54 protein-coding genes, 1 other RNA gene and 2 pseudogenes (2 of these 57 cut by a window edge) are annotated in these 56,222 nt (G+C 60.2%); 23 read left to right on the forward strand and 34 right to left on the reverse strand.

Features of this window, described 5'->3' with window-relative positions:
• The 5 genes from ssuE to argE all read right to left on the reverse strand — a co-directional run.
• On the reverse strand, positions 1-343 hold the 5' portion of the coding sequence (gene ssuE / locus C4J91_RS26135; RefSeq protein WP_124364877.1) for an NADPH-dependent FMN reductase. The gene continues 251 nt to the left of window position 1, outside the view; 343 of the gene's 594 nt are visible here — the first part of the coding sequence; it begins with the start codon at positions 341-343; the stop codon falls past the left edge of the window.
• A 315-nt stretch (positions 344-658) separates the two neighbouring features.
• Positions 659-1,297, reverse strand: coding sequence for a peroxiredoxin (locus C4J91_RS26140; RefSeq protein ID WP_015886425.1), 639 nt, complete (start codon positions 1,295-1,297; stop codon positions 659-661).
• Positions 1,298-1,569: 272 nt separating this feature from the next.
• Positions 1,570-2,913: an OprD family porin gene (locus tag C4J91_RS26145; protein ID WP_065934171.1), complete on the reverse strand. Its 1,344-nt coding sequence runs from the start codon at positions 2,911-2,913 to the stop codon at positions 1,570-1,572.
• A gap of 653 nt (positions 2,914-3,566) precedes the next feature.
• Positions 3,567-4,865 carry an amino-acid N-acetyltransferase gene (gene argA, locus C4J91_RS26150; RefSeq protein ID WP_124364878.1) on the reverse strand — a complete coding sequence of 433 codons (1,299 nt, stop codon included), beginning with the start codon at positions 4,863-4,865 and terminating at the stop codon, positions 3,567-3,569.
• A 135-nt stretch (positions 4,866-5,000) separates the two neighbouring features.
• A complete protein-coding gene (gene argE, locus C4J91_RS26155) occupies positions 5,001-6,149 on the reverse strand; it encodes an acetylornithine deacetylase (RefSeq protein WP_124364879.1) in 1,149 nt (382 codons plus the stop codon).
• Positions 6,150-6,306: 157 nt separating this feature from the next.
• On the opposite strand from argE, the gene C4J91_RS26160 reads away from it, so the two are divergent.
• Positions 6,307-7,674 (forward strand): inorganic triphosphatase, encoded by a 1,368-nt coding sequence (locus C4J91_RS26160; protein WP_124364880.1) that lies wholly within the window; start codon positions 6,307-6,309, stop codon positions 7,672-7,674.
• Between the two features lie 117 nt (positions 7,675-7,791).
• Here the strand turns inward: C4J91_RS26160 and C4J91_RS26165 are convergent, their stop codons facing one another.
• Complete coding sequence (locus tag C4J91_RS26165; RefSeq protein WP_124364881.1) at positions 7,792-8,262, reverse strand: Lrp/AsnC family transcriptional regulator; 471 nt, start codon at positions 8,260-8,262, stop codon at positions 7,792-7,794.
• Positions 8,263-8,389: 127 nt separating this feature from the next.
• Between C4J91_RS26165 and C4J91_RS26170 the strand changes: the two genes are divergently transcribed.
• The 6 genes from C4J91_RS26170 to C4J91_RS26195 all read left to right on the forward strand — a co-directional run bounded on the left by C4J91_RS26170 (position 8,390) and on the right by C4J91_RS26195 (position 13,639).
• Positions 8,390-8,728 (forward strand): hypothetical protein, encoded by a 339-nt coding sequence (locus C4J91_RS26170; RefSeq protein ID WP_124364882.1) that lies wholly within the window; start codon positions 8,390-8,392, stop codon positions 8,726-8,728.
• An 81-nt stretch (positions 8,729-8,809) separates the two neighbouring features.
• Positions 8,810-10,495, forward strand: a complete 1,686-nt coding sequence (locus C4J91_RS26175) for a GspE/PulE family protein (protein ID WP_124364883.1) — start codon at positions 8,810-8,812, stop codon at positions 10,493-10,495.
• 77 nt (positions 10,496-10,572) lie between these two features.
• A complete protein-coding gene (locus tag C4J91_RS26180) occupies positions 10,573-11,493 on the forward strand; it encodes an SPFH domain-containing protein (protein ID WP_124364884.1) in 921 nt (306 codons plus the stop codon).
• A gap of 10 nt (positions 11,494-11,503) precedes the next feature.
• Positions 11,504-11,950, forward strand: coding sequence for an NfeD family protein (locus tag C4J91_RS26185; protein WP_124364885.1), 447 nt, complete (start codon positions 11,504-11,506; stop codon positions 11,948-11,950).
• 68 nt (positions 11,951-12,018) lie between these two features.
• Positions 12,019-12,333 carry a DUF2388 domain-containing protein gene (locus tag C4J91_RS26190; protein ID WP_124364886.1) on the forward strand — a complete coding sequence of 105 codons (315 nt, stop codon included), beginning with the start codon at positions 12,019-12,021 and terminating at the stop codon, positions 12,331-12,333.
• A gap of 163 nt (positions 12,334-12,496) precedes the next feature.
• Positions 12,497-13,639 carry a DegT/DnrJ/EryC1/StrS aminotransferase family protein gene (locus tag C4J91_RS26195; protein WP_124364887.1) on the forward strand — a complete coding sequence of 381 codons (1,143 nt, stop codon included), beginning with the start codon at positions 12,497-12,499 and terminating at the stop codon, positions 13,637-13,639.
• 109 nt (positions 13,640-13,748) lie between these two features.
• On the opposite strand, the gene gcvH is transcribed toward C4J91_RS26195, so the two are convergent.
• From gcvH to C4J91_RS26245, 9 genes and pseudogenes are all read right to left on the reverse strand, one after another.
• A complete protein-coding gene (gene gcvH, locus C4J91_RS26200) occupies positions 13,749-14,132 on the reverse strand; it encodes a glycine cleavage system protein GcvH (protein WP_124364888.1) in 384 nt (127 codons plus the stop codon).
• Between the two features lie 53 nt (positions 14,133-14,185).
• Entirely contained in the window at positions 14,186-15,268 is a 1,083-nt protein-coding gene (gene gcvT / locus C4J91_RS26205) for a glycine cleavage system aminomethyltransferase GcvT (RefSeq protein ID WP_124364889.1), read from the reverse strand.
• A 156-nt stretch (positions 15,269-15,424) separates the two neighbouring features.
• The gene (locus C4J91_RS26210; RefSeq protein ID WP_124364890.1) at positions 15,425-17,041 is read right to left on the reverse strand and encodes an iron ABC transporter permease; all 1,617 of its coding nucleotides are present in this window, start codon (positions 17,039-17,041) and stop codon (positions 15,425-15,427) included.
• Between the two features lie 225 nt (positions 17,042-17,266).
• Positions 17,267-18,271 carry an extracellular solute-binding protein gene (locus C4J91_RS26220; protein ID WP_124364892.1) on the reverse strand — a complete coding sequence of 335 codons (1,005 nt, stop codon included), beginning with the start codon at positions 18,269-18,271 and terminating at the stop codon, positions 17,267-17,269.
• 175 nt (positions 18,272-18,446) lie between these two features.
• The gene (locus tag C4J91_RS26225; protein ID WP_164484601.1) at positions 18,447-19,664 is read right to left on the reverse strand and encodes a 2-octaprenyl-3-methyl-6-methoxy-1,4-benzoquinol hydroxylase; all 1,218 of its coding nucleotides are present in this window, start codon (positions 19,662-19,664) and stop codon (positions 18,447-18,449) included.
• 8 nt (positions 19,665-19,672) lie between these two features.
• Positions 19,673-19,765: pseudogene (locus C4J91_RS26230) on the reverse strand (tetrameric acyl-CoA thioesterase); the annotation flags it as partial.
• Positions 19,766-19,793: 28 nt separating this feature from the next.
• Positions 19,794-20,981, reverse strand: coding sequence for a 2-octaprenyl-6-methoxyphenyl hydroxylase (gene ubiH, locus C4J91_RS26235; RefSeq protein ID WP_124364894.1), 1,188 nt, complete (start codon positions 20,979-20,981; stop codon positions 19,794-19,796).
• Positions 20,978-22,300: a Xaa-Pro aminopeptidase gene (pepP, locus tag C4J91_RS26240; protein WP_124364895.1), complete on the reverse strand. Its 1,323-nt coding sequence runs from the start codon at positions 22,298-22,300 to the stop codon at positions 20,978-20,980. The genes ubiH and pepP overlap by 4 nt, the downstream gene beginning before the upstream one ends.
• 20 nt (positions 22,301-22,320) lie before the next feature.
• Positions 22,321-22,878 carry a YecA family protein gene (locus C4J91_RS26245; protein ID WP_124364896.1) on the reverse strand — a complete coding sequence of 186 codons (558 nt, stop codon included), beginning with the start codon at positions 22,876-22,878 and terminating at the stop codon, positions 22,321-22,323.
• Between the two features lie 137 nt (positions 22,879-23,015).
• Between C4J91_RS26245 and C4J91_RS26250 the strand changes: the two genes are divergently transcribed.
• The 4 genes from C4J91_RS26250 (at position 23,016) to C4J91_RS26265 (ending at position 24,436) form a co-directional block, all read left to right on the forward strand.
• On the forward strand, positions 23,016-23,225 hold the full coding sequence (locus C4J91_RS26250; RefSeq protein ID WP_003177365.1) for a TIGR02449 family protein: 210 nt from the start codon (positions 23,016-23,018) through the stop codon (positions 23,223-23,225).
• Entirely contained in the window at positions 23,222-23,539 is a 318-nt protein-coding gene (locus C4J91_RS26255; RefSeq protein WP_005792389.1) for a cell division protein ZapA, read from the forward strand. Before C4J91_RS26250 ends, C4J91_RS26255 begins: the two co-directional genes overlap by 4 nt.
• Positions 23,540-23,569: 30 nt before the next feature.
• Positions 23,570-23,748: non-coding RNA, 6S RNA (gene ssrS, locus C4J91_RS26260), on the forward strand.
• 58 nt (positions 23,749-23,806) lie between these two features.
• On the forward strand, positions 23,807-24,436 hold the full coding sequence (locus C4J91_RS26265) for a 5-formyltetrahydrofolate cyclo-ligase (protein ID WP_124365218.1): 630 nt from the start codon (positions 23,807-23,809) through the stop codon (positions 24,434-24,436).
• 7 nt (positions 24,437-24,443) lie between these two features.
• Here the strand turns inward: C4J91_RS26265 and C4J91_RS27650 are convergent, their stop codons facing one another.
• Positions 24,444-24,590 (reverse strand): hypothetical protein, encoded by a 147-nt coding sequence (locus C4J91_RS27650; RefSeq protein WP_015886446.1) that lies wholly within the window; start codon positions 24,588-24,590, stop codon positions 24,444-24,446.
• A 194-nt stretch (positions 24,591-24,784) separates the two neighbouring features.
• Here C4J91_RS27650 and C4J91_RS26270 point away from each other — a divergent pair, with 194 nt between their 5' ends.
• Both C4J91_RS26270 and C4J91_RS26275 read left to right on the forward strand, forming a co-directional pair.
• Positions 24,785-25,234, forward strand: a complete 450-nt coding sequence (locus tag C4J91_RS26270; RefSeq protein WP_124364897.1) for an EVE domain-containing protein — start codon at positions 24,785-24,787, stop codon at positions 25,232-25,234.
• A gap of 181 nt (positions 25,235-25,415) precedes the next feature.
• Positions 25,416-25,856 carry a hypothetical protein gene (locus tag C4J91_RS26275; RefSeq protein WP_124364898.1) on the forward strand — a complete coding sequence of 147 codons (441 nt, stop codon included), beginning with the start codon at positions 25,416-25,418 and terminating at the stop codon, positions 25,854-25,856.
• 72 nt (positions 25,857-25,928) lie between these two features.
• Here C4J91_RS26275 and C4J91_RS26280 read toward each other — a convergent pair whose 3' ends face one another.
• Positions 25,929-26,336, reverse strand: coding sequence for a flagellar basal body-associated protein FliL (locus tag C4J91_RS26280; protein WP_124364899.1), 408 nt, complete (start codon positions 26,334-26,336; stop codon positions 25,929-25,931).
• A gap of 150 nt (positions 26,337-26,486) precedes the next feature.
• Between C4J91_RS26280 and C4J91_RS26285 the strand changes: the two genes are divergently transcribed.
• Positions 26,487-27,464, forward strand: coding sequence for an NADPH:quinone oxidoreductase family protein (locus C4J91_RS26285; protein ID WP_124364900.1), 978 nt, complete (start codon positions 26,487-26,489; stop codon positions 27,462-27,464).
• Positions 27,465-27,696: 232 nt separating this feature from the next.
• Positions 27,697-29,034 carry a glycerol-3-phosphate transporter gene (glpT, locus tag C4J91_RS26290; RefSeq protein ID WP_124364901.1) on the forward strand — a complete coding sequence of 446 codons (1,338 nt, stop codon included), beginning with the start codon at positions 27,697-27,699 and terminating at the stop codon, positions 29,032-29,034.
• On the opposite strand, the gene C4J91_RS26295 is transcribed toward glpT, so the two are convergent.
• Both C4J91_RS26295 and C4J91_RS26300 read right to left on the reverse strand, forming a co-directional pair.
• Complete coding sequence (locus C4J91_RS26295) at positions 29,031-29,684, reverse strand: gamma-glutamylcyclotransferase (protein ID WP_124364902.1); 654 nt, start codon at positions 29,682-29,684, stop codon at positions 29,031-29,033. The two genes, glpT and C4J91_RS26295, sit on opposite strands and share 4 nt — an antisense overlap.
• A 27-nt stretch (positions 29,685-29,711) precedes the next feature.
• On the reverse strand, positions 29,712-32,099 hold the full coding sequence (locus C4J91_RS26300; RefSeq protein WP_124364903.1) for a TonB-dependent siderophore receptor: 2,388 nt from the start codon (positions 32,097-32,099) through the stop codon (positions 29,712-29,714).
• 329 nt (positions 32,100-32,428) lie between these two features.
• Between C4J91_RS26300 and C4J91_RS26305 the strand changes: the two genes are divergently transcribed.
• A complete protein-coding gene (locus C4J91_RS26305; RefSeq protein ID WP_124364904.1) occupies positions 32,429-32,911 on the forward strand; it encodes a sn-glycerol-3-phosphate transporter in 483 nt (160 codons plus the stop codon).
• Between the two features lie 138 nt (positions 32,912-33,049).
• On the opposite strand, the gene C4J91_RS26315 is transcribed toward C4J91_RS26305, so the two are convergent.
• The 6 genes from C4J91_RS26315 to C4J91_RS26340 all read right to left on the reverse strand — a co-directional run bounded on the left by C4J91_RS26315 (position 33,050) and on the right by C4J91_RS26340 (position 40,322).
• Positions 33,050-34,018, reverse strand: coding sequence for a CDP-6-deoxy-delta-3,4-glucoseen reductase (locus tag C4J91_RS26315; RefSeq protein ID WP_124364906.1), 969 nt, complete (start codon positions 34,016-34,018; stop codon positions 33,050-33,052).
• On the reverse strand, positions 34,018-35,484 hold the full coding sequence (ubiD, locus tag C4J91_RS26320) for a 4-hydroxy-3-polyprenylbenzoate decarboxylase (protein WP_124364907.1): 1,467 nt from the start codon (positions 35,482-35,484) through the stop codon (positions 34,018-34,020). The genes C4J91_RS26315 and ubiD overlap by 1 nt, the downstream gene beginning before the upstream one ends.
• A gap of 59 nt (positions 35,485-35,543) precedes the next feature.
• On the reverse strand, positions 35,544-37,526 hold the full coding sequence (locus tag C4J91_RS26325; protein WP_124364908.1) for an acyltransferase family protein: 1,983 nt from the start codon (positions 37,524-37,526) through the stop codon (positions 35,544-35,546).
• A 156-nt stretch (positions 37,527-37,682) separates the two neighbouring features.
• Positions 37,683-38,942 (reverse strand): transcription termination factor Rho, encoded by a 1,260-nt coding sequence (rho, locus tag C4J91_RS26330; RefSeq protein WP_003176825.1) that lies wholly within the window; start codon positions 38,940-38,942, stop codon positions 37,683-37,685.
• Positions 38,943-39,176: 234 nt separating this feature from the next.
• The gene (trxA, locus tag C4J91_RS26335; protein WP_124364909.1) at positions 39,177-39,506 is read right to left on the reverse strand and encodes a thioredoxin TrxA; all 330 of its coding nucleotides are present in this window, start codon (positions 39,504-39,506) and stop codon (positions 39,177-39,179) included.
• 120 nt (positions 39,507-39,626) lie between these two features.
• Positions 39,627-40,322 (reverse strand): FadR/GntR family transcriptional regulator, encoded by a 696-nt coding sequence (locus C4J91_RS26340; protein ID WP_124364910.1) that lies wholly within the window; start codon positions 40,320-40,322, stop codon positions 39,627-39,629.
• 254 nt (positions 40,323-40,576) lie between these two features.
• Here C4J91_RS26340 and C4J91_RS26345 point away from each other — a divergent pair, with 254 nt between their 5' ends.
• From C4J91_RS26345 to C4J91_RS26360, 4 genes are read left to right on the forward strand one after another with little or no spacing between them, the layout of a single operon-like run.
• Complete coding sequence (locus C4J91_RS26345; protein WP_124364911.1) at positions 40,577-41,362, forward strand: transporter substrate-binding domain-containing protein; 786 nt, start codon at positions 40,577-40,579, stop codon at positions 41,360-41,362.
• 17 nt (positions 41,363-41,379) lie between these two features.
• Positions 41,380-42,048: an amino acid ABC transporter permease gene (locus C4J91_RS26350; protein ID WP_124364912.1), complete on the forward strand. Its 669-nt coding sequence runs from the start codon at positions 41,380-41,382 to the stop codon at positions 42,046-42,048.
• On the forward strand, positions 42,045-42,695 hold the full coding sequence (locus C4J91_RS26355) for an amino acid ABC transporter permease (protein WP_124364913.1): 651 nt from the start codon (positions 42,045-42,047) through the stop codon (positions 42,693-42,695). Before C4J91_RS26350 ends, C4J91_RS26355 begins: the two co-directional genes overlap by 4 nt.
• Positions 42,682-43,419, forward strand: a complete 738-nt coding sequence (locus C4J91_RS26360) for an amino acid ABC transporter ATP-binding protein (protein ID WP_124364914.1) — start codon at positions 42,682-42,684, stop codon at positions 43,417-43,419. The genes C4J91_RS26355 and C4J91_RS26360 overlap by 14 nt, the downstream gene beginning before the upstream one ends.
• Here the strand turns inward: C4J91_RS26360 and C4J91_RS26365 are convergent.
• The 4 genes from C4J91_RS26365 to C4J91_RS26380 all read right to left on the reverse strand — a co-directional run bounded on the left by C4J91_RS26365 (position 43,391) and on the right by C4J91_RS26380 (position 47,905).
• A complete protein-coding gene (locus C4J91_RS26365) occupies positions 43,391-43,930 on the reverse strand; it encodes a hypothetical protein (RefSeq protein WP_124364915.1) in 540 nt (179 codons plus the stop codon). The genes C4J91_RS26360 and C4J91_RS26365 overlap by 29 nt on opposite strands.
• The gene (locus tag C4J91_RS26370) at positions 43,920-46,421 is read right to left on the reverse strand and encodes a fimbria/pilus outer membrane usher protein (protein WP_124364916.1); all 2,502 of its coding nucleotides are present in this window, start codon (positions 46,419-46,421) and stop codon (positions 43,920-43,922) included. The genes C4J91_RS26365 and C4J91_RS26370 overlap by 11 nt, the downstream gene beginning before the upstream one ends.
• Positions 46,422-46,428: 7 nt before the next feature.
• A complete protein-coding gene (locus tag C4J91_RS26375) occupies positions 46,429-47,058 on the reverse strand; it encodes a fimbria/pilus chaperone family protein (RefSeq protein ID WP_256681697.1) in 630 nt (209 codons plus the stop codon).
• Between the two features lie 190 nt (positions 47,059-47,248).
• Positions 47,249-47,905: a DUF1120 domain-containing protein gene (locus C4J91_RS26380; protein WP_124364917.1), complete on the reverse strand. Its 657-nt coding sequence runs from the start codon at positions 47,903-47,905 to the stop codon at positions 47,249-47,251.
• Between the two features lie 482 nt (positions 47,906-48,387).
• Between C4J91_RS26380 and ppx the strand changes: the two genes are divergently transcribed.
• Positions 48,388-49,890 (forward strand): exopolyphosphatase, encoded by a 1,503-nt coding sequence (gene ppx, locus C4J91_RS26385; RefSeq protein ID WP_124364918.1) that lies wholly within the window; start codon positions 48,388-48,390, stop codon positions 49,888-49,890.
• A 138-nt stretch (positions 49,891-50,028) separates the two neighbouring features.
• On the opposite strand, the gene ppk1 is transcribed toward ppx, so the two are convergent.
• Complete coding sequence (ppk1, locus tag C4J91_RS26390) at positions 50,029-52,251, reverse strand: polyphosphate kinase 1 (RefSeq protein ID WP_124364919.1); 2,223 nt, start codon at positions 52,249-52,251, stop codon at positions 50,029-50,031.
• A gap of 44 nt (positions 52,252-52,295) precedes the next feature.
• Positions 52,296-52,544, reverse strand: a pseudogene (locus tag C4J91_RS26395) (porphobilinogen synthase); the annotation flags it as partial.
• Positions 52,545-52,752: 208 nt separating this feature from the next.
• Here C4J91_RS26395 and C4J91_RS26400 point away from each other — a divergent pair.
• Positions 52,753-53,388, forward strand: a complete 636-nt coding sequence (locus C4J91_RS26400) for a DedA family protein (RefSeq protein WP_124364920.1) — start codon at positions 52,753-52,755, stop codon at positions 53,386-53,388.
• On the opposite strand, the gene C4J91_RS26405 is transcribed toward C4J91_RS26400, so the two are convergent.
• Positions 53,369-54,604, reverse strand: coding sequence for a sterol desaturase family protein (locus C4J91_RS26405; protein WP_124364921.1), 1,236 nt, complete (start codon positions 54,602-54,604; stop codon positions 53,369-53,371). The genes C4J91_RS26400 and C4J91_RS26405 overlap by 20 nt on opposite strands.
• 113 nt (positions 54,605-54,717) lie before the next feature.
• Between C4J91_RS26405 and elbB the strand changes: the two genes are divergently transcribed.
• Complete coding sequence (elbB, locus tag C4J91_RS26410) at positions 54,718-55,383, forward strand: isoprenoid biosynthesis glyoxalase ElbB (protein WP_124364922.1); 666 nt, start codon at positions 54,718-54,720, stop codon at positions 55,381-55,383.
• Positions 55,384-55,489: 106 nt separating this feature from the next.
• Here the strand turns inward: elbB and C4J91_RS26415 are convergent, their stop codons facing one another.
• Together C4J91_RS26415 and C4J91_RS26420 are read right to left on the reverse strand one after the other, a co-directional pair.
• Positions 55,490-55,945, reverse strand: a complete 456-nt coding sequence (locus C4J91_RS26415) for a YaiI/YqxD family protein (RefSeq protein ID WP_124364923.1) — start codon at positions 55,943-55,945, stop codon at positions 55,490-55,492.
• 2 nt (positions 55,946-55,947) lie between these two features.
• Positions 55,948-56,222, reverse strand: partial view of a cytochrome c/FTR1 family iron permease gene (locus C4J91_RS26420; protein WP_124364924.1) — the final stretch only. The gene runs 1,618 nt beyond the window's last position; only the last 275 of its 1,893 coding nucleotides appear in the window; its start codon lies off the right edge, out of view; it ends in the stop codon at positions 55,948-55,950.

Below are 56,222 nucleotides of genomic sequence, written 5' to 3' on the forward strand. Positions count from 1 at the left end.
GCATGTGCGCGATGCTGCCACCGGTGGCCATTGGCAAGACCACCTTGTGGGCCAGGGCGCGCTCAGGCAGCAGGTCGAGTACGGTCTTCAAGGCACCGGAGAACGAGGCCTTGTACACCGGCGTGGCGATCACCAAACCATCGGCATTCGCCACTTGCTGCAACAGGTCGATGACCTTGGGGCTGTCGAACCGTGCATGCAGCAGGTCTTCGGCCGGAAAGTCGCGGATCTGGTAACTCACCACTTCCACGCCCTGGTCCTGCAGCCATTGACGGGTTTTCTCCAGTAAGACCCCGGAGCGGGAACGCTGACTGGGACTGCCTCCAAGTGTTACGACCAGCATGCAAGTATTCCTTGAGCAAGTGTCGGCGGTTCGCTGTGTGGCGATGGCGCCAAGATGGGACAGACCTTAGCAGTAGATTTATATATCTTTAAATCTTATTTATTCATTTGTTTATTCCATAAAAACATATGAGATAAACAGATCGCCAGGCGAAAAAAAAGGCCGTCGAAACGGCCTGAAAAACCCCTGCTTGTGTGCTTGAAATGTGCTCAACATGTGGGAGGGGGCTTGCCCCCGATAGCGGTCGGTCAGGAAAGTATTAGGTAACTGACGCACCGCAATCGGGAGCAAGCCCCCTCCCACATGGGTCCTGTGTTAACGATTGGGTTGCGGGGTAAGCCGCAGGTACGGCTTCACTGCCCTATAGCCCTTGGGAAAGCGTTTTTTGATCTCTTCCTCATCCTTGAGCGACGGCACGATCACCACCTCATCACCGTCCTGCCAATTGGCGGGAGTGGCGACCTTATGGTTGTCGGTCAGCTGCAGCGAGTCGATCACCCGCAGGATTTCGTGGAAGTTACGACCGGTGCTGGCCGGGTAGGTAATGGTCAGGCGGATTTTCTTGTTCGGGTCGATCACGAACAGGGAGCGCACGGTGAGGGTGTCACTGGCGTTGGGATGGATCAGGTCGTAGAGGTCCGAGACTTTGCGGTCGGCATCGGCCAGGATCGGGAAATTGACGACGGTGTTCTGGGTTTCGTTGATGTCTTCGATCCATTTGTGGTGCGAGTCCACCGGGTCAACCGACAAGGCAATGGCCTTGACGCCTCGCTGGGCGAACTCATCCTTGAGTTTGGCGGTGAAGCCCAGTTCGGTGGTGCACACCGGAGTAAAGTCCGCCGGGTGGGAGAACAGCACACCCCAGCTATCACCCAGCCATTCGTGGAAACGAATCTTGCCGGCGCTGGAATCCTGTTCGAAGTCGGGGGCGATGTCGCCCAGTCTTAGGCTCATGGTGGGGCTCCTGATGAGTGCTTATGGAGCTCACTGTGCAGGGTTTGGGAAGATTTTAAAAAGAATAAATATCGATTTATCTAGACGATAAAGGAATATAAAAATCTGTTCATTGGACTTCGGAGCGGACGAGGATCAACATCGTTTTCAAGGTTCGAGAAGGCCTTGAGACGCTGTACCAAGAGGGATTTCAGGAAGGGCTTGCGGGGGTTGAGCCCGACTTGAAAGCAACACACCTTGCCCGGCATTGCGCCGGGCAAGGCTTTACAGTCTTACAACAGCGGGATCGAGTAGCTGACGATCAAGCGGTTTTCGTCCTGGTTACGCGCGTTGGCGATATCGCTGCGCCACATAGCGTTTTTCCACGCCACGCCGACGTTTTTCAGCGGACCTTCCGGTACGACGTAGGCAACAGTGATGTCACGTTCCCACTCGGACTGGCCGGTGAACTCGGCACGGTTGCTGGCAACGGTGTCGATATGGTCGCCTTTGAGGTAAACCACACCAGCGGTCAGGCCAGGTACGCCAACCTTGGCGAAGTCATAGGAGTAGCGAGCTTGCCAGGTACGCTCGCCGGCACGGGCGAACTTCTGGATCTGCATGTCGGTAGTGATGTAGGCCGACGAGCCGTCACCCTGGTTCAGCCAAGGGAAGTCGCTGCTGCCGTTGCTGACCTGGTAACCACCACCGAAGGTGTGACCGGCAACCGAATACAGGAACAGGCCGCTGTACAGGTTGTTGTCGACTTTCCCACGACCGGAGTTGACGCCACCATAGTTGCCTGTAGAAAAGTAGGCGGACTGGTTGCCGTTGTTACCGTCGTCGGAGCTGTTGAAATAACGCAGGTCAGACTTCAACACGCCCGGACCGATGGCCCAGTTATGGGTCAGGCCCAGGAAGTGCTGCTTGTAGAAATCTTCCAGATTGCCGTAGTAGTACTGGGCGGTCAGATCCTTGGTGATCTTGTAGTCGCCACCGGCGTAGTAGAACTTGTTGCTCGAACGCCAGTTCACGCCACGGCTGTTAGCACCGGAGATGGACAGGCTTTCGTTGTTGCTGGAGTTACGGCCCTTGGCTTTTTCGATCTGGCCGGCGACCAGGGTCAGGTCCTTGATGTCGCTGGAGGTGATTTGACCACCCTGGAAAGTCTGCGGCAGCAGACGACCATCGTTGGTCACGATGACCGGCAGCTTGGGCTGCAAGGTACCCAGCTTCAATTCAGTCTGGGAAATCTTGGCTTTGGCAGTCAGGCCCAGGCTTGAGTAGTTATCAACAGCTTCGCCATTGGACTTGCTCGGGAAGATGGTGCCGCCATAGGACGTGGCAGTCGCGCCGTTGGTACCGCCGCCGGAATCCAGGCGAACACCCAACAGGCCGATAGCGTCAAGACCGAAGCCAACGGTGCCTTGGGTATAACCGGAGATGAAACGCAGATCGAAGCCTTGGCCCCATTCTTCGTTCTTGCTCGGGTTGGCCGTGCCTTCGCGGTTATCGGTGTTGATATAGAAGTTACGCAGACCCAGTGTGGCCTTGCTGTCTTCGATGAAACCGGCAGCGCCTGCTTGCTGGGCGATGGCGCCCAACGCTACAGCCACAGCCAAGGTGGACTTCTTCATGTACCGCTCCTCTCATTTCTAATTTTTGTATTTCTTTGGTCTCGGGTCTGACGCCCTCGATCCACAGATGCGCGATTAGCGCCAGATAGTGACCACCAAGTCAATCCTAACCTTGCATGCCTACTACCTTCGTCTAACCGCAGTTGATTTGGTCCCTGCAGGGTAATGAGTTTTTCATACACCCAAAAAGAATTGTTTCATTCTTTTTCATACCATTCAGGAATAAGCGCATTCACCCACCGGGCTGGTCAGGCTAGACCGACCACCCCATAAGCTAATTCCTAAAGGGTATTTATCAGCACTTTTTTAGATCGCTTAGTGTTGACGCTCTGCTGCATACGTCACCCACGATCAAAAAGGCGACGCCATCATGGCCAAAGGCACATCCTCCCGTCAATTTGTTACAGTTTTTGTATCGGGATTACTTTCTTTTGATGTCAGCGCGGCTGTCGGCTACTGACGGCGTTTTTATCGTATCGGCACAAATCAAGGCTTCTGAAGCCTTGGTAAAGTTTTTGAAGGCGCAGGGCTCAAATGTGGGAGGGGGCTTGCTCCCGATTGCGGTCTGTCAGCGACTTATCAGTTAACTGACCCACTGCTATCGGGGGCAAGCCCCCTCCCACATTTGGTTAGGTAGTGTTGCTGGATTGGGTTTACAAAGGCTTCTCGAAAATTTTCGAGTTGCGCTGATAGTTGTACAGCGACGCCCGCGCTGAAGGCAGGCGGTCCACGCTGCTTGGCACAAAGCCGCGCTCACGGAACCAGTGGGCGGTGCGGGTGGTGAGGACAAACAAGGTTTTCAGGCCCTGGGCCCGGGCACGGGTCTCGATGCGTTCGAGCAATACATCGCCGCGTGCGCCATGGCGGTATTCCGGGTTCACCGCCAGGCACGCCAACTCACCCGCATCCGAATCGGCGATCTGATACAACGCCGCGCAGGCAATGATCATGCCTTCACGCTCGACCACGCTGAACTGCTCGATCTCACGCTCAAGCACTTCCCGGGAACGACGCACCAGGATGCCCTGCTCTTCCAAAGGACTGATCAGGTCGAGCAAACCGCCGACGTCTTCAATCGCCGCTTCGCGCACCAGTTCGAATTGCTCCTGGGCAACCAGCGTACCGCCGCCGTCGCGGGTGAACAGTTCGGTGAGCAAAGCGCCGTCTTCGACATAGCTGACAATATGGCTGCGCCCTACCCCGCCACGGCAGGCTTCGGCGGCGGCATCGAGCAGCTCTGCCTGATAGTTGCTGCCCAGGCGCTGCAGGTGCGCCGGCACTTGCTGCGGACGTAACTCACGCACCAGTCGGCCGTTTTCATCGATCAGGCCCAGGTCGGCACCAAACAGCAGCAACTTGTCGGCGCCCAGGTCGATGGCGGCACGGGTGGCCACGTCTTCGCAGGCGAGGTTGAAAATCTCACCGGTGGGCGAATAACCCAGCGGCGACAGCAGCACGATAGAGCGCTCGTCCAGCAACCGGTTGATGCCCTTGCGGTCGACCCGGCGCACTTCGCCGGTGTGGTGATAGTCCACGCCTTCGAGCACACCGATTGGCCGCGCGGTCACCAGGTTGCCGCTGGCCACCCGCAAGCGCGAGCCCTGCATGGGCGATGACGCCATGTCCATGGACAGGCGCGCTTCGATGGCAATACGCAACTGCCCCACCGCGTCGATCACGCACTCGAGCGTCGCCGCATCGGTAATGCGCAAACCTTCGTGATAAGCCGGGGTAAGGCCGCGCGCTTCAAGGCGCGCTTCAATCTGCGGACGCGAGCCGTGCACCAGCACCAGTCGCACGCCCAGGCTGTGCAACAGCACCAGGTCGTGGACGATATTGCCGAAGTTCGGGTGTTCCACCCCATCGCCAGGCAGCATGACCACAAAGGTGCAGTCGCGGTGGGCATTGATGTAGGGCGAAGCGTGACGAAGCCAATTAACGTAGTCGGGCATAACACCTGGGCCTGTAATAAAAAGCAGCCAAAAAGGATCAATCGTGAAAGCGCACAGCTGGCTGATGGTTATCGTCGGAACAGGCTTGGCGACACGCTCACTCTCCTTTCTATGTACGAACAGGCAGGGGTTAATTTATGCGGGTTTCAGGCAGTAATGTTCGATCAATTCCCGCAATAGACGCACTGTAGGCGTCAAGCGTGACATTTCGAGGTATTCGCCCGGCTGGTGCGCACAGGCGATATCGCCAGGGCCGAGCACCAGGGTTTCGCAACCAAGGCGCTGAAGATAAGGCGCTTCGGTGCCGAACGCCACTGCTTCGGCACGGTGGCCGGTCAAACGTTCCGCCACCCTTACCAACTCCGCGTCTTCCGGCTGCTCGAAGGGCGGTACTTCCGGGAACAGCGGCGCGTAATCGATCTTGACCTTATGCCGCTCGGCCAGGGGCTCGAGTTTTTGCCGGATGGCGGCGCGCAGCACCGCAGGGTCCATGCCCGGCAGGGGGCGCAGGTCGAACTCCAGGGAGCATTGGCCACAGATGCGGTTGGGGTTGTCGCCGCCATGGATGCAGCCGAAGTTCAGGGTCGGCTGCGGCACGCTGAACTGCGGGTTGCGGTATTCGCGCTGCCAGGCAAGGCGCAGGCCGCGCAGTTCGCCGATGGCGTCGTGCATGGCTTCAAGGGCACTGTGGCCAAGGCTTGGGTCCGACGAATGGCCGCTGCGCCCAAGAATGTCGATGCGTTCCATCATCACGCCTTTGTGCAGGCGGATCGGCTTGAGGCCGGTCGGTTCGCCGATCACCGCCGCCCGGCCCAGCGGCCGCCCCGCCTCGGCCAGTGCGCGGGCACCGGACATGGAGCTTTCTTCATCGCAGGTGGCGAGGATCAGCAGCGGTTGCTTGAACGGTTGGTCCAGCAGCGGCAGCACCGCTTCAATCGCCAGCGCAAAAAAACCCTTCATGTCGCAACTGCCCAATCCTACCCAGCGGCCGTCGACTTCCGTCAGCTTGAGCGGGTCGGTTTCCCACAGTGCCGCGTCGTAGGGCACCGTGTCGCTATGGCCAGCCAGCACCAGGCCACCGGGGCCACTGCCGAAACTTGCCAACAGGTTGAACTTGCCAGGGCTGACCTGCTGGATGTCGATGGAGAAGCCCAGGTCGCCCAGCCAGGTGGCGAGCAGGTCGATCACCGGGCGATTGGTCTGGTCGAGGGACGCCTGCGTGCAACTGACCGACGGCGCGGCAATCAACGCGGCGAACTGCTCTTTCATGGACGGTAACGGCATACGCGGTCTCCAACTTCCCGGATGAACCCCACTATAGAGCCATCTGCACGACACAATAAACCGTTGCGGCACGTTGCCGGGCTCAGTCCTGTACACTGCACGACCTTGGCAGCCACACTTTTCCCCGGCTGCGCTCCCGATCCTGGATTTTCCGGCCATGCAGAAAGAAACCGAAATCAAGCTCCGTGTCAGCCGCGAAACACTCGCCGCGCTGCGTGAGCACCCGCTACTGAAAAAACGCAACAAAAGTGGCTGGGAACGCCGTGAGTTGATGAACCAGTACTTCGACACCCCCGAGCGCGACCTGGCCCAGGCCAAGGTGGCCCTGCGCTTGCGCAAGGACGGTGACGACATCATCCAGACCCTCAAGACTCGTGGCCAGAGCGTCGCCGGCTTGTCGGAACGTAACGAATACAACTGGGACCTGCCCAAAGCCAAGCTCGATGTGAAGAAGCTCGACGGCGAATGCTGGCCCGAGCAACTGGCCGAGCTGGACAAAAAGACCCTCAAGCCGATCTTCACCACCGACTTCGTGCGCGAGCGCGCTGAAATCGCCTGGGGTCGCGGCAAGGCCAAGGTGGTGATCGAGGCCGCCCTGGACCTGGGCCACGTGGTGGTCGGCAAGCAGAAGGAAGAAATCTGCGAGCTGGAACTGGAACTGCGCGAAGGCGAACCGGCCGCCCTGCTGGAACTGGCCGCCGAACTGGCCGCAACCCTGGCGCTGATGCCGTGTGACATCAGCAAGGCCGAACGTGGCTATCGCCTGTACGACGCCAGCAGCTATTCCTTGAGCCTGCCGGCACCGCAGATCCACGCCGAAATGCCGTTGGACGATGCCTTCGCCGCAATCATGTGGCACTTGCTGGGCAGCAGCCAGCGCCTGGCCGAGCAATATCGCTTCAATGGCCACTGGCGCTTGCTGCAGGACTGGGTCGAGACCCTCGGCGAATTGCGCGCGCTGATCGGCAGCCTCGGCCAGGCCGCGCCGCGTCAATCCACCAGCGAATTGCGCAGTGTCCTGGATGCGTTGCTGGAAGACTGGCGCCCGCTGGTCCAGGCCGGTGACGACGATGAAGACATCCGCAAAGCCGCGCCGGAGCAGTTCGTTGAAGAGCTGCAGGACGTGCGCTGGGGCCTGTTCTCCCTGAACACCTCGCGCTGGCTGCTGGCCCGCACCTGGACCGCCGAGCGTAACGTGCGCGGCAACCGCCAGGGCGCTGCGCAAATCACCAACTGGCTACCGCGCCTGCTGGCCGACGACGCCGTTGCTCTGCAACTGCCGCGCTACCAGCAACAGCCGGAAGACCTGGCCGAGCAACTGCCGCGTATCGAACGCATCCAGGCCTGGCTGCACCATGCCCGTCAGGTGGTGGATATTCCGGAACTGGACCGTTTGTACGGCGAACTGAACAAGCTGGCGCACCTGGCTAACCAGCCGATCACCGATGAGTCGCTGGATGCGCGGATGCACCAAGCGATTGCGGTTTATCAGAATCGTGCCTGGAAGATGCTTCTGCGTCTGTGATATCGCCATCGGGGGCAAGTCGAATCGTCGCACCGCCCCTCCCACCATTGACCGAGTTCCTACTTTGGAATGCAGTCACATGTGGGAGGGGGCTTGCCCCCGATGAGGCCGGACCTGCTAGCGCAATACTGGCAGGCTGGTTGTGGATTTTATTTCCGACAACGCCACAATCGAATTAACCTCCTGAATCCCCGGCACCATCGACAACTTGTCGAAGAAAAACCGCTCGTACGCCTCGATGTCAGACGCAACAATGCGCAACAGAAAATCCACCGCGCCCATCAGCACATAGCACTCCAACACCTCCGGAAAGCCACGAATCGCCTCGGTAAACTCGGTGAAGTTGGACCGACCATGGGCGTTGAGTTTGACCTCGGCGAAAATCTGCGTGTTGAGGCCGATTTTTTTGCGGTCCAGCAAGGTGACCTGGCCACGGATCACGCCATCCTCCTTGAGCCGCTGAATACGCCGCCAGCAAGGTGACTGCGAGAGGCCGACCTGCTCGGCGATCTGTGCGCTGGAGAGCGAAGCGTCCTCTTGGAGCAGGGCCAGGATACGGCGGTCATAAGCGTCCAGCTCGCTTTGCATAGAAATACCTTATAAGTTGATTATGTTGAATTGTTTGATTCGATTATCTGCCAATCTGTTCGATTTGAGATAAGAAATCTCAGCCGCTGCGTGTAAAAATTTCTTCAGTCGAATTTGGAGAATCAGCATGCACGCCGTCGAAACCGCTCACCCTGTTACCCGCGCCGATGCATGGGCCGTCGATAGCCTTCACTGCGAGGCGCATTATCGAATCGTCGCGGAGGCGGAGCCGGACGTACTGTGTCGGGTGTTGAATTACTTCGCGCTGCAATTTCTCACGCCCAATCAGGTGAGCGTGAACAGGGAAGACGACCTGCTGCGCATCGACATCATGATGGGCGGCCTGAGCTGGCACCGCGCCCAGGTGATCGGTGAAAAGATTCGAAACCTGATCAGCGTGTGTTCCCTGGAACTGCGCCCGGCCGACTGCGCGCGGCTTCAAGCCGTGGCCGCAACGTCTCGGTAAAAATCTGCAATACACGTACACGCAGAGTTTTCAGAAGCTGGCTAGCCTGGGATTACACCCGACGCCCACCAGGAAACTCTCATGTCCACCGCCCTGCCAGATCGCCCTCTGGAACTGCATCCGTTGCTGCCTGCATTGCTCGAGCAGGAGCTGATCACGGCAGAGACGGCGCAACGGTTGTTGTCCGCGCCCACCAGCGCCCAGCATCCCCTGGAGCGTATCGCCGCAGAAGGGCCGTGCCTGGAAACGTTAACCCAATGGCTGGCCCGGCAGGTCGAGCAACCTTATCTGCGCATCGACCCGCTGAAGATCGACGTCGCGACGGTGGTGCCGTTGATGTCCCATGCCTTCGCCCAACGTCATGCCATCCTCGCAGTCGCCGTGGATGCGCGCAGCGTCACGATCGCCAGCGCTCAACCCCATGTCAGTGGCTGGGAGGCCGGGCTTTCCCAAGTACTCAAACGCACGATCAAGCGCGTGGTGGCCAATCCCCAGGCGATCCAGCGCTGCATCAACGAGTTCTATCGGTTGGCCAAATCGGTCAGTGGGGCCGATCAAAAAATGGCAACGCCCGGCAATGTTGACCTGCTCAGCCTCGGCGCCAGCGATAAGGAGCCGCACGCCGATGACGCGCACATCGTCAATATCGTCGACTGGCTGCTGCAGTACGCCTTCGGTCAGCGGGCGAGCGATATTCATATCGAGCCCTGCCGCGAACAGGGTCGTGTGCGCTTTCGGATCGATGGCCTGTTGCATGACGTCTACCAATTTCCGCCCCAGGTCACCACCGCTGTCGTCAGCCGCCTGAAAAGCCTTGGCCGTATGAACGTGGCAGAGAAGCGCAAACCCCAGGATGGGCGCATCAAAATGAAAACCCCGGCAGCCACTGAAGTGGAACTGCGCCTTTCGACCTTGCCCACTGCCTTTGGCGAGAAACTGGTCATGCGCATTTTTGACCCCCAGGTACTGCTCAAGGATTTCGACCAGCTGGGCTTGTCTGCCGAAGATCAACAGCGCTGGCAGGCCATGACCCGACAGGCCCACGGCATTATCCTGGTCACTGGCCCGACCGGCTCGGGCAAGACCAGCACGCTTTACGCCACCCTCAAGCAACTGGCGAGCCGGGAGATCAACCTGTGCACGGTGGAGGACCCCATCGAGATGGTCGAACCGGCGTTCAACCAGATGCAGGTGCAGCACAACATCGACCTGACCTTCGCCAGCGGTATCCGCGCGTTACTGCGCCAGGACCCGGACATCATCATGATCGGCGAGATTCGCGACCGGGAAACCGCCGAAATGGCGATCCAGGCCGCGCTGACCGGGCACCTGGTGCTGTCGACCCTGCATACCAACGACGCGCCGAGCGCGATCAGCCGCTTGCAGGAACTGGGGATCGCTCATTATTTGATCAAGGCAACGCTGATAGGCGTCATGGCGCAACGCTTGGTGCGTGTGCTGTGCTCCCATTGCAAACACGCCGTGGCCGACGCCTATGAAGCCGCTGGCTGCGTTGAATGCCGTGACAGTGGTTACCGGGGCAGAGCCGGGCTCTATGAGATCATGACGGTGGACGAAACCCTCAAGGCGCTGATTACCCCCGGCGCGGACGTGCAGGCCTTGCGCCATGCGGCTCTCGGGCAAGGCATGCACAGCCTGCGCATGGCTGGCCTGCAAAAGGTGAAGGCCGGGCTGACGACGATGGCGGAAGTCCTGAGGGTGACCCCTGGGGATTCAGAAACAAATCCTTTGTTTGTTGGGCATTGAAACCGTCCTTATCCGTGACGAGACCGTTACACTCGGCCGAACGTCGTGTCACTGACATCATCAGATAGGGAATCGTTATGCAGATCGGAACCGTACTGCTTCTTTTCGTGGGGTTGGCCATTGCCATCCTGTTCATGGGTTTCAAAGTGGTGCCCCAGGGCTACCAGTGGACAGTCGAACGTTTCGGCCGCTATACCAACACCCTCAAGCCTGGCCTCAACATTATCATCCCGGTCATGGACCGCATCGGCCGCAAGATCAACGTGATGGAAAGCGTACTGGATATTCCCCCCCAGGAAGTGATTACCGCCGACAACGCCACCGTACAGATCGACGCCGTGTGCTTCTTCCAAGTGGTGAACACGGCCCAGGCCGCGTATGAGGTGAACAACCTCGAGCATGCCATCCGCAATTTGCTGCAAACCAATATCCGTACGGTGCTTGGCTCCATGGAGCTGGATGCGATGCTGAGCCAGCGCGACGGTATCAATGAAAAACTGCTGCGCACCGTCGACGAAGCCACGGCACCGTGGGGCATCAAGATCACCCGTATCGAAATCAAGGACATCAGCCCGCCTGCCGACCTGATGGCGGCCATGTCCGGGCAGATGAAAGCCGAGCGGATCAAGCGTGCGCAGATCCTCGAAGCCGAAGGCCTGCGAGCCTCGGCGATCCTCACCGCCGAGGGCAAGAAGCAGGCGCAGATCCTCGAGGCCGAGGGTAGCCGCCAGGCCGCCTTCCTTGAGTCCGAAGCGCGCGAGCGTCAGGCCGAGGCTGAAGCCCGGGCGACCCAGGTGGTATCGGAAGCGATCGCATCCGGTAACGTGCAGGCGGTGAACTACTTCGTCGCGCAGAAATACATCGATGCCCTGGGCAAGCTGGCGTCGGCCAACAACAGCAAGGTAATCCTGATGCCGCTGGAGGCCAGCCAGGTGATCGGTGCCGTGGGTGGTATCGGCGAGATCGTCAAAGCGGCTTTCGACAACAAGAAAGGCTGAGGTCGCCATCATGTGGGAATTCCTGCTGCACCTTTCGTTCTGGGACTGGCTGGCGCTGGGCACCGTGTTGTTGATTCTCGAGGTGTTCGGCGCGGGAGGCTACCTGTTGTGGATGGGTATCGCCGCAGCCGCCGTGGGAGTGATCAAGTTTATCGTCCCGCCCCTGGGACTTGAGTGGCAACTGCTGCTGTTCGCCCTGTTGTCAATATTGACGGCCGTGTACTGGTGGAAACGCCAACGCAGCGGCGCCAAGGCCAGCGATCAACCCGGCTTGAATGAGCGCGGTTCAGAGTTGGTCGGACGCACCTTCGTGGTGCATCAGGCGATCGTGGATGGCAGGGGCAAGGTTAAAGTCGGCGATGGCGTATGGATGGTCACCGGTGCCGATGCGCCAGTAGGCGCTCAAGTGCGCGTGGTTGGCCAGGATGGGGTGGTTTTAAAGGTTGAAACTGTTTAGTCAGTGATGGAACTGGATCAGGTTAACTACAATCAAAATGTACAGATAACCCACCGGAGTCACCCATCATGCGTCTTAAATATGCTGTCGCAACCCTCGCTGTGCTCTCCCTCCCTGTCGGCTCAGCCATGGCCGATAGCTTCTGGCGTAATGTCATCTCGTCGGGCGCCACCACCGGCTCGACCTACCTGACCTTCAAGGACCACAAGCTGGTAGTCGCCGCCCAGGACGACGCCGGCAGCTTCGTCGCCAGCAACGGCGGCATTCGCGGCCCGTACCTGGAAGCGGCCATGCAGAAGGTCCGTGCTGATAACCCTGGCCTGCAAGCCACGGATATGGAACTGGCCAACGCCATCCTCGCGAAGAACGCTGTAACCGAGTAATACCTGCACATTAAAAAATGCCGCTTTTTCAAGCGGCATTTTTTTGCCTGGAGCGTGACGAATCATTCACGGGCGACAGGCTATATTCAGTCGAGCCGTGCAACCATGCAGGGCTGACACGTCCATTACTCATCGCCTACCTGAAACGGATGCCCTCTTCGTCATGAGCCAACAGCCCTTCCTGCCGTTTTCCAAACCTACCATCGATGAAGCCACCATCTCGGCGGTCGGCGATGTGCTGCGCTCGGGCTGGATCACCAGCGGGCCGAAGGTGCAGGCGTTTGAAGCGCAGCTGTCGGAATATTTCGGCGGCCGGCCGGTACGCACCTTCAACTCCGGCACCTGCACCATGGAAATTGCCCTGCGTATCGCCGGTATCGGGCCTGGGGATGAAGTCATCACCACACCGATTTCCTGGGTTGCCACGGCCAACGTTATTCTGGAGGTGGGCGCCACTGCGGTATTCGCCGATATTGACCCGGTGACCCGCAACATCGACCTGGCCCAGGTTGAAGCCGCGATAACCCCGCGCACCAAGGCGATCATCCCGGTCTATCTGGCCGGCTTGCCCCTGGACATGCCGATGCTTTATGCGCTGGCCAACAAGTACAACCTGCGCATCATCGAGGACGCCGCCCAGGCCCTGGGTTCCAGTTGGGACGGGGAACGCATCGGCGCCAGCGGCGACTTCGTGTCGTTCAGTTTCCAGGCAAACAAGAACATCACCTCATCCGAAGGCGGCTGCCTGGTGCTCAACAACGCCGATGAAGCGCGCTTGGCCGAGAAATACCGCCTGCAAGGCGTGACCCGCAGCGGTTTTGATGGCCTGGATGTGGACGTGCTGGGTGGCAAATTCAACATGACCGATATCGCCGCCGCCATTGGCCTGGGGCAGTTTGCGCATATCGAGAAGATCACCGCCCATCGCCAGAACCTGGCTCGGCACTACTTCGAATGCTTCGGCAGTGATTTTGAACAAGTCTACGGCGCGCAACTGCCGCCTGCAGACTTCGAAAACAGCAACTGGCACCTGTTCCAACTGGTATTGCCGGAGCGTCAGGACGGTTTGCCTGCCCGCGCCACCTTTATGGAGCGGATGCAGGCCCACGGCGTCGGCATCGGTTATCACTACCCGCCGATCCACCTGCTGAGCCTGTATCGGGCACAAGGGTTCAAGGAAGGCATGTTCCCGGTGGCGGAGCGTGTTGGGCGTTTGATCGTGTCCTTGCCGATGTTCACGGCGATGACGAAGGCGGATGTAGAGCGGGCCGTGGCGGCGGTCAAAGCGGTATTGAAAGCAGGCTGATCACTTAATGTGGGAGGGGGCTTGCCCCCGATGACGGAGTGTCAGCCAATGCATCTTTGACTGAACCACCGCTATCGGGAGCAAGCCCCCTCCCACATGGGCCTTGCGTTTACTCGCCGATGGCGGCTTTGTAGCCAGCGGCGTCGAGCAATTTGTCCAGGTCAGCCGAGTTGCTTGGCTTGAGCTTGAAGATCCAGGCGCCGTACGGGTCAGAGTTCAGCAGCTCAGGACTGCCACTCAACTCTTCGTTGACCGCAATCACCTCGCCAGCAACTGGCGAGTAGATATCCGAAGCAGCCTTCACCGACTCAACCACACCCGCCTGGCCTTGCGCTTCAAAAGTGGCACCGACCTCAGCCAGTTCAACAAACACCACATCACCCAAGGCTTCCTGTGCATGGTCGGAGATCCCGACGGTCACGCTGCCGTCGGCTTCCAGGCGGGCCCACTCGTGACTTTCGGCAAAACGCAGGTCGGCAGGGATATTGCTCATAGTCTGTGTCCTCAAGAAGAAATGTCAGCGGCCATAGGCCTGCCGGAAAATAGTTAAATCAGGGTTTTGCCATGGCGTACAAAGGTCGGCTTGACCACTCGCACCGGGTACCACTTGCCGCGGATTTCCACTTCGGCCCGGTCGGCAGTCGCCGTCGGTACGCGCGCCAGGGCAATGGATTTGCTCAGCGTAGGTGAGAAACTACCACTGGTGATCTCCCCTTCGCCAACATTGGCGATACGAACCACCTGGTGAGCGCGCAGAACCCCACGTTCTTCCAGGACCAGCCCGACCAATTTGAACTGCACACCGGCCGCTTTTTCCGCTTCCAGCGCGGCACGGCCGATGAAGTTGCGCCCTGCCGGTTCCCAAGCGATGCTCCAGGCCATGTTGGCGGCCAGGGGGGATACCTGCTGGTGGATATCCTGGCCATACAGGTTCATGCCGGCTTCCAGGCGCAGGGTGTCGCGGGCACCGAGGCCGATGGGGGAAATACCGGCGCCCACCAGATCGTTGAAAAAACCCGGCGCCTGGTCGGCAGGCAGGACAATTTCCAGGCCGTCTTCGCCGGTGTAACCGGTGCGGGCAATAAACCAGTCGCCGTCGGCCTGGCCTTCGAACGGCTTGAGCTGATGGATCAGGGTGCCACGGGACTGGGTCACCAGTTCGGCGATCTTGTGCCGCGCATGGGGACCTTGAATGGCGAGCATGGCCAGCTCGGAGCGCTCCCGGAGTTGCACTTGATAGCTGCCCAGTCGCGCCTGCATCCAGGCCATGTCCTGGTCACGGGTGGCGGCGTTGACCACCAGCCGGTAACCGGTTTCGGTACGGTAGACGATCATGTCGTCCACTACCCCGCCCTGCTCGTTGAGCATGGCGCTGTACAACGCGCGGCCGCAGCCGTGCAATCGATCGACGTCATTGGCCAGCAAGTGCTGGAGCCATTCCTTGGCCTGAAGGCCGCTGACATCGATCACGGTCATATGAGATACATCGAACACCCCGCAGTCGCGCCGCACCTGATGGTGCTCCTCAACCTGCGAGCCGTAATGCAAAGGCATATCCCAACCGCCAAAATCGACCATTTTCGCGCCGAGGGCGAGATGCAGGTCATACAGAGGCGTACGCTGTCCCATGGGTGTCTCCTTCCGGGCTTGGCGAAGGTGCGCAGAGTTGCCGTTAGTGCCGAGCGCCTTGGGTGACAAGGCCTGCAGACACCTGTGGCAACCCGCCTCGAAAGACGCGGCACACCGAATGCCGCGCATTGTAGCCGCAAGCTGTAGGACTGGCACCTAACCGATTTGTCGTGCGGAACGTCGGATCAGTCCGATGACCGGCAACAACCCAACCAGTACCAGGGTCAGCGCCGGCAGCGAGGCCCGCGCCCACTCCCCTTCACTGGTCATTTCAAAGATCCGCACCGCCAGGGTGTCCCAGCCAAACGGGCGCATCAGCAAGGTGGCGGGCATTTCCTTGAGCACATCGACGAACACCAGCAGCGCCGCGCTCAGGGTGCCGGGCAGCAACAGCGGCAGATACACCTTGCAAAACAGTTGTGGCCCGCTCACGCCCAGGCTTCGGGCGGCCTCGGGCAACGACGGACGGATACGCGCCAGGCTGTTTTCCAGCGGCCCGTAGGCCACCGCCAGGAACCGCACCAGATAGGCGAGCACCAGCGCCGAGAGGCTGCCCAGCAGCAACGGTTTGCCCGCACCGCTCAGCCAGCCCGACAGCGGCACCACCAGTTCGCGGTCCAGGTAGCTGAAGGCGAGCATGATCGACACCGCCAGCACCGAGCCGGGCAAGGCATAACCGACATTGGCCAGGCTGATGCCGGAGCGAATCGCCCGAGTCGGCGCAAGGCGGTTGGCGAACGCCAGTATCAGCGCCACTCCGACGGTGATCAGCGCCGCAATCGCGCCCAGGTACAGGGTGTGCAGGATCAGGCCGGTGTAGCGCTCATCCAGGTCGAACCGGCCGCGTTGCCAGAACCAGGCCACCAGTTGCAGTATCGGGATCACAAACGCGCAGGCAAACACCAAGCCACACCAGCCACTGGCCGCTGCCGCCTTGAACCCACGCAGGTGATACAACGCCTTGCCTCGCGGGCGCTCGTTGCTGGGCCGGCTCGCTCCCCGCGCGCGCCGCTCGCCATACAGCACCAGCATCACCACCAGCAGCAACAGGCTGGCCAGTTGGGCTGCGCTGGACAGGCTGAAAAAGCCGTACCAGGTTTTATAGATGGCGGTGGTGAACGTGTCGAAATTGAACACCGAGACCGCACCGAAATCCGCCAGGGTTTCCATCAAGGCCAGGGCGACCCCGGCACCAATCGCCGGGCGGGCCATGGGCAGCGCCACGCGCCAGAACGCTTGCCAAGGCGACTGGCCGAGCACCCGCGCCGCTTCCATCAATCCTTTGCCCTGGGCCAGGAATGCGGAGCGCGCCAGCAGGTAGACATAGGGGTAGAACACCAGCACCAATACGATGATCACGCCGCTGGTGGAACGCACACGCGGCAGGCGCAGCCCGGCGCCGAACACGTCGCGCAGCAAGGTTTGCACGGGGCCCGCAAAATCCAGCAGTCCCACGAAAACGAAGGCCAACACGTAGGCCGGAATTGCAAAGGGCAGCATCAGTGCCCAATCCAGCCAGCGCCGCCCGGGGAATTCGCAGAGGCTGGTCAGCCAGGCCAGGCTTACGCCCAGCAACGTCACGCCAAGGCCAACGCCGAGCACCAGGGTCAAGGTGTTACCCAGCAAACGGGGCATCTGGGTGTCCCAGAGGTGGGACCAGATCTGGTGGTCGACGCTTTGCCAGGACAGCAACAGCACGCTCAGCGGCAGCAGCACCAGGGCGGCGACGCTGAAGACCGGCAGGTACCAGCGGCGTTGGGCGGGATGGGCCAAGGCTTAACTCTCTGGGAGGGTGAACACAACACTGTGGAGGGGACGTGCCCTACAGCCAGTTAAGGCTTTTGTAGGAGCGAGCTTGCTCGCGAAGAACTCAGGGCCCCCGCGTTTATCCAGAATGAACGCGTTGCCTGAACGTTTTTCGCGAGCAAGCTCGCTCCTACAGTGGCATGGCGGCGAATCAGCCCCCTCCCACATTTTGATCTGCGGCGATTTACAAAATCAGTTCCAGCCGGCGCGATCCATCAAGCGGATAGCCTCGGCCTGGCGCTTGCCCGCCACTTCCACCGGCAAGGTGTCGGCCACGAATTTGCCCCAGCTCGCCACTTCTGCCGACGGTGGTACCGCTGGGTTGGCGGGGAACTCCTGGTTCACATCGGCGAAAATCTGTTGCGCCTCGGGCGTGGTCATCCACTCCACCAAAGCCTTGGCCGCCGCCGGGTGTGGCGCGTGCTTGGTCAGGCCGATGCCCGACAGGTTCACATGCACGCCACGGTCGCCCTGGTTCGGCCAGAACAGCTTCACCGCCAGGTCCGGCTTCTGCTTGTGCAGGCGACCGTAGTAGTAGGTGTTGACGATACCGACATCGCATTGCCCGGCATTGATCGCCTCCAGCACTGCGATATCGTCGGAGAACACGTCGGTGGACAGGTTATTCACCCAGCCTTTGACGATTTCTTCAGTCTTGCTCGCGCCATGGGTTTCGATCAGCGTGGCGGTCAGTGACTGGTTGTAGACCTTTTTCGCCGTGCGCAGGCACAGCCGGCCTTCCCACTGCTTGTCGGCCAGAGCTTCGTAGGTGGTCAGGTCGCCCGGTTTTACCCGGTCGGTGGAATAGGCGATGGTCCGCGCGCGCAGGCTCAAGCCGGTCCAGGCGTGGGCCGAAGAACGGTATTGCAGCGGAATGTTCTTGTCGATCACCTCGGAGGTGAACGGCTGCAGGATGCCCATCTGCTCGGCCTGCCAAAGGTTGCCGGCGTCGACAGTGAGCAGCAGGTCGGCGGTGGCGTTTTCGCCTTCGGCCTTGATGCGCTGCATCAGCGGCGCTTCTTTATCGGTGATGAATTTGACCTGTACACCGGTCTTGCGGGTGTAGGCGTCGAACACCGGCTTGATCAGTTCGTCGATGCGCGAGGAGTACACCACCACTTCGTCGGCGGCCTGCACGACGGTGCTGCCGATCAGGGTGAGTGCCAGGGCAGTCAGGAGGCGCTTGGGTGCCAACATGGGTGCGGTCGCTCATTTGCAAAAAGAGCGCAAATGATAAGGACTCACATTTGGTACCGCTTGCTGGAGGCGTTACCAGATGTTGCACGGCCGGAGGTATGCGTGAGGGCTGGCGGCCTCATCGGGGCAAGTCGAATCGTCGCACCGCCCCTCCCACACGGGGCAGCATTTCAATTTACGGTTTGGCCAGGTCCGGGAGGTCGCCGCTCAAGCCCAAGGCCTGGCGTACAAACAATGCCTTGGCTTCGGGCAATTGGTCGACGATTTTCAAGCCGGCATTGCGCAGCCAGCGCAACGGCAGTTGATCGGCCTGGAACAAACGCTCGAAACCTTCCATGGCCGCCATCAGCGCCAGGTTATGCGGCATGCGCCGCCGCTCGTAGCGGCTCAGCACCTTCACATCCGCTAGGCGCTCGCCACGCTCGTTGGCCGCCAGCAGCACTTCAGCCAGCACCGCAGCATCGAGAAACCCCAGGTTCACGCCCTGCCCCGCCAGCGGGTGGATCACGTGGGCCGCATCGCCAATCAGTGCAAGGCCTTCGGCCACATAGCGCTTGGCATGGCGCTGACGCAACGGCACGCAGACGCGCGGGTCGGCGCTGATCACGTTGCCGAGGCGCCCTTCAAAGGCACGCTCCAATTCATCACAAAAGCGTTCATCGTCCAGCGCCATCAGGCGCTCGGACTCCGCCGGCGTGGTCGACCACACAATCGAGCACCAATCCTCTTGCCCATCGCGCAACAACGGCAAAAACGCCAGCGGGCCGGTGTCGGTGAAGCGTTGCCACGCCGTGCGTCGGTGCGGCTGGCTGCTGCGTACGCTGGTCACGATGGCGTTATGCAGATAATCCCATTCACGGGTGGGCGTGCCGGTCAGGCGGCGCACCGCCGAGTTGGCGCCGTCGGCGGCGACCACCAGCGGCGCGCGCAGCTTGCGCCCATCGGCCAGGGTCAGCAGCCAGTCATCGCCGGAGCGGCGCATCTGCTCCAGGCGCGCATTGGCCAGCAGCCCCAGGTCGCAATCATGCAGGCGGTCCAGCAAGGCATCCTGGACCACGCGGTTCTCGACGATATGCCCCAACACCTCGGCATGTACGCTGGCCGCCGAGAAGTGGATCTGCCCAGTGCCGCTGCCGTCCCACACGTGCATCTGGCCATACGGGCTGGCGCGGCGCTGGACGATGCCGTCCCACACGCCAAGGCGCTCCAGAATGCGCTGGCTGGCGGCGGACAGCGCACTCACCCGCGGTTCAAACGGCGCTGCCGGTTCGAACGGCTTGACGCTCAACGGACTGCCGTCAAGCAGCAACACCTGCAGGCCACTGCCCTGCAACGCCAGCGCCAGGGCGCTTCCGACCATTCCGGCCCCGACAATCAGCACATCTGCGTGCATGTCCATAGTCAAGCCTGTCTCGCTGGCGGCTTGCGCCGCACGTAAAGGGTTTTGTCGACCCGCGCCACCAAGGTGCCGCAGCCGTCATGAATCTGAACCTTGTCGCGGCCCGGGTTCTCCATCAGCCACTTACGCATCGGAGCGCGTGCCCAGGCCCATGGCCTGGCGGGCGAACCAGCGTTTGGCCGGCGGTAACAGGTCCAGGCCAAGCAGGCCCATGTTGCGCCCCAGCGCCACCAACGGCTGCCCGCTGCCGAACAGGCGCGTGACCTGGTCGGAGAAACCCACGGTCAGTTGCTGGTCCAGGCGCTGGCGCTCGCGATAGCGTTGCAGCGTCGCCAGGTCACCCGGCACTGACGGCCCGGCCAGCAAGGCTTCGGCCAGGGCGTTGGCATCACGCAGGGACAGGTTGAAACCCTGCCCGGCGATCGGGTGCAGGCTATGCGCGGCATTGCCGAGCACCACCAGGTGCGAGCGCACTTGTTCTTCCGCTTCCACCAGGCTCAGCGGATAAAGATGCCGCGCGCCCACTTGTTTCAGGGTGCCCAGGCGATAGCCGAACACGCCCTGCAATTCGCTCAGGAAGCTGCGCTCATCCAGGTTGGCCAGGCGCTGAGCGTCCATGCCGATGCGGGTCCACACCAGCGCACAGCGGTTGTCGGGCAGCGGCAGCAAGGCCATCGGCCCCTCATCGGTGAAACGCTCGAACGCTTCGCCATTGTGGGCTTCGCTCGGGGTGATATTGGCGATCAGCGCGCTCTGGTTATACGGGCGCGTCTTCACGCCGATGCCCAGTTGTTCGCGCAGGCCCGAGCGGCCGCCGTCGGCCAGTACTGCGAGGTCGCATTCGAGCACGGTTTCATCGTTGAGGGTCAGGCGGTAGCCGTCGGGCAGCGGCTCCATGCGCGTCACTTCCGCCGGGCAGCGCCAGCTCACCACGTCCTTGTCCAGGCCTTGCCACAGGCATTGGCCCAGCCAGGCGTTTTCCACCACGTAACCGAGGGCCGGCACCCCCTCTTCCAGGGCTGACAGACGCGCGGTGGAGAAGCGTCCACGGTCGGACACATGAATCTGCTTGATCGGCTCGGCGCGACGGGAAATGTCCTGCCACACGCCCAGGCGCTGATAGATCTGCCGGGCACCAAAGGACAACGCCGAAGAACGCGCATCGTAGCTTGGCTGATAGCTGTCACCCGGCGCGAAGGGTTCGATCAGAGCGATTTTCCAGCCGCGAGCCTTGGCCCCGGCCTGCAACGCCAGGGCAAGGCTCGCGCCCACCAGGCCGCCGCCGATGATCGCCAGGTTGACCCGGCTCATCGGGCAGCCGCCATCAGTGCTTCGATCTCGGCCACCGTCTTGGGCACCGCGCCGGTCAGGATTTCACAGCCTTGCTTGGTCACTATCACGTCGTCCTCGATGCGTACGCCAATGCCACGCCACTTCTTCGCTACGTTCTGGTTGTCCGGTGAAATATAGATCCCCGGCTCCACGGTCAAGGCCATGCCGACTTCCAGCACGCGCCATTCACCGCCCACTTTGTACTCGCCCACGTCATGCACATCCATGCCCAGCCAGTGGCCGGCGCGGTGCATGTAAAAGGCGCGGTAGGCCTCATTGGCGATCAACTCGTCAACGTCGCCTTGCAGCAACCCCAGCTTGACCAATCCGGCAGTGATGACCTGCACGGTCGCCTCATGCGCCTGGTTCCAATGCTTGTTCGGCGCAATCTGCTTGAAGGCGGCTTCCTGGGAAGCCAGCACAATTTCGTAGATCGCCTTCTGTTCGGGCGAAAACTTGCCATTGACCGGCCAGGTGCGGGTGATGTCACTGGCGTAGCAGTCGATCTCGCAACCGGCGTCAATCAGCACCAGGTCGCCGTCCCTGAGCAACGCGTCATTCTGCTGGTAATGCAGGATGCAGCTGTTACGCCCGGACGCGACGATGGAGCCATAGGCCGGCATTTTCGCGCCGCCCTTGCGGAATTCGTAATCCAGCTCGGCTTCCAGGCTGAACTCGTGCAGGCCGGCACGGCTGGCCTGCATCGCCCGCACATGGGCCGCGCAGGAAATCCGCGCCGCCTCGCGCATCACCTTCACTTCCGCCGCCGATTTATACAGGCGCATGTCGTGCAACAGATGATCCAGGGCAACGAATTCGTTCGGCGGCTGGGCACCCAGGTGCGCTTTGGAGCGGATCACGTTGATCCACTCCATCACGTGCCGGTCGAATTCGGCATTGCTGCCCATGGCTGAATACACCCGGTCACGGCCTTCGATCAGGCCGGGCAGGATGTCGTCGATGTCGGTGATGGGAAACGCGTCGTCAGCCCCGTAATCACGGATCGCGCCTTCGGTGCCGGCGCGCAGGCCATCCCACAATTCGCGTTCGGCGTTGCGTTCGCGGCAGAACAGCACGTACTCGCCATGCTGGCGACCGGGCATCAGCACGATCACCGCTTGCGGTTCGGGAAAACCGCTCAGGTACTGGAAGTCGCTGTCCTGGCGGTAGACATGCTCCACATCACGATTGCGGATCGCCACGGCGGCGGCCGGCAGGATCGCGATGCTGTTGGGTTCCATCTGCGCCATGAGCGCCTTGCGGCGACGGGTGTATTCCGCTTTGGGGATATGGATCATGGGCAGATGGGCTTCCTCGTTTAGTGCAGCGACGGCTTGGGCGAAGCAGGCTCAGCGGACTTTTTGGTCTCGGTGAACAGCAGCAACGGCGCAACGCGCAGGTATTCCATGACTTCCATGTAGTCGCCTTCGCCGTCTTCGGACTCTTCCAGGGCGTCTTGCACTTGGGAGATGGCGTCCAGGTCCTGCAGCACCTCCTTGGCGTCGGTGCTCAGCTCCAGGCCACCGGCGTTCACGCCGAAACCGTGGAGGAAACCCTGGCACCACTGGCCCAGCGCGGCGGCGCGTTCGGCCAGCGGCGCATCGTCGGTGGGCAGCAGCAGGACCACGGTGACGTCATCACCGGTCAGCTCGCCCTTGACCATCTCTTGCAGGCCGATCAGCGCATTGCGCACGTTTTCTTCGGGTTCTTTCTCCAGCAGCTCGGCCACATCGGCCAGCCAGTTGTCGGCATCGAAGCCGACACCGGTGCAGCTGCGGCCCAACAGCACGCCGTGCAGTTCGGCAGGCGAGCAAGGATGGCCGCTGGTGCTCAGCAGTTTGGAAAAAGCGTCGTACGGGGAGTTCTGAATGGGCATGGTGAGCTAGGCGCCAGACGGCGCAATGTCTAGAATGGAGCGCTGTATCCTAGCACCGGCAGACGTACCAAGACTATCGAGGGCGTCAGATCGTTTATCCTGCAGTTGCCATTCATCAGACAATCCAGTGGAACCCAATGGAAGACACCGACCTGCAAGCGCTGATGGCCAGACTCGAACTGCTAATTGATCGGGTCGAGCAACTTAAGAGTCAAAACGGACTCCTACTAGCTCAGGAAAAAACCTGGCGCGAGGAACGCGCTCACCTCATTGAAAAAAACGAAATCGCCCGGCGTAAGGTCGAATCGATGATTTCGCGCCTGAAGGCCCTGGAGCAAGACTCATGAGTTCAAGCAATAGCGTTACCGTGCAGATCCTCGACAAAGAATATTCGATCATCTGCCCCCAGGAAGAGCGCAGCAACCTGGTGAGCGCTGCCCGCTACCTGGACGGCAAGATGCGCGAAATCCGCAGCAGCGGCAAAGTGATCGGCGCCGACCGCATCGCCGTGATGGCCGCGCTGAACATTACCCACGACCTGCTGCATAAGCAGGAGCGCCCTGACGTGCAGGCCAGCGGCTCGACCCGCGAGCAAGTGCGTGACCTGCTCGAACGCGTTGATCTGGTGCTTTCCACCGATTCAGACGCACCCAAGGGCTGATTGCCGAGTCTGTTTAAGGTATACTCGCCCCACTCCCTGGCGTGCTTGCCAGTCGGCGATGTCCCGGAGCCGATTCGCACTACCCTGGAAGTTGCACGTTGGGCTGGTGTGCATGTCCGCTAGACGGAAAGCCTTAAAGCCTACTGCTTCTTCCACCTTGAACTTTCGGGTTCAAGGGCTTAGTCGACAGCGGTTCTGTCGGGGAGCCTGAATTCCCAAACTCAATGCCAGTCCCAGGACTGGCATTGTTTTATGAGCCGAAAAGCCATGACCGAACCTGCGCCGCTTTCCCGTCCGCAACTTCGACGCATGTTGCGCAACGCCCGCCGCGCCCTCACGCCCCGCGAGCAGCGCCAGGCCGCCTGCGGCCTGTATCGGCAACTGGCACAGCACCCGCTGTTTCGCCGGGCCAAACATATTTCCTTATATTTACCGACGGACGGCGAAATCGATCCGCGCCTGCTGCTGCGCGCTGCCCAGCGCCAGGGCAAGGCCACCTATCTGCCCGTATTGAGTGCGTGGCCACGGACCAAGATGGTGTTCCAACGCGTGCGGCCTGGGGATAAGTTGTTGCCCAACCGCTTTCGCATTCTGGAGCCGCAGGCCAATGCCCGGCGTCAGCGCAAGGTATGGGCGCTGGACCTGGTGCTGCTGCCATTGGTGGGGTTCGATAATGAGGGCGGGCGATTGGGCATGGGGGGCGGATTCTATGACCGCAGCCTGGCCTACCTTGCCAGGCGAAAAAACTGGCGCAAGCCAACACTGCTGGGGCTGGCCCATGAATGTCAGCAAGTCGATCGCCTGGCGCAGGCGAGCTGGGACGTGCCGCTGGCGGGCACTGTCACCGATAAGCAATGGTTTGTCGCAGAAACGTCGCAGGAACCGCGACGCGTTTAAAACCGTGTTAACGCTTGAATTGCTGTTGCACAGGCGAGAGTTCAACTGGCGCATCGGTCTTGTTCGACCACAGGCTCTGGGCATACCCGGTGGTCACGACGCCCAGACCAAACAAAATTACCAAAATCCATAGTAAATCCGGTTTACGTTGCATCGATTGCCCCCCTTCAGGCACCTCGTACACGATGACAACAACGTTCCAAAGTAGTCCGTTGCGGCTGTACCAAGCTTAAAAGCCGGCATTCTGCGGTAACGTGAACCAACACGCAAACCTTGACGCCAACCGACTGTCGGTTTGTCATGGCATTGCCCGACAACTTGCCCAATGCCTTTCTCAGGAGCCCCGAAATGGCCTACTGGCTGATGAAATCCGAGCCCGACGAGCTCTCCATCAACGACCTGGAAAAGCTCGGCGAAACGCGCTGGGACGGGGTTCGCAACTACCAGGCGCGCAATTTCCTGCGCGCCATGGCAGTGGGCGATGAGTTTTTCTTCTATCACTCCAGTTGCCCGGAGCCCGGCATTGCCGGTATCGGCAGAATTATCCAGGCCGCCTACCCCGACCCCACCGCGCTGGAACCGGACAGCCATTATTTCGACGCCAAGGCCAGTCCAGAGAAAAACCCGTGGAGCGCGATCACCGTGGCCCATGTCAAAACCTTCCCCAAGGTACTTGGCCTGAGTCACTTGAAACAGCAAACCACGCTCGTCGAGTTGCCACTGGTGCAGAAGGGCAGCCGGCTTTCGGTGATGTCGGTCACGCCGGAGCAGTGGGCAGCTATTCTTCAACTGCTTTAGCTGTCCGATGCCATTGGGCATTCATCTGACATGATAAAAGTACCCGTTATAAAAAGCGAAACAGGTATCAAAATCCAGTATAAACAACTGTCATTTATGACAGTAGTCAACATTATCTCCTCAGTGAATGATAGTCACTGAACACGGACTTATCTCACTCGATACTCCAAGGAGAGCAAAAATGGCTGACTTATCAGACTCAGATAAAAATGGCTCGAGCGACGCTGCCGCCATAGAGGAAATAGAGATTAAGATCCACCCGGATAACCTCACAGGAATAACGATGGTGACGGGGGCGTACCCATTACATGGATATAAAGGCTTTATCGAGGTTGAACACACGTGGAGAAATAATACTTACATGATCCATGCGCTCAGGTATCAGTTCGAGCGAGGTGCGGTAACGGGGAAAAACCCGCGCTTCGAAATCAGCGCCATGGCCGTAAACGGCCCTACATTGACAGTCGTCCCTCCACAGGATGGCCAATGGCACTTCTGGGGTTCGTCAACAAGCTACCAAACAGCGAACACAGCAATGGACTTCAAGTTTTACTTTGTCTTCGACGCGCCTGAGGGGGTATGGAGAACAGATACAAAAATATTAAGACTGATTGCCAATTAGCTCCTGACTACACTACAGCCAGCAACTAAGTTGCTGGCCTCCCAAAACCCTTGAAAGTCCGCTTTTTCGGACTTATTGAATGATCAAGTTGTTGAACAGCAAGTCTTCCACCATCGGCTTGCCGGTTTCATCGTTCATCACTTGCTGGGTTTGTTTCAACGCTTCCTGACGCAGCTTTTCCTTACCTTCGACGCTGCTCATGGCTTCGTTGGTCTGCTGGGTAAACAGCGCCACGAGTTGGTTGCGAATCAACGCATCGCTGGCTTTGACCGCTGCGGCGGCTTCGGTACCGGTGACGCGCAGGGCGATGTCGGCCTTGTACACCTTGAGCTTGGCCGTGCCATCCAACCCGTAGTTGCCCACGAACGGCGGGGTAAGGCTGATATAGCTGACTTTCGGCGCCTCGCCCTCTTTGGCTTCTTCGGCCCGGGCCGCCATAGGCAAGGTCAGGGCCAGCATCAACAGGATCCACGCTTTCACAGTTCATTCCTCGAATTCGGTTGCCGGGTAGCATAACGCTAGCAAGGCTGAGCACAAGCTTATGGGGGCTTATCAGGCGCGGGCATGCTCGTTGACCCACGGGCGTACCCTCCTACACTTATCGGCCACGACGCCAAAAGGAATAGTCCGATGAAAGCTGTGCTGTGCAAAGCCTTCGGCCCCGCCGAAAACCTGGTGCTGGAAGAGATCGCCAGCCCGGCGATCAAGCAGAACGAAATCCTGCTGGACGTGCACGCGGCCGGGGTGAATTTCCCGGACACCCTGATCATCGAAGGCAAGTACCAGTTCAAGCCGCCCTTTCCGTTTTCGCCGGGTGGCGAAGCGGCGGGCGTGGTGAGTGAGATCGGGGAGAAGGTCAGTCACTTGAAAGTCGGTGATCGTGTGATGGCCCTGACCGGCTGGGGCAGCTTTGCCGAGCAGGTCGCGGTGCCGGGCTATAACGTGCTGCCGATCCCGCCGAGCATGGACTTCAACACCGCCGCCGCTTTCAGCATGACCTACGGCACCTCGATGCACGCGCTGAAACAGCGGGCCAACCTGCAACCCGGCGAAACCCTGTTGGTGCTCGGCGCTTCCGGTGGCGTGGGCTTGGCCGCCGTGGAAATCGGCAAGGCGATGGGCGCCCGGGTGATCGCCGCCGCCAGCAGCGCCGACAAGCTCGCGGTGGCCAAGGCGGCCGGCGCCGATGAGCTGATCAACTACAGCGAAGCCAGCCTGAAGGACGAGGTCAAGCGCCTGACCGGTGGCAACGGCGCCGATGTGATCTACGATCCCGTGGGTGGCGACCTGTTTGACCAGGCCATCCGCTCGATCGCCTGGAACGGCCGCTTGTTGGTGGTGGGCTTTGCCAGCGGGCGTATCCCGGAACTGCCGGTGAACCTGGCACTGCTCAAGGGCGCGGCGGTGGTGGGGGTGTTCTGGGGTTCGTTTGCCCAGCGTCAGCCCCAGGACAATGCGGCGAATTTTCAGCAGTTGTTCACCTGGTATGGCGAGGGCAAGTTGAAGCCGTTGGTGTCGCAGGTGTATCCGCTGGAACAGGCTGCGCAGGCTATTAACGACCTGGGGCAGCGCAAGGCGGTGGGCAAGGTGGTCGTTCAGACCCGCTGACCATGTGAAATGCAGTCAAATGTGGGAGGGGGCTTGCCCCCTCCCACATTTGGATCTCCAGGGTCCCGCAGACTCCAATCCCGACCACAACTTATCTATTCGCGACATGTTCATAAAAGAACATGCAATTGCTCCCATTTCCTGTGTTTGCAGATAAGAGGCGATGCTATTTTCGGTAACGAAACTGTAACATTCGCATCCGCAGTCAAAACAAGAAATCTGGAGCTCTTGAATGTTTGCTTTCTTTCGCCCTGCCGCACATCAGGCGCCCCTGCCTGAAGAAAAAATAGACACAACCTACCGACGGCTGCGCTGGCAGATCTTCGCCGGTATTTTCATCGGTTACGCCGGCTACTACCTGCTGCGCAAAAACTTCTCCCTGGCCATGCCCTACCTGATCGACGAGGGTTACACCCGTGGTGAACTGGGCCTGGCGATGTCGGCCATCGCGATTGCCTACGGCCTGTCCAAGTTCCTCATGGGCTTGGTGTCCGACCGCTCCAACCCGCGCTACTTCCTGCCCTTCGGCCTGCTGGTTTCAGCCGGGGTGATGTTCATTTTCGGTTTCGCGCCGTGGGCAACGTCCAGCGTGACCATGATGTTCATTTTGCTGTTCATCAACGGTTGGGCCCAGGGCATGGGCTGGCCACCGAGTGGGCGGACCATGGTGCACTGGTGGTCGCAGAAGGAACGCGGCGGCGTGGTATCGGTGTGGAACGTGGCGCACAACGTCGGCGGCGGCCTGATCGGCCCGCTGTTCCTGTTGGGCATGGCCTGGTTCAACGACTGGCATGCGGCATTTTACGTGCCGGCCACGGTGGCGCTGGCAGTGGCGGCGTTTGCCTTCATCACCATGCGTGACACCCCGCAATCGGTCGGCTTGCCGCCTATCGAAAAGTACAAGAACGACTACCCGGAAGGCTACGACGCCAGCCACGAAGACGAATTCAGCGCCAAGGAAATCTTCGTCAAGTACGTGCTGCGCAACAAAATGCTGTGGTACATCGCGTTCGCCAACGTGTTCGTCTACTTGCTGCGCTACGGCGTACTGGACTGGGCGCCGACCTACTTGAAAGAAGCCAAGCATTTCACAGTCGACAAGTCGTCGTGGGCGTATTTCTTCTACGAGTGGGCCGGTATCCCGGGCACGCTGCTGTGTGGCTGGATGTCGGACAAGATCTTCCGTGGCAATCGCGGCCTGACCGGCATCGTGTTCATGGCGCTGGTGACCGTGGCGACCCTGGTTTACTGGCTTAACCCGCCGGGCAATCCTACGGTCGACATGATCGCTCTGGTTTCCATCGGCTTCCTGATCTACGGCCCGGTGATGCTGATCGGCCTGCAGGCGCTGGAACTGGCACCGAAGAAAGCCGCCGGTACGGCTGCGGGTTTCACCGGCCTGTTCGGCTACCTGGGCGGTTCGGTGGCCGCGAGTGCGGCGATGGGCTACACCGTGGACCACTTCGGCTGGGACGGTGGTTTCGTGCTGCTGATCGGCGCATGCGTCTTGGCGATCGCCTTCCTGATCCCAACGCTGTGGCACACCAACAGCGTCAGCTCGGCGCGTTAACCGCCTGAGCAATCCTTTGCACAACGCTTGAGCCGCGCCTCCAGGTTTTTATCTGGCATGGCGTGGCTGCGCAGGGCGTTCACGGTCTGCTCGACATAATCACGAGTGGTGCCGTAACGCCCGCAAGCGCTTTGCAGCACATGATTGAGCACAATATCGGGCAAGTTGCCGGCATAGCTGGGCAAGTGCCGCTCCAGCACAAACCCCAACGCCTGTACCTGGCTGCCATCTTCCAGCCGGCAACTGAGCCAATGCGGTCGATAGGACGGGTAAGGCATTTCGCGTTGCCACAACGCATAAAGCGAAGCCTCCAGCTGATCTTCCGGCAAGCGGTAAGCAAACCCGCTGCACGAGCCGCCCCGATCCAGCCCGAACACCAAGCCCGGCAACTCCGGCGTGCCCCGGTGCTCGTGGGACCACAAGTACAAGCCCCGATGATAACCATGGACCCGCGCCCGCACCCGCTCGGTGGATGAACATTCCGGGCGCCAGATCAGCGAACCATATGCAAATAGCCAGACCGGCCCACCCTTGTGCCGAGCCATGGTGGCCTGCATCGAGCTCATCAATTGTTCGTGAGTGAGTTGCGGCCCCAAGTCGAGCCGCGGAGGGTAAGCCAACTGCAAAAGATCGGTTTCAATGGCGGTCATGGCGAAAAGCGATGCGCCTCCTATGTATTACCAGTTGTAAGCGACTTTACCGTAATAAAACGCGCCGCTGTAACCGTACGGCGAAAAAGTGCTGTAGGCGAGATTGCCACCACTGCTGGCGTAGGCATTGACCTTCTCGGGGTATTTGTCGGTGACGTTGTCGCCACCAAGGGTGAAAGTCCAGTTCTTCAATTTGTAATCCGCCGACAGGTCGAGCACCCAGGCCGCCTTGAAGGTCTGGTCGTTGACCTTGTCCGCCTGGTAGCTGGTGAACTCACCATAGCGCACCAGGTTGCTGTGCAGCGCCCACTGGCCGAAGGTGAAATCGTTGCCCAGGCTCAGCTTGTGCTGGGGTGTGGTGTCACCGAGCAAACCGATGCGCTCGCGACGGTCCACCCGCACCAGGTTGGCGCCCAGACTGTCGAGGACCGCCGGATTGGCTTTCACGTCGGTGACTTTGGTGTGGTTGTAGTTGTAGCCCACGGTGCTGTTCCAGCGGATACCGTTATCGAACTGATAGCGATAGTTGGCCACCAGGTCGATGCCGTCGGTGCTGGTGTCGGTGGCATTGGTGAAGTAACGCGCGGTGGTGTAGTTGATATTGCCGACCCCGTTGGCTTGCAGGTAGGCAACCGTCGCCGGGTTGAGCGCGAGGTTGGACGACAGGCTGATGCGGTCACGTATGTCGATGCGATACACATCCAGCGTCACCGTCAGGTCGTCGGCAGGCTCCAGCACCAGGCCAAGGCTGTAGTTGCGTGACTTCTCGGCCTTGAGGTCTTCGGCGCCGAGCAGTCGCGCCACCTGGCTGTTAGCCGGGAACGTGCCGGCCTCCTGGATCGTGTTGCCGATCAACTGCGACGAGGTATAGGCGAAATTCTGCTGAGCCAGGGACGGCGCGCGAAAGCCGTTGGAAATGCTGCCGCGCAACGCCACTTGCGGGGTGAAGTCATAACGGGCCGACAGCGAACCGCTGAGGTTGGAGCCAAAATCGCTGTAGTCCTCATGGCGCACGGCAGCCGAGGCGCTGAGTTTTTCGGTGAAGTTGGTTTCCAGGTCCAGATATTGCGCCCAGTTATGCCGGGGGCTGGTGCCCGCATCCGCATCGCGGAAGCCGCCGAGGCCCGAGCTGCCGGTCTGGTAGTAGGACGCGGGCTCCCCTGCTTCGATTTGATAGCTCTGATGCAGGTATTCACCGCCAAACGCCACGGAAACCGGGTACGGCAGAAAGCCCAGGTCAAACTCCCGGGACAGGTCCAGGCTGACTTGCTTCTGATCGTTGCTCAAGGTGCCGTTGTTGAATTTGCGCGGCGTGCCCAGGCCCAGGGACGTATTGATGGTTTCAGTGCCCAGTTCATACTGGTTCTTGCCGTAGTTGGCCGACAAATCGTAGTGCCAGTCGTAAGCCAGCAGACCACGCAAACCGGCCACCAGTGAGGTGTCTTCCAGGTTACCCTTGATCAGCGGCAGGTAGCCGTTAGGGTTGAGCGCCGCAATATTGTTGGACGCATTGCTCGCCCGATAGAACGCTGTCGTTTCGCCACGCCGCTTGCTGTAGCCGCCGAAGGTGTAGAACTCGGCCGCATCGTTGAAGGCATATTCGGCGTTGAATTGGAACTTGCCTTCATTGGTGGCAGGTTCGCCCTGACGGAACACACGCTGACCGTAGGTGGTAGAGCCGATGCTGCCGGGACGGTAATCATTACCTGCGCGATTGGTGTAATCGTTGTCGGCGCCTTCGGCCGAGAGGTTGATAAAGCCATTGTCGCCCAATGCGAGGCCGGTGTTGCCACTGACAGTGCGCTGGATTCCGTCGCCCTTCTTGTATTCACCGAACTTGGTGGAGACGGAGCCGCCATGGTCGGCATGCTTGAGGATCACGTTGATCACCCCGGCGATCGCATCGGAGCCGTAACGTGCAGAGGCGCCATCACGCAGCACTTCGATGTGGTCGACTGCCGAGAGCGGGATCGCGTTCAAGTCTGCCGGTGCAGAACCACGGCCCACCGCTCCGCCGAGATTGACGAAGGCACTGGTGTGACGGCGCTTGCCGTTAACCAGCACCAGCACCTGGTCCGGCGACAGGCCGCGCAACTGCGCCGGGCGCACCAGTTCGGCGCCATCGACCAGGCTTGGCCGGGGAAAGTTGATCGATGGAATCAGGCGCGCCAACACGGCGCCCAATTCGTCGGAGCCGTTGCTGCGCAGGGTTTCGCCGGAGATCACGTCGATAGGCGACAACGAAGCGCTGGCAGTGCGCTCCTGAGCGCGGGTACCGGTAACGATCACAGCGTCGAGCCTGGGCGCTTCGGCGGCAGGCGTTTCGTCTGCCAGGACGGGATTGAACCCCACAGCGGTCAGCAAATTGGCCGACAAAATCGCTGAGTACAGCGCGTGTTTCTTGTAACTCCCCATACCGCTCCCCTTGAATCAGGAATCAGAACTTCACTGCTCTGAATTCGTACGATCGGTCCGGCTGGCGGGCGGTGGCGGTCAATGTGTTGGTGATTGACAGAAGATCGGTAGTCCGTTGAGATATAGCTTAATGATATTTATGTAACAAATTAAATACCTTTAAAGAATAAGCGAAAGCATAAGCAAGCAGGTCCACTTGTCAGGATTGAGGGCAACAATCCGCTACTTTCAGCCCCGGTTCAGCCTGGGAATACGCCAAGCCGTCAATATGGCGCGCACAGAACGACCCACTTAGCCGCCCTTTACACCGACTATCGAGGTCGCCCCCCATGAAGAAATTTCGATTGCCTGGCCTGTTACTCCTCGCCCAAGCCAGCGCGGCATTGGCTGGCGAAAGGTTGGCTGCCGAGGACGACAAAGGCTTTTGGTACGCCCAGACCAGCGTCTATACCCGGCATTTCGCGCCGGACCCGGAGCACAACAATAACCAGGACCTGATCGGCCTGGAGCGCAACGACGCTTCTGGTTCCGTGTATGGCGGGGCGACGTTTCGCAACTCATTCCGCCAGCGTTCGTACTACGCCTATGCGGGCAAGCGCTATGACATGGCTGAGTACCCGGTGTACCTGAAGGTCACGGGCGGAGCGATCCAAGGTTATCGCGGCAAATACCGCGACAAGATCCCACTGAACCGTTACGGCGTGGCGCCAGTGATCATTCCGTCCTTGGGCGCGTATTACGGGCCAGTGGCGGCGGAAGTGGTGCTGCTGGGGTTCAATGCGGCAATGGTGACGACGGGGTTACGATTCTGAGCGGGCAAGGGCCATGCGCGCTGGTTTGCTCACGAATGCGCTGTGTCAGTCGACCTATTTGTAAACCGATCCATTGCAATCGCGGGCAAGCCCACTCCCACAGGTTGATCGGCTGTTTACCCTGATGGTGTGATTTGCTCAAGGCCTCGGAGCGTAGGCAAACACGTCAGCGCGCATCTGGTGCGCATCCATACCGGCGTCGACCAATGCATCCAGCGTGCCGTAGATCATCGCCGGTGATCCACTGGCGTACACATGCACGGCCTTAAGGTCGGCAATGTCTTCGCACACGGCTTCATGCAGCAACCCGCAACGTCCTTCCCAACCGCACAGGTCACTGACGACTTTGTGCAGGAACAGGTTGGGCAGTTGCCGCCACTGATCCCAGTGCTCGATCTCGTAGAAGTCTTCTGGGCGACGCACGCCCCAGTACAGGTGCACCGGGTGCTTGAAGCCGGAAGCCCGGCAATGCTCGATCAGGCTGTGCATCTGAGCCATGCCGGTGCCAGCGGCGATCAGCACCAGCGGCCCGTCCGGCAACTGGGCCAGGTGAGTGTCACCGAACGGCAGTTCGATGCGGGCCATCTGATTGCGCTGGAGCTGGTCCAGCAGGTTGCGTGCGCTGTCTTCGCGGGCCAGTACGTGCAGTTCCAGCTCGCGTCCACAGTGAGGCGCCGAGGCCAGGGAAAACGCCGACTTCTCGCCGTTCTCACGTTCGATCATCAAGTATTGCCCGGCGTGGTAGCGCACGGCCTTGCCCGCCGGAGCGCGCAGGCGCACGCGCCATACATCGCCGCCGACTTCCACGCATTCGCTCAATTGGCACGACAACTTGCGCAACGGCAGCTCTCCCGGCGCCAGCACGCCATCCCACAAGACAATACAATCTTCCAACGGCTCGGCGATGCAGGTGTAGAACTCACCATGGTCACGCACCTCTCCCGCCTGCTGCACCCGGCCCTCCACCAGCAGCGCCGCGCACACGTGGCAGACGCCGTTGCGACAGGCCTGCGGGCATTCGTAGCCCAGGCGGCGCGCGCCGTCGAGAATTCGTTCGCCAGGGTCCAGTTCCAGGACCGCGCCGGAAGGTTGCAAGGTTACACGCATCAATCTATTCCCAATTCTTTCCAGATTGCATCGACGCGAGCAGTCACTGCGTCATCCTTGACGATCACCCGGCCCCACTCGCGGGTGGTTTCACCCGGCCATTTGTGAGTGGCATCCAGGCCCATTTTCGATCCAAGGCCCGACACCGGCGAGGCAAAATCGAGGTAATCGATTGGCGTGTTGTCGATCATTACCGTGTCGCGCTTGGGGTCCATGCGCGTGGTAATGGCCCAGATCACGTCATTCCAGTCGCGGGCATTGATGTCGTCGTCGGTGACGATAACGAACTTGGTGTACATGAATTGTCGTAAAAACGACCACACGCCCAGCATTACCCGCTTGGCATGGCCCGGATACGACTTCTTCATGGTGACGATGGCCATGCGGTACGAGCAACCTTCCGGCGGCAGGTAGAAGTCGGTGATTTCCGGAAACTGCTTTTGCAGGATAGGCACGAACACTTCGTTCAGCGCCACGCCGAGAATGGCCGGCTCGTCTGGTGGCCGGCCGGTGTAGGTGCTGTGGTAGATCGGTTTGATCCGATGGGTGATGCGCTCGACGGTGAACACCGGAAAGCTGTCGACTTCGTTGTAATAACCCGTGTGGTCACCGTAAGGCCCTTCATCGGCCATCTCACCGGGGTGAATCACACCCTCGAGGATGATTTCGGCGGTGGCTGGCACTTGCAGGTCATTACCACGGCACTTCACCAATTCGGTGCGGTTGCCGCGCAGCAGGCCGGCAAAGGCGTATTCGGACAGGCTGTCCGGCACTGGCGTCACGGCGCCCAGGATGGTGGCAGGGTCGGCGCCGAGGGCCACGGACACCGGGAACGGCTGGCCCGGATGCTTTTCACACCACTCGCGAAAGTCCAGGGCGCCGCCACGGTGGCTCAGCCAGCGCATAATCACTTTATTGCGGCCGATCACTTGCTGACGGTAGATGCCGAGGTTCTGGCGGTCCTTGTTCGGGCCCTTGGTGACGGTCAGGCCCCAGGTGATCAGCGGGCCGACATCGCCGGGCCAGCAGGTCTGCACCGGGAGCATGGCCAGGTCGACGTCATCGCCTTCGATGATTACTTCCTGGCACACCGCGTCCTTGACCACCTTGGGCGCCATGGCAATGATCTTGCGAAAGATCGGCAGCTTCGACCAGGCGTCCTTCAAGCCTTTGGGCGGCTCGGGCTCCTTGAGGAAGGCCAGCAGCTTGCCGATCTCGCGCAGCTCGCTGACCGCCTCGGCGCCCATGCCAAAGGCGACGCGTTCGGGGGTGCCGAACAGGTTGCCGAGCACCGGGATGTCAAAGCCGGTCGGGTTCTCGAACAGCAGCGCCGGGCCCTTGTTGCGCAAGGTGCGGTCGCAAATCTCAGTCATTTCCAGTACCGGTGAAATCGGCATCTGGATACGTTTCAACTCTCCGCGCTGCTCAAGTTGCTGCACGAAATCCCGAAGATCCTTGAATTTCATTAACCATGCCACCCGTAAAATAGGCGTACATCCTACCTGCTCTAGAGGCGGCTGGCAGCTTAATTGGCCGTCAACCCCCGTGATTGCAGCGATCTGAACAACGGCTCAAGGAAGGCCTCGATGTGCCGCGCGCCTACGTCGGAAAGGTGGTTATCGTCGGTGTACAGCGCGCGGCCATTGAGTTCCACCCGGCACAAGCCGTCGGTGCCGCACAGCAAGGGCGCGGGGTCCAGCACCCTGACACCGCTGTCGGCCGCCGCCAGCTCGTCAAACAGCTGGGTAATAAAGGCCTGGCGCTTCACATGCTCGGCCACGGCAAGCCCTTCACCGTCTACCGGCCGGTTCATCATTGCCAGGCGACTGAGGCGGTAAGGCACGATGATTTCCTGCAGCGGCACCTCTTTGACCAGCCAGACCTTATGCCCGGCGGCGCGCAGCGCCTGGATGCGCTCCCGCAGGCCCTGGGCAAAGCGCTGCTCGGCGACAGCACGCACATACTTGCCAGTGCTGGGGTCCTTGAGCGCATGCTCTTTGTCACCCGACATTTGCCCATAGACATACAGGCTCCAGCGCGCCGCCAGCACCACATCGCTGAATTTTTTCTCGGCCATCGCCTTCTCGACGCGACGGTTGAAATGCGCGCACCGGGTAATATTCTCCAGGCCATCCAACGGAATACACCCCGCGAAGCTGGCTTCAACCAAGCTGATATCGTGGCGATCAGCGCCCTCTTTGAGTGCCGGAATCAGCGCGGTAGCATGGCTGTCACCCCATACCAGCGCCGAGACGGACTGGGCTGGCGGACCAAAGTGGCAGAACAACCGCTCGTCGGGTGTGTCTTTGTCAGCCATGCACGCCAGCAGGTCCGGGCTCCACTTCTTCGCCTGGGCAAAACGCAACGCCTGTTCGGACAACCGTGATGGCACACCGTCGAATTCGCGTATCGCAAGGCCCGTAAAGCCCAGCCCCAGGATGCCGACCACGGCTGCCGCCAGAATTGCCTTGCGGGCGGCCAACAAGCGCTTTTCCCGGAACGGCGTTTCCACGAAGCGCCAGGACAAGTAGCCCAGCACCAACGAGAGCAGCATCAACCCGGCCAATTCCAGGGTGCTCAAGCCATCCACCGCAGCATAGTTGGCGTACACGAACACCGGCCAATGCCAGAGGTACCAGGAATAGGAAATCAGCCCGATCCCGACCATCAGCCGCGTACTCAACAGGCGTCCGACCCAGGTGTATTGCTGCCCGTTGGCCCAGATCAGCCCGACGACACCCAGCACCGGCAATAGCGCGGTCGCGCCGGGGAAAGGGGTTTTTTCGTCGTAACCCAATACGGCGATCAGAATCAGTGCCAGGGAGGCCAGGCTGACCCCCTGCGCCAGGGCGGGCGAGGCGCGCCACTCATATTTGGGCAGCACCGCCAGCATCGCGCCGGCCAGCAACTCCCAGGCCCGCAGGTGCAGCAGGAAAAACGCTTTTTGCGGCTCATGCTCAACCGCCCAGACGCTCATGCCAAAGGAGCCCAGCAACACCGCGAACAGCGCCAGGCGCCAGTGTTTCAGGCGGCTTGAAAGCAACGTGAGCAGCAGCGGGAAGACAATATAGAACTGCTCTTCTACCGCCAGCGACCAGGTATGCAGCAGCGGCTTGATGTCAGAGGACGCATCAAAGTAGCCATGCTGGCGCGCGAACAGCAAATTTGAGGTAAAGGTCACCTGATAGTGCGCGGACCGCCCCAACTCCTCATAGTCCTTGGGCGCCAACAGGAACCAGCCCACCGCCAGTGTCGCTGCAATCATTACAAACAGCGCCGGGAGGATGCGCCGTGCGCGGCGGGCCCAGAAATCAATGAAACTGAAGCGTCCGGCCTGGCGCTCGCGCCAGATAATGGACGTGATCAGAAAACCGGAAATAACGAAGAAGACGTCAACGCCAACGAAACCGCCGGTAAGGCCAGGAACACCGAAGTGAAACAACACGACGGCGAGGACAGCGATGGCACGCAGGCCATCGATGTCTCTGCGGTAAGCAAGAGTGGTCATAAGAATTGTGGTCAGTCTGTGACGAAAGGAGTGAGCGTAGTCGCGCGTACAATTTTTGTTACTTAACGGACACTTATGCCATAAAACCCGATGAATCTCGACGCAAAAAAAATGGCGCCCCCTTGGGGCGCCATTTTTCGGACCTGAAACGCGGTGTTACTTGCGCTTCATCGACAGGAAGAACTCGTCGTTGGTCTTGGTGGTTTTCAGCTTGTCGATCAGGAACTCGATGGCGGCCACTTCGTCCATCGGGTGCAGCAGCTTGCGCAGGATCCACATGCGCTGCAGTTCGTCGTCGGCGGTCAGCAACTCTTCGCGGCGCGTGCCGGAACGGTTGATGTTGATGGCCGGGAACACACGCTTTTCAGCGATACGACGGTCCAGGGGCAGTTCCATGTTGCCGGTACCCTTGAACTCTTCGTAGATCACTTCGTCCATCTTCGAGCCGGTTTCAACCAGCGCGGTGGCGATAATGGTCAGCGAGCCGCCTTCTTCGATGTTCCGCGCGGCGCCGAAGAAACGCTTTGGCTTCTCCAGGGCGTGGGCATCGACACCACCGGTCAACACCTTGCCGGAGCTCGGGATCACGGTGTTGTAGGCACGGGCCAGACGGGTGATGGAGTCGAGCAGGATCACCACGTCTTTCTTGTGCTCGACCAGGCGCTTGGCCTTCTCGATCACCATTTCGGCAACCTGCACGTGGCGGGTTGGCGGTTCATCGAACGTCGAGGCAACCACTTCGCCACGCACGGTGCGCTGCATTTCGGTCACTTCTTCCGGACGCTCATCGATCAACAGCACGATCAGGTGAACTTCAGGATTGTTACGCGCAATGTTCGCTGCAATGTTTTGCAGCATGATCGTTTTACCGGCTTTCGGCGGCGCAACGATCAGGCCACGCTGGCCCTTGCCGATGGGGGCGCACAGGTCGATCACACGACCGGTCAAGTCTTCGGTGGAACCGTTACCGGCTTCCATCTTCATGCGCACGGTCGGGAACAGCGGGGTCAGGTTCTCGAAGAGAATCTTGTTTTTCGCGTTCTCTGGACGATCGAAGTTGATCGTGTCGACCTTGAGCAGAGCGAAGTAACGCTCGCCTTCCTTCGGAGGGCGGATCTTGCCCACGATGGTGTCGCCGGTGCGCAAGTTGAAGCGACGGATCTGGCTGGGCGAGACGTAGATATCGTCTGGGCCGGCAAGATAGGAAGCGTCTGCGGAGCGGAGGAAGCCGAAGCCGTCCTGGAGAATCTCCAGCACGCCATCACCGGAGATTTCCTCGCCGCTTTTCGCGTGCTTCTTGAGCAGGGAGAAAATCACGTCCTGCTTGCGCGAACGGGCCATATTTTCTATGCCCATTTCTTCGGCCAGTTGGAGCAGGTCGGTAATCGGCTTTTGCTTGAGTTCAGTCAGATTCATATAGGAATGACGTAATCATTTATGGAGGGGGGAAATTAAGCTTTTGGCTTAATGAGGCCGCGCCGCAGAGAAGGCGACAGGATCGCGTACTAATCGAAAAGGAATGCGTCGGCGACGGCTTGCAGGGGGCAGTGGAGAAACCAGTGCGGGGCCGAATGTACCACCTGAATTTCGGAGCGTCTAGCCCTGTTTTACGAAAAAGCCCCGAGATTTTCGGGGCTTTTTTGGCGACGCTTAGATGTTGGCGTCGAGGAAAGCTTGCAGCTGGGACTTCGACAGCGCGCCTACTTTAGTGGCTTCGACGTTGCCGTTCTTGAACAGCATCAACGTCGGAATACCACGCACGCCGTGCTTGGCCGGGGTTTCCTGGTTCTCGTCGATGTTCAGCTTGGCAATGGTCAACTTGCCGTCATAAGTGGTTGCAATGTCGTCCAGGACCGGAGCGATCATTTTGCAAGGGCCGCACCATTCGGCCCAGTAGTCAACCAGCACCGGGCCGGCAGCCTTGAGTACTTCGGCCTCAAAGGTCGCGTCGGTGACGTGCTTGATAAGATCGTTGCTCATGGATGTCTCCGGAATGTAAGCAAAAAAAACGTTGCCCATCATAGCCGCCCTTCCCCCGTTCAGGAAGCCGCCTCTGATTGAGTCTTGCTATGGCGACGCATGACTTTGCATATCGCAGGTTCACGGCGCGACAGGTGTGACGAAGGCAATACCCGTGCGCAATGCGGCATTACGTACATGTTCCTGCATGGTTTTCTGCGCCGCCGCACTGGTGCGCCGGGCCAGGGCACGCAAAATCCTGCGATGCTCCTGCCAGGTTTCCATGGCGCGTTCTGGCCGGATGAACGGTAGTTTCTGGCTTTCCAGGAATACATCGGCGCTGGCGCTCAGAATGCTCACCATCGCCTGGTTGCCGCTGGCCAGCAGGATGCGCTGGTGGAACTTGAAGTCCAGCCGGGCGGCAGCTTCAAAGTCACCCGCTTTGAGCACCTTGCGCATCGCCTCGACATTGTCTTCCAGGCTGTCGAGCTCGTCGGTGGTCAATGTGACCGCCGCCAACCCTGCAGCGAACCCTTCCAGGGCGTAACGCAGCTGAAAGATCTCCAGCGGCGTGGCCTGCGCCGCAAACGGCCAGGCGAGTTCGGACGGTGGGTCCGGCGCCTGCACAAACACGCCCTTGCCCGGCTGCACACTCACCACACCCAAGGCGCTCAAGGACGATAACGCCTCACGCAACGATGCCCGGCTCACGCCCAACCGCACCGCCAGATCGCGTTGCGAGGGCAATGCATCGCCCGGCCCGAAACCCTGCTCCTTGATCAGTTTGCGGATGGCCTGCAGGGCCGCTTCCGGTACGGCTTGGGCGATGGAATTCATAAAAACTCAAGGTTCCAGTCAACTGAGCGACTAGTTGTAAAGCTATTCACGCCTGCCGGCAAGCCACGCCCCAAAGGGGCTCGCGGGGTTTTTACGGCGCTCGAAAAGGGTGCGAAAAGTTTAATGACTGTTCAGACCAGTAAGACCATCCCACCTCAACGGATCCGTGCCTTACAGACAATTCCATGAGCGCTGGCATGGGCTGTGCACTGGGCAAACTCAGAAAATTCCTTCGCCCTTCTCGGAGAGTTGCCATGACCAAGTGCTACAGCGCCCTGCTCACTGCCCTGTTTGCCAGCCTGATGCTGAGCCAGGCACCCGCCCAGGCCAACGGTTTGGACGACATTGTTGCCCGAGGCACCCTCAAGGTCGCCGTGCCGCAGGACTTCCCGCCGTTCGGCTCGGTGGGCCCCGACATGAAACCCCGCGGCCTGGACATCGACACCGCCAGGCTGCTGGCCGACCAGCTCAAGGTCAAGCTGGAGCTGACTCCGGTCAATAGCACCAACCGCATCCCCTTCCTCACCACCGGCAAGGTCGACCTGGTGATCTCCAGCCTGGGCAAGAACCCCGAACGCGAAAAAGTCATCGACTTCTCCAAGGCCTACGCGCCTTTCTACCTCGCCGTGTTCGGCCCGCCTGACGCGGCGATCAGCACCACCGACGACCTCAAGGGCAAGACCATCAGCGTGACCCGTGGCGCCATCGAGGACATCGAGCTGACGGCTGTCGCGCCCAAAGAGGCGACCATCAAGCGCTTTGAAGACAACAATTCGACCATCGCCGCCTACTTGGCCGGCCAGGTCGACCTGATCGCCAGCGGCAACGTGGTGATGGTGGCGATCAGCGAGCGCAACCCGAAACGCGTACCGGCGCTGAAGGTGAAACTCAAGGACTCCCCGGTGTACGTGGGTGTGAACAAGAACGAGCCGGCGTTGCTGGAGAAGGTCAACCAGATACTGGTCGCGGCGAAGGCTGATGGCAGCCTGGAAAAGAACGCTATGCAGTGGCTCAAAGAGCCGCTGCCGGCTGATTTGTGACGCGACGGAGCTGACTGATGGCGTATCAATTCGACTTTGTACCGGTGCTGGCCAACACCGACCTGTTGTTACGCGGCGCCCTGTTTACCCTTGAGCTGACGGCTATCGGCGCACTGCTGGGAGTGGCCCTGGGCACCGTCGGTGCGGTCGTGCGGGCATGGAAGATTCAGCCGTTCGCCTGGTGCTTTGGCGTGTATGTCGAGTTGATCCGCAACACGCCCTTTCTGGTGCAGCTGTTTTTCATCTTCTTCGGCCTGCCGTCCCTGGGCTTGAAAATCACCGAGTGGCAAGCTGCCGTACTGGCGATGGTGATCAACCTGGGGGCCTACTCCACGGAGATCATCCGTGCCGGCATCCAAGCCATACCGCGCGGGCAACTGGAGGCTGCGGCGGCATTGGCCATGACGCGTTTCGAAGCGTTTCGCCATGTGGTGCTGCTGCCGGCACTGGGCAAGGTGTGGCCGGCCCTGAGCAGCCAGATCATCATCGTGATGCTGGGCTCGGCAGTCTGTTCGCAGATCGCTACCGAAGAGCTGAGCTTTGCCGCCAACTTCATCCAGTCGCGCAATTTCCGCGCTTTTGAAACCTATGCCCTTACCACCCTGGTGTACCTGTGCATGGCGTTGATGATTCGCCAGTTGCTCAACTGGATCGGCCGCCGCTATGTGATGAGGAACAGCCGATGAGTGATTTTTCCTTCTGGGACATCGTGCGCAACCTGCTCACCGGCCTGCAATGGACGCTGTTGCTGTCGCTGGTGGCGTTCATAGGCGGCGGTGTGATCGGCCTGCTGGTGATGGCGATGCGCATCAGTCACAAGGCATTCCCGCGCAACGTCGCCCGCACCTATATCGAACTGTTCCAGGGCACGCCGCTGCTGATGCAACTGTTCTTGGTGTTTTTCGGTGTGGCATTGCTCGGGGTGGATATTTCGCCCTGGCTGGCGGCGGCCATCGCCCTGACCCTGTTTACCAGCGCCTACCTTGCCGAAATCTGGCGCGGCTGCGTTGACTCCATTGCCCACGGGCAATGGGAGGCATCGGCCAGCCTGGCGCTCAACCCCCTTGAACAACTGCGCTACGTGATCCTGCCACAGGCCCTGCGCATTGCCGTGGCGCCGACCGTGGGGTTTTCGGTGCAGGTGGTCAAAGGCACCGCCGTGACTTCGATCATCGGCTTTACCGAACTGACCAAGACCGGCGGCATGCTCGCCAATGCCACCTTCGAACCCTTCATGGTCTACGGCCTGGTGGCCCTCGGTTACTTCCTGCTCTGCTACCCCTTGTCCCTCAGTGCGCGCTACCTGGAAAGGAGACTGCATGCCTCTGCTTAGAATTTCTGCCCTGCATAAGTATTACGGCGATCACCATGTACTCAAGGGCATCGACCTCACCGTTGAAGAAGGCCAGGTGGTGGCGATCATCGGCCGCAGTGGCTCGGGCAAATCCACCTTGCTGCGTACCCTCAATGGCCTGGAGTCGATCAACGACGGCGTGATCGAAGTCGATGGCGAATACCTCGATGCCGCCCGCGCCGACCTGCGCAGCCTGCGGCAGAAGGTCGGGATGGTGTTCCAGCAGTTCAACCTGTTCCCGCACCTGACCGTCGGCGAGAACGTCATGCTCGCCCCGCAAGTGGTGCAGAAGGTGTCCAAGGCCAAGGCCGCGCAGTTGGCCAGGCAGATGCTGGAGCGGGTCGGCCTGGGGGAAAAGTTCGACGCTTTTCCGGACAGGCTGTCCGGTGGGCAGCAACAGCGCGTCGCCATAGCCCGCGCCCTGGCCATGTCACCCAAGGTGCTGCTGTGCGACGAAATCACCTCGGCCCTGGACCCGGAATTGGTCAATGAGGTGCTCAGCGTGGTGCGCCAACTGGCTAAAGATGGCATGACGCTGATCATGGTGACCCACGAAATGCGCTTCGCCCGGGAAGTCGGTGACAAACTGGTGTTCATGCACCAAGGCAAGGTGCATGAAGTGGGCGACCCCAAGGTCCTGTTTGCCAACCCGCAAACGCCGGAGCTCGCCAACTTCATCGGTTCAGTGGAACAGCCGGGCTGACCAGTTCAAAACGACCCTGCCCCTCCAGCGACGTCTGGCTTCGCACTTGCAGCGCCTCGGCGGGCAGGTCGGTGTCGATGTCGACCTGGGCGGTCAAGCGCTGACCTGTTACCGGCCTCCCTGCGACGCGTGCCGTCAGGACCTGGCCCGGTAATAACTGCCCAGCCGCACCACCGCCGGGCGGGTCCCAGTCGACGGCACGCCCATCCACCTGTGCATGCTTGAGGCTAAGCCGCAACCGCCCCTGTCGGCCAAAACGAAATGCTTGCCCATCGGCGGCACCGATAAAACGCAACGCCATCACCGACGGCTCGACGCACAACACGTTGAGCTGCAGCGTGCGCGTGGCGAGCGTCACCGTAGGGCTTTCCACCAGCGCCTCCCTGCGAATGACACCGTAGTCGATACGCGGTTGGCTCACGGACAACCGGCAGTTTTCGGCCCGCGCCCCCTGAACCAGCAACACCGTGCAAAACAGTGCACAGCCGAGGCTTTTAAACTTACCGCCCATGGCACACCGCCGCTGTTGTATCAAAGAACTTGTCATGATCAGGCTGGCCCCCGGATGGAATGTTCAGCAGGCAACTGGCAGAGTCCGGCAATGAAACCCTCAGGTCTTGCAAGTCGTTCACGTCGTTCAGAAAGATCATGCCTTCGCCCACTACGCTGGTCAGAAAACGATCGCCCTTGCCGAACACCGCAGCCCCCTGAGGCAGTGGCCGGCCTTGATCATCACTGGCGTTGACCAGCATGCGGCGCACGCTCACCACGTCGAATGCCACGGTGTTGACGGAACCGCGGCCTGCGGCGAGCACACGGGTGCCGTTCTTCAGGTCAACGCGCTTTGGCAAGGACTGGGTTTGCACTTCGATATGGCTGCTGCTGTAGGCAGGCAAGCCTGGAAGCACGGCCTGGCCGGTGAAGTCAGTCCACACCGGGCCTTGTGGGGTGTCGATCTTTGCAGAACCAATGTCGCCCACCGACGCAATACCAAACGTGTCCTGCACCGTGTAAGGCGAAAAGGTAATCCCTCCTTCATGAGCGACTACGCCACCTTGCAGTTGCCCGGTGTAACTGGTGCCCAACGGGTCGCGACTGACACCCAGACCGACTCGGGTGTAACGCGGCATGAGGTCTACCTGGCCGCGCATCGATTGCTCCTGCGCACTGAGGTCGCGCTCGACGCCCACTTCATAGTTCACATACTCATTGACCCGTTCAGTGAGCGCCGTGCCGGCACGGGACTGCCCCCCACGGCGGCTGATATAGCTGTTCACACGACGATCACCGCCCAGGGGCACGCTGACCTGCAACCGCAAGGACAAATCATCATCGAGGACGGTGTCGCGCCGGTTTCGATCCCGAGTGGCGTCGCGGCGTGCCTGAGTGCTGCCTACCTGCGAGTCGGCAATCAACGCAACATCGGCATAGCGAAACGACTTGTTCCATGAGGCGAACACGTGTTCGCTCGATTGCCCGTCAAATTGAGCGCTACGGGTATAGCCCAGGGAGAAGGCACCCAGGGTGGGGTCGACCCATGTCACGCCCGCCGTGTATTGATTCTTGAAGCGTGACGCCAGCACGTCGGCCGTGGTCGGGCGGCCGGCCTCGATCACCTCGCGATAGCCGCGGGTCTGGCTGGTTGCGCTGAGGTTGAGCTCGACATTGGTGGATACCGGGCTGCTTACGGACACGCTACTGCGTGAGCCGGACACGGCATGACGGCTGTCGCGGGACACGTTATGACGCGCGCCCACCGACACTCGCTGGAAAAACACGCTGCTCAACGTGCCACCTGCCGACCAATACTCGTCGGTACTCAACAAGCCGAAACCACCCGTTGAGTCGCGCCCCAGGCCCCACGTCCCGCTGCCCATGGCGACGACGGGCGACGGCCCCTCGCCCTGCGTCTCTTCACGTAGTTTGCCGAGGGACAAGTAATAACCGGGTGCCGCCGGCGCGGCGCCGGCGAACGAAGCCGCCGGCACCACGAAGCTACGTCGGCCCCCGCGTACATCGATCACACTGACCTCAAGGTCGCTTGTGCCATTGAGCAGCGGCAAACCGGTCAGCCGGAAAGGCCCTTCGGGCACCAGCGTACTGTGGATCAACACACCGGACTGACGCACCTCAATCCGCGACTGGCTGTGTGCCAGGCCTTCCACCACCGCGTTATTGCTGCCCGCCGGCACGCGCGACTGGCCGTCGGGGGAAAACTGCACACCCGACAGCTGGATGCCACCAAACAGCGGATTGTTGCTGGACAGCTGGCCCGCCTGGAAAGTCGAGCGCAACGCGGCGATATCCCGCTGCGCATAGGCATACAGGTGCTCGTTGTGCGTCACGCCGTTATCGGAGACATGGATTTGACGACTGCGAAGAATCCAATCTCCCAGGTTGAAACCCGCTTCGGTGTAAGCCGACACGAACCGGTTGTTCCCACTGCGCGAATGGCTGTCGAAACCCTGCACATCATAGTTGAACAAGCCCGCCGCACCGCCCCGGGCAAACTCCCCGGCCTCCCACTGCGGTTCGCGCAGTGATGAGGTGGGCACCACCAGCGCCACTTCATCGTTGCCAGGGCGCAGCCGCACCATGGTCGTGGGAAACGCCCCCAGAAAGTCATGGCATGCCTGGTCGGCAGTGGCGCCTTTGCGGACGATGGCAGTGGGTTTGACCAACCCGGCTTTGTCCAGCAATGCCGGGGTAAAGCACAATTGCCCAGTGGCATCGAACTGGGCGTCCACCAACCCGAGCGGGTTGCCGTTGACTTTCAACCCCACCACCTGGGTGCCCTCGCGAAAGCGCGCCGCCGTGCGGAAGTAGTCCGAGACTTTCGGGTCAATGCCATGCGTGGTCAGTGCCGCTAGGTCAATGCCCTCGCCCAGTTCCAAGGCAGGGGCAACGCCAGGCAAGCTCCACAGTGTTGCCATCCCCATGAGCAACGTGGGTCGGCGGGTCCATAAAAAAGCTCCGGTTCGGTGACTCGACAGGTTTGTCATGGGTCGATCAACCCCCGTCGGTATTGATCGGGGCCTGGTAGTTTTCTACCGAAAAGCCGTAGATCGTGGCCGGCTGAATCTCTATATCAGTCAGTTCCTCCAAGGGTCCTTCAACCTTCACCGCCAGCGCTTCGCCCGGCAAAATGTAGGTGCGCGGCAGCGTAGCCAGGGCTCCCTGTGGCAATAACCGAACCTGCGGAGCCATGCGCACCACATAAGCGCTATCGTTGTGGACCGTCAAACGTTGCCCTGTACGTCGCCACTTCAGCAGCTCCCAGGGCGCGTGATGAACCGGCAGGCCTTGGGGATGCAGGATCAGCGGTAAATTCTGCCGCAAGGTGATACCAATGGTCGCACCGCCCGCAGCACGCGCCTGGGGAATGCCCTCGAAAGACACGCGTTTGAGCCGCTGAGTCTTCAACGGGGCCTTCAACGTGCTGATGAAACGCACCAGTTGCGTTTCGCCCCCTTCCACCCGCGCTATAGGCGGCGTCACGATCAAAAGCGGTTCCACATCTTCCGGTATGTTTTCTATTACCGAATGCAGCAGCGCTGGAGCCGCGTCGGTATTCTTGATGTTTATCGTCGCTTCACCCTGCTCTTCGTTCAATACAATGACCGTGGTTTCCGGCAACATACCATCAGCCACCGCAACACTGACAAAGCACAAGAGCAACAGTGCATATAACAAACGCGTACTCTTTCTTACGGGATGACTAAGCACTCTGTGTTCCCCACAACCTTGAAGTTGACTATTGAGCGTCGGGCGCGCTTATAAAACAGCCGACCAGAAACACATGTTTCTTGATCGACTGTTGTTATGTCGCTTAGATGTAACTCAATTCAAGTGTTGCGCGCCCATCAAGGGTAACGTCACGACTCAGGTCCAGGTCCTGGCCTTTATTGATCACCGCGCGCACAGCAATCGTCCCGGTCAACTGGTTGATAGAGGCGGGTGTGGCGGCCGTGCTGCTGCGCCAGGAATATTGGCTAGGCGATTGTGCGACTTTGCCATCACTGTTCTGCCAGGCGCCAGCGCTGATCCGCATGATCGGAAACAGTGTTGCGGTCGGCGAGCGCAGGTCCCTGAGGGTAACGGCAAAGCCACCCGTTCTCCGGCCGGCCACAGTCCCCAACCCGAAGTTGTTCGCCTCGGTGTAACCACCCCCGAGCGCAGTGAGGATGCCCGTTACCTTGCTGCCGGCCTGCAGGTCGACAAATTTGAGCCCGAACTGGGCAGGCGTATTGCCACAGCTGACGGTGATAGGCGTGGTTTTTTCGGTGAGCGCGTTAAACGCCGTCTGGGACAGTTGGCCCGAAGGAATATCGCCGTAGTTGATAATGCCCCCGCCGCTCATACTGAGGTTACAGGCGGCGGGCTTGATGACCCCCCTGACGATCAGTTCTGCGCTGGTGGCAGCATGTGCGCCAATGTTTGCCGCCAGGCAAGCGAGACCCAGGGTCAATCCAACAATTTTTTTCATATTCGACCTGTCACTTGAAAGTTATCAGGTGCTCTCTACGTTCGTCTTGGCGGCTCCATCGCCAAACGGTTTATCTTCCTGGATGTCTACAACGACACATAAATAACACCAAGGCAAAATTGCCGGGTGACAGTGTGTCGCCTTGGTGCTTCATTAAAGAATCAGATAACGCCTGGGTTAATGTGAGAACTGTAAAACCTGCTGGTCATTTAAACCCAATTTAAAAGTAGGCTAAAACAAAATACCCGATGACATAATCAAACGCGTCCTGTAGGGAAAATCAAAACGCGCCTTTACTACGAGGCGAAGTTAAAACTCCTACAAAATTAATTCACTACTCCCCGCTTGTCATTCGATGACATCCTACATATCTCACAAATTACCCCCACAGACAGCCGCAGAAAAATTACCGAAGCACAACGCGTTGGCTCCAGCGGTCGATCGTGGCACGATGGCAAGGTTATCGACCGAGACCCCAAACCATGCCGCAATCCCAAGCCAAGAATCTGTCCCTGATCGCTGCCATCGACCTGGGCTCCAACAGCTTTCACATGGTCGTGGCCAAGGCCCAGAACGGTGAAATCCGCATCCTTGAGCGGCTCGGCGAGAAAGTGCAACTGGCTGCCGGGATCAACGACGAGCGCCAGCTCAATGAAGAGTCCATGCAGCGCGGCCTCGACTGCCTCAAGCGCTTTGCGCAACTGATCAACGGCATGCCGCCTGGCGCTGTACGAATAGTGGGCACCAACGCCTTGCGTGAAGCCCGTAACCGCAACGAATTCATCCATCGCGCCGAGGAAATCCTCGGGCATCCGGTAGAGGTTATTTCCGGTCGCGAGGAAGCACGCCTGATTTACCTCGGGGTCTCCCATACGCTGGCTGACACCCCGGGCAAACGCCTGGTGGCGGACATTGGCGGTGGCAGCACCGAATTCATCATCGGCCAGCGTTTCGAACCCCTGCTGCGCGAAAGCCTGCAGATGGGCTGCGTCAGCTACACGCAGCGTTATTTCAAGGACGGCAAGATCACCCCGGCGCGCTATGCCCAGGCCTACACGGCGGCGCGGCTGGAGATCATGAGCATCGAACACGCCCTGCACCGCCTGAGCTGGGATGAAGCCATCGGCTCTTCCGGCACCATCCGTGCCATCGGCCTGGCGCTGAAGGCCGGCGGCCATGGCACCGGCGAGGTGAATGCCGAAGGCCTGGCATGGCTCAAGCGCAAGCTGTTCAAGCTGGGGGATGCCGAGAAGATCGACTTCGACGGCATCAAGCCTGACCGCCGCGCCATCTTCCCCGCCGGCCTGGCGATTCTTGAAGCCATTTTCGACGCCCTCGAACTGCAACGCATGGACCACTGTGACGGCGCCCTGCGCGAAGGTGTGCTCTATGACCTGCTCGGTCGCCATCACCATGAAGATGTGCGTGAGCGCACCCTCAGCTCGTTGATGGAGCGTTACCACGTAGACGTGGAGCAAGCGGCGCGCGTAGAGCGCAAAGCCCTGCACGCCTTCGACCAGGTGGCCGACGACTGGGACCTGCAAAACGGCGTATGGCGTGAACTGCTGGGCTGGGCCGCCAAGGTGCACGAGGTGGGCCTGGACATCGCCCATTACCATTACCACAAGCACGGCGCCTACCTGATCGAACACTCGGACCTGGCCGGGTTCTCACGGGAAGACCAACAGATGCTCGCGCTGTTGGTGCGCGGCCACCGCCGCAATATTCCCAGGGACAAATTTGCCGAGTTCGGCAAAGACGGCATCAAGCTGATTCGCCTGTGCGCGCTGTTGCGCTTTGCCATCCTGTTCCACCACATCCGTGGCACCCAGGAAATGCCCCAGGTGAAGCTGCGCGCCGACGGCGACAGCCTGGAAGTGATGTTCCCCAAAGGCTGGCTGGATGAAAACCAGCTGACCCAGGCGGACTTCGCCCAGGAAGCGGAGTGGCTGACGCGGGTGGGGTTCAGCCTGAACCTGCATTAACCCGATCTAAACAGCACAGCAAAACAAAATGTGGGAGGGGGCTTGCTCCCGATAGCAGAGTATCAGTCAACAGATTCATCGACTGACCCACCGCTATCGGGAGCAAGCCCCCTCCCACATTTTTGACTGCGTTGGGTTTCAGTTCACCGTCAGGATCGGGCTGCCCAGCTTCTCCAGCAACGTGGCCTGCGCACTGCGCGGGTTCTGGTTGCCGGTCGGTGTGTTGCGCACATACCGCCCATCCGACTGCAGGCTCCAGCTGTGGGTGTTGTCGGTCAGGTAGCTTTCCAGCTCCTTCTTGACCCGCATGACCAGCTTCTTGCCCTCCACCGGGAAGCAGGTCTCCACGCGTTTGTCGAGGTTGCGCTCCATCCAGTCGGCGCTGGAGAGGAACATCTGCTCTTCGCCACCGTTCAGGAAATAGAACACCCGCGTGTGCTCCAGGAAGCGGCCGATGATCGAGCGCACATGGATGTTATGCGAGACGCCGACAATGCCCGGGCGCAGGCAGCACATGCCACGGACCACCAGGTCGATGCGCACGCCCGACTGGCTGGCCTTGTACAGCGCACGGATGATCTTCGGATCGGTCAGCGAGTTGAATTTGGCGATGATGTGCGCCGGCTTGCCCTCGAGGGCGAACTGGGTCTCGCGGGCAATCATGTCGAGCATGCCCTTCTTCAGGGTGAACGGCGCGTGCAGCAACTTCTTCATGCGCAAGGTCTTGCCCATACCGATGAGCTGGCTGAACAACTTGCCGACGTCTTCGCACAGGGCGTCGTCGGACGTCAGCAGGCTGTAGTCGGTATAGAGCTTCGCGTTGCCGGCGTGGTAGTTGCCGGTGCCCAAATGGGCGTAACGCACGATTTCACCGGCTTCGCGGCGCAGGATCAACATCATCTTGGCGTGGGTCTTGAAGCCGACCACGCCATAGATCACTACCGCACCGGCTGCTTGCAGGCGGCTGGCCAGCTGCAGGTTGGACTCCTCATCGAAGCGCGCTCGCAGCTCGATCACCACCGTGACTTCCTTGCCGTTACGCGCAGCGTCGACCAGGGCATCGACGATTTCCGAGTTGGCGCCGGAGCGATACAGCGTCTGGCGCACAGCCAGGACGTGCGGGTCCTTGGCGGCCTGGCGCAACAGGTCGACCACTGGGGTGAACGACTCGAAGGGGTGCAACAGCAGAATGTCCTGCTTGCTCACCACGCTGAAGATGTTCTCGCTGTTTTGCAGCAGTTTCGGGATTTGCGGTGTAAACGGCTTGTATTGCAGCTCCGGGTGGCTGTCCAGGCCGGTGATGCTGAACAGGCGCGTCAGGTTCACCGGGCCATTGACCTGGTACAGCTCGGATTCGGCCAGGTTGAACTGCTTGAGCAGGTAGTCCGACAAGTGTTTCGGGCAGGTATCCGCCACTTCCAGGCGCACCGCATCGCCGTAGCGCCGCGAAAACAGCTCTCCGCGCAGGGCACGGGCCAAGTCTTCGACGTCTTCGGAGTCCAGCGCCAGGTCGGCGTTGCGGGTCAGGCGGAACTGGTAGCAGCCCTTGACCTTCATGCCCTGGAACAGGTCATCGGCGTGCGCATGGATCATCGACGACAGGAATACATAATTATCGCCAGCGCCCCCTACTTCTTCGGGTACCTTGATGATTCGTGGCAACAGGCGCGGCGCCGGGATGATCGCAAGGCCCGAGTCGCGGCCGAAGGCGTCGATGCCTTCGAGCTCGACGATGAAGTTCAGGCTTTTGTTCACCAGCAACGGGAACGGGTGCGTCGGGTCGAGGCCGATCGGGGTGATGATCGGTGAAATCTCGTCACGGAAGTAACGGCGCACCCAGGTCTTGATCTTGGCGGTCCAGTGACGGCGACGGATGAAGCGGACCTGATGTTTTTCCAGTTCCGGCAGCAGGATATCGTTGAGGATCGCGTATTGGCGGTCCACATGGCCGTGCACCAGCTCGCTGATGCGCGCCAGGGCCTGGTGCGGTTGCAGGCCGTCGGCACCGGCTTGCTCACGGGCGAAGGTGATCTGCTTCTTGAGACCGGCGACGCGGATCTCGAAGAACTCGTCCAGGTTGCTCGAGAAGATCAACAGGAACTTGAGCCGCTCCAGCAACGGATAGGACTCATCCAGCGCCTGTTCCAGCACGCGAATGTTGAATTGCAGTTGGGACAGCTCGCGGTGGATGTACAGGCTGCTGTCATCCAGGTTGGTAACCACGGCCACTGGCGCCGGCGCCGGCGCTTCGGCGGCCACCACAGGCGGGGCAGGCTCAAGCTCCGGCGGGGTCTCGGTGACTTGTTCAACCACCGGATGAGCGTCTTTTACGGCAACGTCTGTAAGTCCTTCGGTATTCATCGAGTGTTCCTGTGAGGGCTATGGTTGCTCTCTAAGCAATTGGGCAGCGCCGGGATTCCCAGTTCCACCCAATGGGCGGCTTCTTCGAGCAGCAGGTCAATGCTCAAGCGCTCCACCCCCGGCATCGAGGCCACCGCTTCCCGGCGATTTTCACCGTCCAGCACGAATACCGGCAGGATCAGATCATTCGTCGTCAGTACATTTTCACGTACCAGACGGCGAGAAAAATCATCACGGCGGTTGCGACGCAGACGTGTGGCGGGGAATAGCCGGTTGGCGGGGGTAAAGCTCACGACAGACTCCTGAGCCCGCGTTTACGGGCGGGCGGTGCAGTTATAAGCGGCCATTATGACGAATGAATGACAGTTGTGCTTATCGATGCGACCTGAAGTCGCATTCGGCATTTGCGTAGGAATTGTTCACTTCGTGACACATCTCGATACTTTCATGAATCTTCGTGAAGGCGTAGGCTGCGCGTTCATTTCGCCAGCACCCTAGACCATGCTTCAACAATTTCTGCATGACTTCGGCTACTTTGCCCTCTTCCTCGGCACGTTCTTCGAAGGCGAGACCATCCTCGTGCTCGCAGGCTTCCTGGCGTTCCGTGGATACATGGATATCAACCTGGTAGTGGTCGTTGCCTTTTTCGGCAGCTACGCCGGCGACCAGCTGTGGTACTACATGGGGCGCAAGCACGGCCGCAAATTGCTGGCGCGCAAACCGCGCTGGCAATTGATGGGCGACAAGGCGCTGGAACATATCCGCAAGCATCCGGACATTTGGGTGCTGAGCTTTCGGTTCGTCTACGGTTTGCGCACGGTGATGCCGGTGGCGATTGGCCTGTCCGGCTACCCACCTCTGCGGTATTTGATCCTCAACGGTATCGGTGCGGCGATATGGGCTGCTGCGCTAGGGGCTGCGGCCTATCATTTCGGCGCGGTACTCGAAGGTATGCTCGGCAGTGTCAAGAAATACGAGCTGTGGGTGCTGGGCGCCTTGCTGGTGCTGGGCTTGGGCCTGTGGCTGCGACGCCGCGTCAAGAATGCCCGCATCGCCCGCGAGGCGTGTGCCGAAGCCAAGGCCCGGCTCGCTGCCGAACCCGCCCCGGTCGAACCCCCTAAGACGCCAGGCGAGTAACCCGGCTTCTGCAGCAGTAGAGGCCGATCACGCTGAGCAGGCTGTAGCTCAGCAGCGCCAGCCAGCCCAGCGTGCTGGCCGGCCATAGCCCGACCCACGGGGCCAGCCCTACCAACGGTAGATTCAGCCCCAGGCGCACCCCTTCCGCCTTCAGCGCCCACGGGCGATTCTCCAGTGCGATCCCCAATGTGAACAGCCCCAGGGCCATCGCGCTCCAGCCCACGACCAGCGCCGCCGTGGGCAGACCTTCTGCGAAATTCATCAAATAACTGCCAAACCCCACATAAGCCGCAAACTGCACGGCAACGTAGACCTGCTGGCGCGTATCCAGCGGCACCTCGAATTTGCGGAACTGGGCCAGGTCCGGCTTGGTCATCGGGTACCTGGCTTTCACGTCGGCAGGGCGCCAGCCAGTGCGCATGAACCAGATGCGCAGCTTGTCCCAGCGGTTCTCAGTACGACGGGCATCGCTCCACAACTGCGCATAAAACTGCAGGTTCGCCCACAGCGGATTCCAACTGGCCAGGGGCGTGGTCACGCCGAAGATCACCGGTTCGTTGTCGTCCTCTTCCTGGAATGTGCCGAACAGCCGGTCCCAAAAAATGAACACCCCGCCATAGTTGCGATCCATGTAGAGGGCGTTCTGCGCGTGGTGGGCACGATGATTGGACGGTGTAACGAAGAACACCTCAAACCAGCCGAGCTTGGACACGTGACGTGTATGCACCCAGAATTGATACAGCAGGTTGAGCGAAGCCACACTGACGAACACCACCAACGGCACACCGAGCACCGCCAGGGGCAGGTAGAAGATCCAGCTCAACAAAAAGCCGGTACTGGTCTGACGCAATGCGGTGGTGAGGTTGTAGTCCTCGCTCTGGTGGTGCACTGAGTGCGCAGCCCACAGGATATTGCGCTCATGGCCCAGGCGATGCAGCCAGTAGTAGCAGAAGTCGTAGAGCACAAAGGCGCACCCCCAGGTCCACACGCTTTGGGCCGACCATTCGATCAGCGCCAGGTGCTTGAGGGCGAATGCATAGGTAAGCAAACTCACGCCTTTGGTCAGTAACCCGGTGGTGGTAGACAGCACGCCGGTGCTGAGGCTGTTGATAGCGTCGGCTACTCGATAGTTGCGCGCACCGCGCCAGCGGTCAGCCAGCAGCTCCACCACGATCAAGGCAATGAAAAACGGTACCGCGTAAGGCACGAAGTCCATGGGCTAGTCCGGTCTATTTTTGTTACATCAGATTAGTGCAGTCCCATGAGATCCCATTGGCAACAGGTTACAAATTAGTAGACATTTAACGCCATGAATCAGGAGAAATGCCCATGAGCAAAAAGATTGCAGTGATCCTTTCCGGCTGTGGCGTGTACGACGGTGCAGAAATCCATGAAAGCGTGATCACCTTGCTGCGCCTGGACCAGCGCGGCGCTCAGGTGGAGTGCTTTGCGCCAGATATTGCGCAACTGCATGTGATCAACCACCTTACCGGCGAAGAAATGCCCGAATCGCGCAATGTGTTGGTGGAGTCAGCGCGCATCGCCCGAGGCGCGGTGAAAGATATCCGTGAGGCCAACGTGGCTGACTTCGATGCGCTGATCGTGCCTGGCGGGTTTGGCGCGGCGAAGAACCTGTCGAATTTCGCAGTGGAAGGCGCCGGCTGCAGCGTCAATCCGCAGGTGCTGGAGCTGGCGGAAGCCTTTGCCGAAGCGGGCAAGCCGGTGGGGCTGATCTGCATTTCCCCGGCCCTGGCCGCAAAAATCTACGGCCCGGGCGTGATCTGCACCATCGGCAACGATACCGACACCGCAGCGGCCTTGGACAAAATGGGCGCTACCCACCAGGAATGCACGGTGGAAGATATCGTCGAGGACAAGGCACGCAAGTTGGTGAGTACACCGGCGTATATGCTGGGCAAAAATATCAGCGAGGTGGCGTCGGGCATCAACAAGCTCGTGGACCGGGTGCTTGAACTGACCCACGAAGACGACTAACGCCCTCTTTCTGTAGGAGCGAGCTTGCTCGCGAAGAACCTGAGAGCGCCGCGTTCATCCAGAGTGCCCGCGTTATCGTTGCTGTTCTTCGCGAGCAAGCTCGCTCCTACACAGGCTTCATCAAACGGGTAAGCAGGCGGTCCAGCGCGTTGGCGAACGCCTGTTTGTCCTTCTCGCTGTGCGGCGGTGGCCCGCCGCCCATCTGGCCTTGCTCGCGCAAGTCGGTGAACAGGTTACGCACTGCCAGGCGCTCACTCATGTTCGCCGGGCTGAACTCTTTGCCGCGCGGGTCGAGGGCCGTGACACCCTTCTTGACCAGGCGGTCCGCCAGGGGCACATCGCTGCAGATCACCAACTCGCCCGGCATGGCGTGCTCTACCAGGTAGTCATCGGCCGCATCGGGACCACTGGGCACCACGATCAGCTTCACACAGGCAAAGCTGGGTTTGATCTGGCTCTGGCCGGCCACCAGCACCACGTCAAACTGGCGCTTGAGGGCGAACTTCACCACCTGATCCTTGGCCGCCCGCGGGCAGGCGTCCGCATCGATCCACACCCGCATGACTATGCCGCCACCCGCTTCTCGGCCAGGCGACTGCGGCCATACAGCACCACAATCGCCAGGATCGCCACGGCCTGCGCACTCAACGAATACGCATCGGCGTGGATGCCCAGCCAGTCGAAGTCAAAGAACGCCACCGGCCGCGTGCCGAAGATGCCCGCTTCCTGCAGTGCCTTCACGCCATGCCCGGCGAACACCACCGACAGTGCGCACAGCAGCGCGGCGTTGATGCCGAAGAACAGCGCCAACGGCAGCTTCGCCGAACCGCGCAGGATCA

Origin of the sequence: Pseudomonas sp. R3-52-08 (genome assembly GCF_003851745.1) — a bacterium.
Taxonomy (GTDB): Bacteria; Pseudomonadota; Gammaproteobacteria; order Pseudomonadales; family Pseudomonadaceae; genus Aquipseudomonas.

Coding starts and splice junctions, on each gene's coding strand:
- C4J91_RS26415 (WP_124364923.1), bottom strand. CDS start 55,945: ATGCGGGTGTGGATCGATGCGGACGCCTGCCCGCGGGCGGCCAAGGAT.
- rho (WP_003176825.1), bottom strand. CDS start 38,942: ATGAATCTGACTGAACTCAAGCAAAAGCCGATTACCGACCTGCTCCAA.
- C4J91_RS26195 (WP_124364887.1), top strand. CDS start 12,497: ATGAGCCAACAGCCCTTCCTGCCGTTTTCCAAACCTACCATCGATGAA.
- trxA (WP_124364909.1), bottom strand. CDS start 39,506: ATGAGCAACGATCTTATCAAGCACGTCACCGACGCGACCTTTGAGGCC.
- C4J91_RS26360 (WP_124364914.1), top strand. CDS start 42,682: ATGCCTCTGCTTAGAATTTCTGCCCTGCATAAGTATTACGGCGATCAC.
- C4J91_RS26275 (WP_124364898.1), top strand. CDS start 25,416: ATGGCTGACTTATCAGACTCAGATAAAAATGGCTCGAGCGACGCTGCC.
- C4J91_RS26305 (WP_124364904.1), top strand. CDS start 32,429: ATGAAGAAATTTCGATTGCCTGGCCTGTTACTCCTCGCCCAAGCCAGC.
- gcvT (WP_124364889.1), bottom strand. CDS start 15,268: ATGGGACAGCGTACGCCTCTGTATGACCTGCATCTCGCCCTCGGCGCG.
- C4J91_RS26370 (WP_124364916.1), bottom strand. CDS start 46,421: ATGACAAACCTGTCGAGTCACCGAACCGGAGCTTTTTTATGGACCCGC.
- C4J91_RS26140 (WP_015886425.1), bottom strand. CDS start 1,297: ATGAGCCTAAGACTGGGCGACATCGCCCCCGACTTCGAACAGGATTCC.
- C4J91_RS26405 (WP_124364921.1), bottom strand. CDS start 54,604: ATGGACTTCGTGCCTTACGCGGTACCGTTTTTCATTGCCTTGATCGTG.
- elbB (WP_124364922.1), top strand. CDS start 54,718: ATGAGCAAAAAGATTGCAGTGATCCTTTCCGGCTGTGGCGTGTACGAC.
- C4J91_RS26355 (WP_124364913.1), top strand. CDS start 42,045: ATGAGTGATTTTTCCTTCTGGGACATCGTGCGCAACCTGCTCACCGGC.
- C4J91_RS27650 (WP_015886446.1), bottom strand. CDS start 24,590: ATGCAACGTAAACCGGATTTACTATGGATTTTGGTAATTTTGTTTGGT.
- pepP (WP_124364895.1), bottom strand. CDS start 22,300: ATGATCCATATCCCCAAAGCGGAATACACCCGTCGCCGCAAGGCGCTC.
- C4J91_RS26190 (WP_124364886.1), top strand. CDS start 12,019: ATGCGTCTTAAATATGCTGTCGCAACCCTCGCTGTGCTCTCCCTCCCT.
- ppx (WP_124364918.1), top strand. CDS start 48,388: ATGCCGCAATCCCAAGCCAAGAATCTGTCCCTGATCGCTGCCATCGAC.
- C4J91_RS26380 (WP_124364917.1), bottom strand. CDS start 47,905: ATGAAAAAAATTGTTGGATTGACCCTGGGTCTCGCTTGCCTGGCGGCA.
- C4J91_RS26325 (WP_124364908.1), bottom strand. CDS start 37,526: ATGACCACTCTTGCTTACCGCAGAGACATCGATGGCCTGCGTGCCATC.
- C4J91_RS26255 (WP_005792389.1), top strand. CDS start 23,222: ATGAGTTCAAGCAATAGCGTTACCGTGCAGATCCTCGACAAAGAATAT.
- C4J91_RS26285 (WP_124364900.1), top strand. CDS start 26,487: ATGAAAGCTGTGCTGTGCAAAGCCTTCGGCCCCGCCGAAAACCTGGTG.
- C4J91_RS26295 (WP_124364902.1), bottom strand. CDS start 29,684: ATGACCGCCATTGAAACCGATCTTTTGCAGTTGGCTTACCCTCCGCGG.
- C4J91_RS26220 (WP_124364892.1), bottom strand. CDS start 18,271: ATGTTGGCACCCAAGCGCCTCCTGACTGCCCTGGCACTCACCCTGATC.
- C4J91_RS26365 (WP_124364915.1), bottom strand. CDS start 43,930: ATGGGCGGTAAGTTTAAAAGCCTCGGCTGTGCACTGTTTTGCACGGTG.
- C4J91_RS26300 (WP_124364903.1), bottom strand. CDS start 32,099: ATGGGGAGTTACAAGAAACACGCGCTGTACTCAGCGATTTTGTCGGCC.
- C4J91_RS26225 (WP_164484601.1), bottom strand. CDS start 19,664: ATGCACGCAGATGTGCTGATTGTCGGGGCCGGAATGGTCGGAAGCGCC.
- ppk1 (WP_124364919.1), bottom strand. CDS start 52,251: ATGAATACCGAAGGACTTACAGACGTTGCCGTAAAAGACGCTCATCCG.
- glpT (WP_124364901.1), top strand. CDS start 27,697: ATGTTTGCTTTCTTTCGCCCTGCCGCACATCAGGCGCCCCTGCCTGAA.
- C4J91_RS26175 (WP_124364883.1), top strand. CDS start 8,810: ATGTCCACCGCCCTGCCAGATCGCCCTCTGGAACTGCATCCGTTGCTG.
- C4J91_RS26350 (WP_124364912.1), top strand. CDS start 41,380: ATGGCGTATCAATTCGACTTTGTACCGGTGCTGGCCAACACCGACCTG.
- C4J91_RS26315 (WP_124364906.1), bottom strand. CDS start 34,018: ATGCGTGTAACCTTGCAACCTTCCGGCGCGGTCCTGGAACTGGACCCT.
- C4J91_RS26375 (WP_256681697.1), bottom strand. CDS start 47,058: ATGTTGCCGGAAACCACGGTCATTGTATTGAACGAAGAGCAGGGTGAA.
- argA (WP_124364878.1), bottom strand. CDS start 4,865: ATGCCCGACTACGTTAATTGGCTTCGTCACGCTTCGCCCTACATCAAT.
- C4J91_RS26165 (WP_124364881.1), bottom strand. CDS start 8,262: ATGCAAAGCGAGCTGGACGCTTATGACCGCCGTATCCTGGCCCTGCTC.
- gcvH (WP_124364888.1), bottom strand. CDS start 14,132: ATGAGCAATATCCCTGCCGACCTGCGTTTTGCCGAAAGTCACGAGTGG.
- C4J91_RS26250 (WP_003177365.1), top strand. CDS start 23,016: ATGGAAGACACCGACCTGCAAGCGCTGATGGCCAGACTCGAACTGCTA.
- C4J91_RS26400 (WP_124364920.1), top strand. CDS start 52,753: ATGCTTCAACAATTTCTGCATGACTTCGGCTACTTTGCCCTCTTCCTC.
- C4J91_RS26340 (WP_124364910.1), bottom strand. CDS start 40,322: ATGAATTCCATCGCCCAAGCCGTACCGGAAGCGGCCCTGCAGGCCATC.
- C4J91_RS26160 (WP_124364880.1), top strand. CDS start 6,307: ATGCAGAAAGAAACCGAAATCAAGCTCCGTGTCAGCCGCGAAACACTC.
- C4J91_RS26185 (WP_124364885.1), top strand. CDS start 11,504: ATGTGGGAATTCCTGCTGCACCTTTCGTTCTGGGACTGGCTGGCGCTG.
- ubiH (WP_124364894.1), bottom strand. CDS start 20,981: ATGAGCCGGGTCAACCTGGCGATCATCGGCGGCGGCCTGGTGGGCGCG.
- argE (WP_124364879.1), bottom strand. CDS start 6,149: ATGCCGTTACCGTCCATGAAAGAGCAGTTCGCCGCGTTGATTGCCGCG.
- C4J91_RS26170 (WP_124364882.1), top strand. CDS start 8,390: ATGCACGCCGTCGAAACCGCTCACCCTGTTACCCGCGCCGATGCATGG.
- C4J91_RS26245 (WP_124364896.1), bottom strand. CDS start 22,878: ATGCCCATTCAGAACTCCCCGTACGACGCTTTTTCCAAACTGCTGAGC.
- C4J91_RS26180 (WP_124364884.1), top strand. CDS start 10,573: ATGCAGATCGGAACCGTACTGCTTCTTTTCGTGGGGTTGGCCATTGCC.
- C4J91_RS26265 (WP_124365218.1), top strand. CDS start 23,807: ATGACCGAACCTGCGCCGCTTTCCCGTCCGCAACTTCGACGCATGTTG.
- C4J91_RS26345 (WP_124364911.1), top strand. CDS start 40,577: ATGACCAAGTGCTACAGCGCCCTGCTCACTGCCCTGTTTGCCAGCCTG.
- ubiD (WP_124364907.1), bottom strand. CDS start 35,484: ATGAAATTCAAGGATCTTCGGGATTTCGTGCAGCAACTTGAGCAGCGC.
- C4J91_RS26270 (WP_124364897.1), top strand. CDS start 24,785: ATGGCCTACTGGCTGATGAAATCCGAGCCCGACGAGCTCTCCATCAAC.
- C4J91_RS26145 (WP_065934171.1), bottom strand. CDS start 2,913: ATGAAGAAGTCCACCTTGGCTGTGGCTGTAGCGTTGGGCGCCATCGCC.